5 protein-coding genes and 1 pseudogene are annotated in these 41,160 nt (G+C 73.1%); 5 read left to right on the top strand and 1 reads right to left on the bottom strand.

The window, feature by feature from the left end; all coding sequences use genetic code 11:
- The 3 genes and pseudogenes from ACTWQE_RS22115 to ACTWQE_RS22105 form a co-directional block, all read left to right on the top strand.
- A pseudogene (locus tag ACTWQE_RS22115) lies at positions 1-13,700 on the top strand (type I polyketide synthase); the annotation flags it as partial.
- Between the two features lie 11 nt (positions 13,701-13,711).
- Positions 13,712-19,132, top strand: coding sequence for a type I polyketide synthase (locus ACTWQE_RS22110; protein ID WP_443330754.1), 5,421 nt, complete (start codon positions 13,712-13,714; stop codon positions 19,130-19,132).
- Positions 19,133-19,168: 36 nt separating this feature from the next.
- On the top strand, positions 19,169-25,258 hold the full coding sequence (locus ACTWQE_RS22105) for a type I polyketide synthase (protein ID WP_443330753.1): 6,090 nt from the start codon (positions 19,169-19,171) through the stop codon (positions 25,256-25,258).
- Between the two features lie 127 nt (positions 25,259-25,385).
- Here the strand turns inward: ACTWQE_RS22105 and ACTWQE_RS22100 are convergent, their stop codons facing one another.
- Positions 25,386-26,579 (bottom strand): cytochrome P450, encoded by a 1,194-nt coding sequence (locus ACTWQE_RS22100; protein ID WP_443330752.1) that lies wholly within the window; start codon positions 26,577-26,579, stop codon positions 25,386-25,388.
- A gap of 265 nt (positions 26,580-26,844) precedes the next feature.
- Here ACTWQE_RS22100 and ACTWQE_RS22095 point away from each other — a divergent pair, with 265 nt between their 5' ends.
- Positions 26,845-28,254, top strand: a complete 1,410-nt coding sequence (locus ACTWQE_RS22095) for a type I polyketide synthase (protein WP_443330751.1) — start codon at positions 26,845-26,847, stop codon at positions 28,252-28,254.
- A gap of 33 nt (positions 28,255-28,287) precedes the next feature.
- On the top strand, positions 28,288-41,160 hold a 12,873-nt coding region (locus tag ACTWQE_RS22090), incomplete at its 3' end, for an SDR family NAD(P)-dependent oxidoreductase (RefSeq protein ID WP_443330755.1).

Here is a 41,160-nt window from a genome sequence, read left to right as displayed (position 1 = left end):
TCGACCCCGCCACCCTGCGCGGCAGCAGCACCGGCACCTTCATCGGCGCCAGCTACCAGGACTACGGCGCCTCCGGCGCGGGCCCGGAGGGCGCCGAGGGGCACCTGATCACCGGCACCATCTCCAGCGTCCTGTCCGGCCGCCTGTCCTACACCTACGGCCTCGAGGGCCCGGCCGTCTCCCTCGACACCGCCTGCTCCTCCTCCCTGGTCGCCCTGCACCTGGCCTGCCAGTCCCTGCGCAACGGTGAGAGCTCCCTCGCCCTCGCGGGCGGCGTCAGCATCATGTCCACGCCCGGCGCGTTCATCGGCTTCAGCCGGCAGCGCGCGATGGCCGCCGACGGCCGCTGCAAGGCCTACTCCGACCAGGCCGACGGCATGAGCCTGGCCGAGGGCGTCGGCCTCGTCCTCGTCGAGCGGCTCTCCGACGCCCGCCGCAACGGGCACCAGGTCCTGGCCGTCATCCGGGGCTCCGCCGTCAACCAGGACGGTGCCTCCAACGGCCTGACCGCCCCCAACGGCCCGTCCCAGCAGCGCGTCATCCGCCAGGCCCTGGCCAACGCCAACGTGGACCCCGCCGAGATCGACGTCATCGACGGCCACGGCACCGGCACCGCGCTCGGCGACCCCATCGAGGCCCAGGCCCTCCTCGCCACCTACGGCCGGGACCGCGACCCCGAGCACCCGCTGCTCCTGGGTTCCGTCAAGTCCAACATCGGCCACGCCCAGATGGCGTCCGGCGTCGCCAGCATCATCAAGATGGTCATGGCCATGCGTCACGCGAGCGCGCCGCAGAGCCTGCACATCGACCGGCCCTCCACACACGTCGACTGGAGCTCCGGCGCCATCCGGCTGCTCACCGAACCGCTGCCCTGGCCGAGCACCGGGCACCCGCGCCGCGCGGGCGTCTCCTCCTTCGGACTCAGCGGCACCAACGTCCACACCATCCTCGAACAGGCCCCCGAAGACCGGCCCGAGGGTGCCGAAGGGAACGACGACGGCACCGCCACCACACCGGCTCACCCGGCCGAACCCGCCCCCGTGCCCGTGACCCTGTCCGGACGCACCGAAGCGGGCCTGCGCGCCCAGGCCGGACGGCTCCTGACCCACCTCGCCGACCACCCCCGGCTCCCGCTCACCGACCTCGCCTTCTCCCTCGCCACTTCCCGCGCCGCCCTGGAACACCGCGCGGCCGTCGTCACCGACGACCCCGACGCCCTCACCCGCGCCCTGACCGCGCTGCGCGACGGCACCCCCGACGGCGCACTGCTCACCGGCCGCCCCGGCGGCGGCCGCCTGGCCTTCCTCTTTACCGGCCAGGGCAGCCAGCGCCCCGGGATGGGACGCGAGCTCTACGACCGCTACCCGGTCTACGCCGAGGCCCTGGACGCCGTACTGGCCCGCTTCGACCTCGAACTCGACCGCCCGCTACGGGAGATCCTCTTCGCCGGACCCGGCACCCCCGAGGCCGAACTACTCGATGACACCGGCTACACCCAGCCGGCCCTCTTCGCCCTCGAAGTGGCGCTGTTCCGCCTCGCCGAGTCCTGGGGCCTGCGCCCCGACTACGTCGCGGGCCACTCCATCGGCGAGTTCGCCGCCGCGCACGCGGCCGGAGTCCTCACCCTGGAGGACGCCTGCACCCTCGTCGCGGCCCGCGGCCGTCTGATGGCCGCCCTGCCCGCCGGAGGCGCCATGGCCTCCGTCGAGGCCACCGAGGACGAGGTGCTGCCCCTCCTCGACCAGTACGAGGGGCGGGCCACCGTCGCCGCCGTCAACACCCCGGCGTCCCTGGTCGTCGCGGGCGACGAGGACGCGGTACTCGCCCTGGCGGCCCACTTCCACGAGGCGGGCCGCCGCACCAAGCGACTGCGCGTCAGCCACGCCTTCCACTCGCCGCACATGGACCCGATGCTCGCGGACTTCGCCCGCGCCGTCGGCTCCGTCACCTGCCACGCCCCCACGCTGCCGCTGGTGTCCACCGTCACCGGCGCACTCCTCACCCATGAGGAGCTCGCCTCGCCGGAGTACTGGACCGGGCAGGTCCGCGGCACCGTCCGCTTCGCCGACGCCGTACGCCACCTCACCGAGCACGGCGTGACCACCTTCTTCGAGCTCGGCCCGGACGCGGTACTCAGCGGCGCCGTAGGCGAGACCGCCGACGAGGCGACCCCGGCCGCCGCTGTCCCGGCCCTGCGCCGCGACGGCGGCGAGGCCCCGGCACTGACCACGGCCCTGGCCCGGCTCCACCTCAACGGGGTGCGGATCGACTGGGACGCCGTGTTCGCCGGTACCGGCGCCCGCCGGACCGACCTGCCGACCTACCCCTTCCAGCGCGAGCGCTACTGGCCCGAGGCGGCCACGGGCACCGACGCGCCCGCGGGCCCCGCCGACGCGGCGGACGCGGAATTCTGGTCGGCGGTGGAGCGCGCGGACCTTGAGACGCTGGGCTCCTCGCTGGACCTGGACGACGACACCCTCACCGCCGTCCTGCCCGCCCTGTCCTCCTGGCGCCGCAAGAGCCGGGAGCGCTCCACCGTCGACAGCTGGCGCTACCGGACCACCTGGAAGCCCCTGACCGGCCCGGCCGCCTCCGGCCCCGCACACCCGACCGGGACCTGGCTGGTGCTCGCACCGGCGGGCGCCGACCGGGACCGGCTCGAAGCCGTCACCGGCGCCCTGGGCACCGACACCGTACGGGTCGAGGTCACCGCCCCCGAGCGCGCGGATCTGGCCGAGCGGCTGCGTGAACTGGCCGCCGAAAGCAGCGGGTTCACGGGCGTCCTGTCCCTGCTGGCGACAGCGGGCGAGGACACCGAGGACGCCGAGGCGACCGATGGGACCGGTCCGGCCGCGGGTCTGCTGCTGACGGCTACGGCCGTACAGGCACTGGGCGACGCCGGGATCGAGGCACCCCTGTGGTGCGTGACGCGCACCGCCGTGGCCATCGGCCGCTCCGAACACCCGGCCCGCCCGGCCCAGGCCGCCGTCTGGGGCCTGGGCAGGGTCGCCGCACTCGAGCACCCGCAGCGCTGGGGCGGCCTTGTCGACCTCCCCGACGAGCTCACCGACACCACCCTGCGCCGCCTGGCCGCCGCCCTCGCCGCGAGCGACGGCGAGGACCAGCTCGCCGTACGCGCCACCGCGACCTACGCCCGGCGGCTGGCCCACCACCCCCTCGGACAGGCCCCCGCACCGCGCGAGTTCCACCCCACCGGGACCGTGCTCGTCACCGGCGGCACCGGCGCCCTCGGCGGCCACCTCGCCCGATGGCTCGCCACCCACGGCGCCCGGCACCTGCTGCTGGTCAGCCGCCGCGGCGCCGACGCCCCCGGGGCCGCCGAACTGGCCGCCGACCTCGAGGCATGGGGCGCCGACGTCACCCTCGCGGCCTGTGACACCGCCGACCGCGCGGCCCTCACCGCCGTACTCGACGCGATCCCGCGGGAGCACCCGCTCACCGCGGTCTTCCACACCGCGGGCACCGTCGACGACGGCACCATCGACACCCTCACCCCCGAGAAGTTCGCCGCCGTCCTGCGCGCCAAGGTCACCGCCACCCTCAACCTGCACGAGGCGACCCGTGGCCACGACCTGACCGCGTTCGTGCTCTTCTCCTCCATCGCCGGCACCCTCGGCGCCCCCGGACAGGGCAACTACGCCGCCGCCAACGCGTTCCTCGACGCCTTCGCCGAACACCGCCGCGCCCACGGCCTGCCCGCGACCTCCCTCGCCTGGGGCCCCTGGGCCGGGACCGGCATGGCCGCCGACGGCACCGACATCGAAAGCCGGGTCCGGCGCGGTGGCTTCGCCCCCATGGCACCCGAACTCGCCCTCACCGCGCTGCGCCAGGCCATCGAGCACGACGCCACGGCCCTGACCCTCGAGGACATCGCCTGGTGGCGATATGTGGGAGTGTTCGCCGCGAAGCGCCCTTGTCCCCTCGTCAGAGATTTGCCCGAACTGCTCCGGGCCACGGCGCCCGCCGGGACACCGGAAGCCTCCCTGCAGGAACCGGCCCTGCGCCGGCGGCTCGCCGGACTCTCCACGGGCGCGCGCCCGCGCTTCGTCCTGGACCTGGTACGCACCCAGGTGGCCGCGGTCCTCGGACACACCGGCACCTCGGACATCGGCGGTGAACGCGCCTTCAGCGACCTCGGTTTCGACTCGCTGACCACCGTCGAACTGCGCAACACCCTGACGGCGATCACCGGCCTGAAACTGCCCGCGACCCTCGTATACGACTACCCGTCCCCCACCGCCCTCGCCGACTTCCTGCTCGCCGAACTCCTGGGCACCCTGCCCGACTCCACAACCGGCACCCCGGCCCTCGCCGGCCGCGCGGCGGACGACGACCCCATCGCCATCGTCGGCATGAACTGCCGCTTCCCCGGCGGCGTACGGTCCCCCGAGGACCTCTGGCAGCTGCTGAGCCGCGGTGAGGACGCGATCAGCGGATTCCCCGCGGACCGCGGCTGGGACCTGGACGCGCTCGCCCGGGGAGCTTCCGCGACCCTCGAAGGCGGATTCCTGGACGGCGTCGGCCTCTTCGACGCCTCCTTCTTCGGCATCGCGCCCCGCGAGGCCCTGGCCATGGACCCCCAGCAGCGGCTGCTCCTCGAGACGTCCTGGGAGGCGTTCGAGCGCGCCGGAATCGACGCGACCACCCTGCGCGGCAGCCGCACCGGCGTCTTCGTCGGCACCAACGGCCAGGACTACGCCACGCTCCTGCGCCAGGGCACCGGCACCGCCGACGTACGCGGTCACGTCGCCACCGGCAACACCGCCAGCGTCCTGTCCGGCCGCCTCTCCTACGCCTTCGGCCTGGAGGGCCCGGCCGTCACCGTCGACACCGCCTGCTCCTCCGCGCTGGTCGCCCTGCACATGGCCGCAGGCGCCCTGCGCAGCGGCGAGTGCAGCCTCGCCCTGGCCGGCGGCGTCTCGGTCATGTCCAGCCCCGACTCCTTCACCGAGTTCACGGTCCAGGGCGGGCTGGCCCCCGACGGGCGGTGCAAGCCGTTCGCCGACGCGGCCGACGGCACGAGCTGGTCCGAGGGTGTGGGCGTCCTCCTCCTGGAACGCCTCTCCGACGCGCGCCGCAACGGCCACGACGTATGGGGCATCGTGCGCGGCACCGCCGTCAACCAGGACGGCGCCTCCAACGGCCTGACCGCCCCCAACGGGCGGGCCAAGCAGCGCGTCATCCGCCAGGCCCTCGCCGACGCCGACCTCGCCCCCGCCGACGTGGATGTCGTCGAGGCCCACGGCACCGGCACCACCCTGGGCGACCCGATCGAGGCTCACGCCCTGATCGCCGCCTACGGGCAGGACAGGCAACGCTCGCTGCTGCTCGGCGCCGTCAAGTCGAACCTGGGCCACACCCAGGCCGCCGCCGGCGTCGCCGGCACCATCAAGGTGCTCCTGGCGATGCGCCACGGCGTCCTTCCCAAGAACCTGCACATCAACTCCCCGTCCGGGCACGTCGACTGGACGGACGGCACGGTCTCGCTCCTCACCGAGCAGCAGGAATGGCCCGAGACCGGGCACGCCCGGAGGGCCGGTGTCTCCGCCTTCGGCGTCAGCGGCACCAACGCGCACGTCATCATCGAGCAGGCGCCGGACGCCGAGGAGCCCGTGGCAGAGGAGCCCGCCACGGTGCCGGGCATCGTGCCCTGGCCGGTGTCGGGCAAGTCCGAGGCCGCGCTGGCGGCACAGATCGAGCGCGTCTCGGCGCTGACCGGCCCGTCACCGGTCGACGTGGGCCACTCCCTCGCGACCGGCAGGGCGGCGTTCGCCCACCGCGCGGTCCTCGCGGCCGACGGAGAGGGCGTACGGGAACTCGCACGCGGCGTCGCCCAGGAGGTCGACGGGAAGCTGGCGGTGCTGTTCTCGGGCCAGGGTGCTCAACGGGTGGGTATGGGACGGGAGCTGTACGGCCGGTTCCCGGTGTTCGCCGAGGCGTTGGACGAGGTGCTGGCGCACTTCGACGCCGGGCTGCGGGATGTGATCTTCGGCGATGCGGAGGGTCTGGACGAGACCGGGTTCACCCAGCCGGCGCTGTTCGCCATCGAGGTGGCGCTGTTCCGGTTGGCCGAATCCTTGGGTGTGCGGCCGGACTTCGTGGCCGGTCACTCGATCGGAGAGATCGCGGCGGCGCATGTGGCCGGGGTGTTCTCGCTGGCGGACGCGTGCGCGCTGGTGGAGGCGCGGGCCCGGCTGATGCAGGCTCTGCCGGCCGGTGGCGCGATGGTGGCCGTCCAGGCGACGGAGAGCGAAGCGGCGGCGCGACTGACGGATGGCGTGTCGCTCGCGGCGGTCAACGGTCCCGAGGCGGTCGTGATCGCCGGGGACGAGTCCGAAGTCCTGCGGGTGGCCGAGGAGTTGGCGGCCGATGGGCGCAAGATCCGCCGCCTGCCGGTGAGCCACGCTTTCCACTCGCCGTTGATGGAGCCGATGCTGGAGGACTTCCGGCGGGTGGCCGAGCGCCTGTCGTACGAGGCTCCGCGGATTGCGCTGGTGTCGAACCTCACCGGTGAACTCGTCACCGAGGACGTCGTCTGCTCGGCGGAGTACTGGGTGCGGCATGTGCGGGAGACCGTCCGGTTCGCCGACGGCGTGCGAGCCCTGGCCGCCGAAGGGGCCGCCGTATTCCTGGAGTTGGGCCCCGACGGTGTGCTGACCGCGATGGCCCAGCACACCCTGGACGGCACTGCGACCGCCGTTCCGGCCCTGCGCAAGGACCGGAACGAGGAGACCGCGCTGCTCACCGCTCTCGCGCACCTGCACGTCGCAGGCGTCGGGGTGGACTGGTCCGGGATCTTCACCGGCACCGGTGCCCGCCGCGTCGACCTGCCCACCTACCCCTTCCAGCACCAGTGGTACTGGCCGGACGGCGCGCCTGCGGCGCATGCGCGGACCGGTTCGCCGGACCCCGTGGACGCCGAGTTCTGGGACGCGGTGGAGCGCGAGGACCTCTCGTCGCTGTCGGCCGGCCTGGAGCTGGACGACGCCGCGCTGTCGGCGCTCGTACCCGCCCTGTCCGCCTGGCGCCGCAAGCGCGTCGAGCGCTCGACCGTGGACGGCTGGCGCTACCACGTGACCTTCAAGCCGCTGACCGGCACCGCGCCCGGCACCCTCTCCGGACGGTGGCTGGCGCTCGTTCCGGCGGGCGGCACCGATGACGAGTGGACCGCCGCCGTGCTCGCGGCCCTCGGTGAGTCGGCCGTCACCGTCGAAGCCGACGCGACCGACGGCGGCGCGCTCGCCGGACGGCTCACCGAACTCGCCGCACAGCGAGCCGAGTTCCGCGGAGTGGTCTCCCTTCTCGCGGCCTCGTACGCCGACGCTCTCCCCTCCGGACCGGCATGGCCCGACGGGGCGCTGCGGGCACTGGCGGACGCCGGAATCGACGCCCCGCTGTGGTGCGTCACCCGCGGCGCGGTGTCGGTGGGCCGCTCGGAGACCGAAGTCAGCGTCGCCCAGGCGGCGGTGTGGGGGCTCGGCAGGGTCGCGGCCCTGGACCACCCCGACCGCTGGGGCGGCCTGGTCGACGTACCGCAGGTGCTCGACCGGCGCTCGGCCGAACGGCTTCGCGCCGTCCTGTCCGGCACCGGCGACGAGGATCAGGTCGCGCTGCGGCCCTCCGGCGTCCTCGGGCGACGGCTGGTGCGCGCCACGGACGACGCCCCCGTGGCCCCGTGGCAGCCGGCCGGCACGGTCCTGGTCGTCGGCCCGGCGTCCGGAACCGGCGGACACTGCGTCCGCTGGCTCGCCGAACAGGGCGCCCGGCACCTGGTGCTGGCCGACCCCGCCGCACCGGACACGGCGCAGCTGCGTGCCGAACTCGACGTTCTGGGCGTGCCGTTGACGGTGCTCGACTGCGCGCCGACCGACGGCGAGGCGCTGCTGGCTGCGCTGGCAGAGCTGGCCGCGCTCCCGGCACAGGCGCCGCTGACCGCCGTGGTCCACACGGGCGGGCCGTCGGACGCCGACGCGTACGGACCCGACACCGCCGAGGACCCCGGCGCCGCCCTGGCCGCGCTGCACGCGGACGTGGAGAGCCTGGCGGCCGTGGCCGAGGCGGCGGCCGGCGTCCGCCCCCTGGACGCGTTCGTCCTCTTCTCCTCGATCGCCGGGACCTGGGGTGCCGGAGGCCGGGGCGTCGAGGCGGCAGCCGGAGCCCAACTCGATGCCCTGGCACGCACGTTGCGCGCACGCGGACTGCCTGCCACGACGGTCTCGTGGGGCGGCTGGGCCGACACCACCTCCGACAGCCTGGCCGCCCACCTGAGGGCCAACGGGCTGCCCGCGATGGACCCCGCGCGGGCCCTGACCGCGCTCGCCCGCACCCTCGGCACCGACACCCCCTCGGTGACGGTCGCCGACGTACGGTGGGACGCCTTCGCGCCCGCCTTCACCCGCAATCGGCGCAGCGCCCTCTTCGCGGAACTGCCCGAGGCCCGCGAGGCCGTGGCGGACTCCGGCGGTGCCGAGCGGACGCCGGGCACCGCCTCCGGACTCCGGGCCGAACTCGCGGCCCGCCCGGACGCGGAACGCACCGAGGTCCTGCTGGCCTTGGTCCGTGCCCAGGTGGCCGCGGTGCTCGGTTTCGCGGAGGCCGACGCCGTACCCTCCGGCCAGGCGTTCAAGGACCTGGGCTTCGACTCGCTGACCGCGGTCGACCTGCGCAACCAGCTCGCCACCGCGACGGGTCTGGCCCTGCCCGCCACCCTCGTCTTCGACTACCCCACGGCCGACGCGCTCGCCGATCACTTGCGGGCCGCACTCCTCGGCGAGTATGCCGAGGACGCGGCGGAACTCCCCGCGGCGGCACGGGCGAAGGACGCCGGCACCGCCGAGGACCCGATCGTCATCGTCGGCATGAGCTGCCGCTACCCGGGCGGGATCCGCTCGCCCGAGGACCTGTGGCAGCTGGTCATGGGCGAGACGGACGCCATCGGCGGCTTCCCCACGGACCGCGGCTGGGACCTGGACCGGCTGCTGCACGGCGACCGGGACGGCCACGGCCGGACCGTCACCGGCGAAGGCGGATTCCTCTACGACGTGGCCGACTTCGACCCCGGATTCTTCGGGATCTCACCGCGCGAGGCGATGGTGATGGACCCGCAGCAGCGCATCCTCCTGGAAGCCACCTGGGAGGCCCTGGAGCGCACCGGCATCGACCCCGCCCAGCTGCGCGGCGGCGACACCGGCGTGTTCATCGGCGGCGGATCGGGCGACTACCGGCCCGAAGCGGGCCAGCTGGGCCACGCGCAGACCGCGCAGTCGGCGAGCCTGCTCTAGGGCCGGGTGGCCTACCAATTCGGCCTGGCAGGCCCCTCCGTCAGCGTCGACACGGCATGCTCGTCGTCCATGGTGGCACTCCACCTGGCCGCCCAGGCCCTGCGGGGCGGCGAGTGCTCCCTCGCCCTGACCGGCGGTGTGACGGTGATGTCCAGCCCGGTGAACTTCGTCGAGTTCGGGGAGATGGGGGCCCTCGCGCCGGACGGCCGCTGCCGGCCCTTCGCGTCCGCCGCGAGCGGCACCGGCTGGTCCGAGGGCGTGGGAATCCTCGTCCTGGAACGGCTCTCGGACGCCCGCCGCAACGGGCACGAGGTCCTCGCGGTACTGCGCGGCTCGGCCATCAACCAGGACGGCGCCAGCAACGGCATCACCGCCCCCAACGGCCCCTCGCAGCGCCGCGTCATCCAGCGGGCGCTGGCCAACGCGGGGCTGACACCGGCCGACGTGGACGCCGTGGAGGCGCACGGCACCGGCACCACCTTGGGGGACCCCATCGAGGCGCAGGCGCTGCTGGCCACCTACGGACAGGACCGCGAACGGCCGTTGCTGCTGGGGTCGTTGAAGTCCAACATCGGCCACACCCAGGCGGCCGCCGGCGTCGCCGGTGTGATCAAGATGGTGCTGGCGATGCGCCACGGCGTGCTGCCCAGGAGCCTGCACATCGACGAGCCCTCGGCACACGTCGACTGGAGCGCCGGAGCCGTCGAACTGCTGGCGGACGCGGCCGACTGGCCACGTACCGGCCGCCCGCGCCGGGCCGGAATCTCGGCCTTCGGCGCCAGCGGCACCAACTCCCATGTGATCATCGAACAGCCCGCGCAAACCGTGGCGGACGAGCCCGAGCACCCCCAGGAGGCAGGCGGCCCGCTGCCGGTGCCCCTGTCCGGCGCCGTGCCGGAAGCGCTGCGGGCCCAGGCCCGGCAGCTGCACTCCTACGTGACCGCCCGGCCCGAACTCACCACCACCGGCCTCGCCCTGGCGCTGGCCACCACCCGCTCGGCCTTCGCACACCGGGCCACGGTCCTCGCCGAGAGCCGCGAGGACCTGCTCAACGGCCTGGCCGCGCTCGCCGACGGCACGACCTCGCCGCAGCTCGTACAGGGAGAGGTGGCGGCCCGCCGCGGCAAGCTCGCGGTGCTGTTCTCCGGCCAGGGCACACAGCGACTGGGCATGGGCCGGGAGCTGTACTCCCGCTTCCCGGCGTTCGCCGAGGCCTTCGACGCGGTGACCGCGCACCTGGACGCCGAGCTCGAACATCCCCTGCGGCACGTCGTGTTCGACGACGCGGAGCGGCTGAACGAGACCGGCTACACCCAGCCCGCGCTGTTCGCCATCGAGGTGGCACTGTTCCGGCTGGTCGAATCCTGGGGCATCCGCCCGGACTTCGCCGCCGGGCACTCCATCGGCGAGATCGCGGCAGCCCACGTGGCCGGGGTCTTCTCCCTCCCGGACGCGTGCAAGCTCGTGGCCGCACGGGCGCGGCTGATGAACGCCCTGCCCGCGGGCGGCGCCATGGTCGCCGTACAGGCCACCGAGGAAGAGGCGCGGGCGGTGCTGACCGACGGAGTGTCGGTCGCCGCGGTCAACGGACCCCGGTCCGTGATCCTCTCCGGCGACGAGGCCGCCGTCCTCGGCATCGCGGAGAAGTTCACCGCGGACGGGCGCAAGACTAGGCGTTTGCGGGTGAGCCATGCATTTCACTCACTGCACATGGACGCCATTCTCGAGGACTTCCGACGCGTCGCCCAAAGCGTGGGCTACGACGCCCCGGTGATCCCGCTCGTGTCCAACGTGACCGGCGAGGCGGCGACCGAGCAGCAGGTGTGCTCCCCGGACTACTGGGTGCGCCACGTCCGCGAGGCCGTCCGCTTCGGCGACGGCGTCCGCACCCTCGTCGAGCGCGGCGTGTCCGTCTTCCTGGAGCTCGGCCCCGACGGCGCGCTGTGCGCCATGGCCCAGGACACCCTGGACACCCTGCCCTCGCAGGCGGTCACCGTACCGGCGCTGCGGCGGGACCGCGGTGAGCAGGAGTGTGTGGTCACCGCGCTCGCCCGGCTGCACGCCGACGGACTGAGCCCGCACTGGCCCGCCGTACTCACCGGGGCCCAGGCCGCGCCCCGCCGCACCGACCTGCCCACCTACCCCTTCCAGCACCAGCGGTTCTGGCCGACTGCCCAGTCCGCCCAGCCCGCCACCGACCCCGCCCCGGCGACCGCCGCGGACGACGGCTTCTGGTCGGCGCTGCGGGAGGCGGACTTCGCCGAACTCGAAGCCACGCTCCACGTCGAGCGCGACGCGCTGTCCAAGGTGCTCCCCGCGCTCGCGGACTGGCGCCGCAGGCGCGAGGAGTCCGGCACGGTCGACGGCTGGCGGCAGCAGATCACCTTCGAGCCGCTGACCCGCACGCCCTCCCACACCCCGGCGGGCACCCATCTCGCCGTGATCCCGGCAGGGCACGAGCAGGATCCGTGGGTCGCCGACGTCGTCGCCGCCCTGGGCCCGGACACCGTGCGCCTCACGGCGCCCGGCACCGACCGCGCCGCCCTGGCCGGCCTGTTGCGCCGACAGGTCGCCGAAGGGCCCCAGTTCAGCGCCGTGGTCTCCCTGCTCGCCCTTGCCACGGAACCCGCCCACCCGGCGCACGCCCCCGAGGCGCTGGCACTCACCACCACCTTGATCCAGGCGCTCGGCGACGCGGACCTCGCCGCACCCCTGTGGTGCGTCACCCGCGGCGCGGTCGCCACCGCGCCCAGCGAGCCCGCGCCCGGACCCGACCAGGCCGCCGTGTGGGGACTGGGACGGGTGGCCGCCCTGGAGTACCCGCAGCGCTGGGGAGGTCTGATCGACCTGCCCGGCACCCTTGACGACCGGTCCGCGGCCCGCCTCGCCGACGTGCTCGCCGCCCCCGGCGGCGAGGACCAGATCGCGATCCGGCCCTCCGCCGTCCTTGGCCGCCGACTGGTACCCGTACCGGCCGGGCGGAGCACCCAGGAGTGGAACCCCACCGGAACCGTCCTGGTCACCGGCGGTACCGGAGCACTGGGCGCCCACGTGGCACGCGAACTGGCCCGGTCGGGCGCACGGCACCTGCTGCTCCTCAGCCGCCGGGGCCCGGACGCGCCCGGCGCGGACGAACTGCGGGCCGAACTCACCGTGCTCGGCGCGGACGTCACCCTCACCGCGTGCGACGCCGCCGACCGCGACGCGCTCGCGAAGGTGCTGACGGACCTCCCCGAGGAGGCGCCCCTGACCGGCGTCGTCCACACCGCGGGCGTTCTGGACGACGGTGTCCTGGACAGCCTCACTCCGGACCGCTTCGAGGCCGTCTTCCGCGCCAAGGCCGCCTCGGCCCTGGCCCTGCACGACCTCACCCGGGACCTGGACCTGGCCGTGTTCGCCCTGTTCTCCTCGTCGTCCGGCGCGGTCGGCAACCCCGGCCAGGCCAACTACGCCGCCGCCAACGCCTACCTGGACGCCCTCGCCGAACAGCGCCGGACCCAGGGCCTGGCCGCGACCTCCATCGCCTGGGGCGTATGGGGCGGCGGCGGAATGGCCGACGACAGCCGGGCGGCCGACGTGGCCCAGCGCACCGGGATCCGCCCGCTCGACCCGGACCTCGCCGTCACGGCGCTGCGCCGGGCCGTCATGGACGGCCGTCCCACCGAGGTCGTCGCCGACATCGAACGCGACCGATTCGTCCGCTCCTTCACCGCCGTACGGCCCAGCCCGCTCCTCGGCGAGCCGGCCGCCGCCGACGGGCACCACCCGGTGGGGGACACCGGCGAGGAGACCACCGGTGCCGCGCTGCGCGAGAAGCTGACGGGCCTGCCGCCCGCCAAGCGCTCCGCAGCCGTACTGGACCTGGTCCGCACCCGGGCCGCCGCCGTGCTGGGACACTTCACCGACGCCGTGGGCGCCGACCGGGCGTTCCGTGACCTCGGCTTCGACTCCCTCAGCGCCGTCGAGCTGCGCAACCAGCTCGGGGCCGCGACCGGACTGGGCCTCACCGCCACGCTGGTCTTCGACCACCCCAACCCCGCCGACCTGGCCTCGCACATCCTGAGCCTGCTCGTTCCCGACGAGGGGCCCGGGGAGAGGGCCGACGACGGCGATGTGGACTCCTCCGGCATCAGGGCCCTGCTCGCCTCCGTCTCCGTGGCCCAGCTGCGCGAGATCGGCGTACTCGAACCCCTGATGAAGCTCGCCGAGCGGACCGCAGGGGCGGGCGGCGAGACGGCGGCCACCGGGACGGCGACGGACGCCTACGAGGAGTCGATCGACACGATGGACGTCGACGACCTGGTGCGAGCGGCACTGGACGGCGATCCCCGACTCGACGGCGAATCCTCCCTCGATGGCGATCCCTCCTCCGACGGCCATTCCCACCACGAGCGCTGAAAGAACGGACCATGACCACACCCAGCGAAAAAGTCGTCGCAGCTCTTCGCGCCTCGATGAAGGAAACCGAGCACCTGCGCCGGCAGAACCGCAAGCTCGTGGCCGCGGCCACCGAACCGATCGCGATCGTGGCGATGGGCTGCCACTACCCCGGCGGCGTGAACTCGCCCGAGGACCTGTGGGAGCTCCTGGCCGCGGGCAAGGACGCGATCGGCGCGTTCCCCGCGGACCGCGGCTGGGACCTGGACGCCCTGCGGGACGCCGGGGTCGACCAGCGAGGCAACGCCGTCAGCCAGGAAGGAGGCTTCCTCGACGGCGTGGGGGACTTCGACGCGGGCTTCTTCGGGATCTCGCCGCGCGAGGCCGTCACCATGGACCCCCAGCAGCGCTTGCTGCTGGAAACCTCCTGGGAGGCCATCGAGCGCGCCGGAATCGACCCGACCACCCTGCGCTCCACCCGGACCGGCGTATTCATCGGCACCAACGGCCAGGACTACGCCTACCTCCTCGTACGTTCCCTGGCCGACGCCACCGGTGACATCGGCACCGGCATCGCCGCCAGCGCGACCTCCGGCCGGCTCTCCTACACCCTCGGCCTGGAGGGCCCGGCGGTGACTGTGGACACCGCCTGCTCCTCCTCGCTCGTGGCCCTGCACACGGCGGCCCACGCCCTGCGGGCCGGGGAATGCTCCCTGGCCCTGGTCGGGGGAGTGAACGTGATGTCCTCTCCCGGCTCCTTGATGGAGTTCAGCCGCCAGGGCGGGCTGGCGGCGGACGGCCGGTGCAAGGCGTTCGCCGACGCGGCCGACGGCACCGGCTGGTCCGAGGGCGTGGGCGTCCTCGTCGTCGAGCGGCTGTCCGACGCCCGCCGCAACGGCCGCCCCGTCCTCGCCGTCGTGCGCGGCTCGGCCGTCAACCAGGACGGCGCCTCCAACGGCTTCACCGCCCCCAGTGGCCCTTCCCAGCAGCGGGTGATCCGGCAGGCCCTGGCCAGTGCCGGACTGTCGGCGTCGGACGTGGACGCGGTGGAGGCCCATGGCACGGGCACGCCGCTCGGCGACCCGATCGAGGCCCAGGCGCTGCTGGCCACCTACGGCCAGGACCGCGACTCCGAACGCCCGCTGCTGCTGGGGTCGGTGAAGTCCAACCTCGGCCACACCCAGGCGGCGGCCGGGGTCGCGGGGCTCATCAAGATGGTCATGGCGATGCGGCACGGCGTCCTGCCGAAGACGCTGTACGCCGATGTGCCGTCGTCGCATGTGGACTGGTCGTCCGGTGCGGTGGAGCTGTTGGCGGAGTCCCAGGAGTGGCCCAAGGCGGACCGGCCGTGGCGGGCGGGTGTGTCGTCGTTCGGCATCAGCGGCACCAACGCGCACGTCATCATCGAGCAGGCGGAGCCGGCCGAGGAGAAGGGAAACCCCCCGGAGCCGCTGCCCGATGTCGTGCCGTGGCTGGTGTCGGCCAAGACCGAGGAAGCCCTGGCCGCGCAGATCGAGCGGATCTCGTCACTGGCCAACGCGTCGGCACCGGTGGACGTGGGCTTTTCGCTGGCCACGGGCCGTTCCGTGTTCGAGCACCGCGCCGTACTGCTGGCCCGGTGCCCCGACGGCGAACTGTCGGAGGCGGCCCGGGGACGCGCGGCCGCGGGCTCTCCGCTCGCGGTGCTGTTCTCGGGTCAGGGTGCGCAGCGGCTGGGGATGGGCCGGGAGTTGTACGGCCGGTTTCCGGTGTTCGCCGAGGCTTTGGATGCGGTGCTGAAGCACTTTGACGGTGAGTTGCGGGAGGTGATCTCCGGCGATGCGGAGGGTCTGGACGAGACCGGGTTCACCCAGCCGGCGCTGTTCGCCTTCGAGGTGGCGCTGTTCCGGCTGGTGGAGTCCTGGGGGATCCGTCCGGACTTCGTGGCCGGTCACTCGATCGGTGAGATCGCGGCGGCGCATGTGGCCGGGGTGTTCTCGCTGGAGGACGCGTGCGCGCTGGTGGCTGCGCGGGCTCGGTTGATGCAGGCGCTTCCGGCGGGTGGTGCGATGGTCGCCGTCCAGGCCACCGAGGAGGAGGTGGCCGCGCGGCTGACGGATGGCGTGTCGATCGCGGCGGTCAATGGCCCCGAGGCGGTCGTGATCGCCGGGGACGAAACCCACGTGCTCCGTATCGCCGAGGAGTTGGCGGCCGAGGGGCGGAAGACCCAGCGGCTGTCGGTGAGCCACGCCTTCCACTCGGCGTTGATGGAGCCGATGCTGGCGGACTTCCGGCGGGTGGCCGAGGGCCTGTCGTACGAGGCGCCGCAGATCCCGATCGTCTCGAACGTCACGGGCGGACTCGCCGCCGAGGACCTGGTGTGCTCGGCGGACTACTGGGTGCGGCACGTCCGGGAGACCGTACGTTTCGCCGACGGCGTGCGAGCTCTGGAGGCCGAAGGGGCGTCCGCCTTCCTGGAGTTGGGTCCGGACGGGGTGCTGACCGCGATGGCCCGGCATACCCTGGACGAGACGGTGGTGGCCGTCCCCGCCCTGCGCAAGGACCGGCCCGAAGAGACCGCCCTGCTCACCGCCCTCGCGCACATGCACGTCGCGGGCGTCGGGGTGGATTGGTCCGGCATCTTCGCCGGTACCGGTGCTCGCCGCGTCGACCTGCCCACCTATCCCTTCCAGCACCAGTGGTACTGGCCCCGGCCCGCCGCGCTGTCCGGGGATGTGACCGGCGCGGGCCTGCTGCCCGCGGAGCACCCCCTGCTGGGTGCGACGCTCACCCTCGCGGACGATGGCGAGGTGGTGTTGACGGGCAGGCTGTCGCTGCGGACGCATCCGTGGCTGACTGACCACGTCATGGGTGGCAGTGTCCTCTTCCCGGGAACCGGCTTTCTGGAGCTGGCGATGCGCGCTGCCGACCAGGCCGGCTGTGACCGCGTGCAGGACCTCGTCCTGATGACGCCGCTGGTGCTCCAGGAGGAGTGCGCCACGCAGGTCCAGGTGCTGGTCGGGGCCGCCGACGAGGCAGGCGCCCGCACGGTCTCCGTACATTCGCGCCCGGACGGTGACCCCGGCCGGCCGTGGACCCAGCACGCGGGCGGCACGCTGACCAGCGGAGAGCGGATCGCGGACTTCGGTTCCACGGCCTGGCCGCCGCGGGACGCGGTGGCCGTCGACCTGGAGGGCTTCTACGACGGGACCGGGTACGGCCCCGCCTTCCAGGGGCTGCGTTCGGTGTGGCAGTGCGAGGACGGGGCCTACGTGGAGGTGGCGCTGCCGGGTCAGGTCGCTGAGGAGGCCGGAGCCTTCGGGCTGCACCCGGCGCTGCTGGACGCGGTGCTGCAGTCGCACCGCATGGCCGGGGTGGGCGGCGAGGACGACCAGTTCCTGCCCTTCGCCTGGCGGGGCGTTTCGCTGCACGCGGGCGGCGCCTCGGTCCTGCGGGTCCGGGTCGTGAAGACCGGCGACGACTCGATGTCCATCGCGGCCGTCGACGTCGAAGGCGCGCCGGTACTGTCCGCCGAGGCGATGGTGATGCGGGCCTACCGCGACCCCGGCACCGGCCAGTCGGCGGTGCGGCGCGGCGCGGACCACGACGAGCTGCTGTCGTTGGAGTGGGTGGCGGGCCCCGAGGTGCAGCCTGCCGAGGTGCGGTCTGTATCCCTGGGCGCGGACGAGCTGGGTGTGGGTGCGTCGGTCGCTTCCCTGGCGGACCTGACCGGCGACGAGGACCTCGTGGTGGTCCCCGTGTCCGGTGTGGGCGGCGATGTGCCTGCCCGTACCCATGAGTTGACCGCCCGGGTTCTGGGTGTGCTTCAGGAGTGGGCCGACTGTTCCGGTGCCGCGCGCTTGGTGTTCGTCACCCGCGGCGCCGTCTCCGCCGACGAGGGCGAGTCCGTCAGGGACTTGGCCGCGGCCGCGGTGTGGGGTCTGGTCCGTTCGGCGCAGTCGGAGCACCCCGGGCGGATTGCGCTGGTGGACCTGGAGGACGGGGATCTCGCCGCGGCGCTCGCGGCGCTGCCTGGTCTGCTGGCCACCGGGGACGCCCAGTTCGTGGTGCGCGACGGCGCTCTGCGAGTGGGGCGGTTGACTGAGCTCGGTGGCGGTGCGGGGGTGGTGCCGCCGGAGTGGGCATCAGAGGGCACGGTGCTGATCACTGGTGGCACCGGGGGTCTGGGTCGTGAGCTGGCCCGGCATCTGGTGGCCGAGCGTGGTGTGCGGCATCTGCTGCTGGTCAGCCGGAGTGGGCCCAAGGCGCCTGGTGTGGGTGAGCTGCGAGAGGAACTGGCCGCCTACGGTGCCGAGGTGGCGGTCCGTGCGTGTGATGTGGCGGAACCGGAGGCGGTGAAGGCGCTCGTCGGCTCGGTGCCTGCCGCACATCCGCTGACCGCTGTGATCCACACGGCCGGTGTGCTCGATGACGGCGTGCTCACCTCGCTCACGCCCGGGCGGCTGTCGGCCGTACTGCGTCCGAAGGTGGATGCGGCCTGGAATCTGCACGAGGCGACCAAGGATCTCGACCTGGCCGCGTTCGTGCTGTACTCGTCCGTCTCAGGCGTGCTCGGTGCTCCGGGGCAGGCCAACTACGCCGCGGGGAACGTCTTTCTGGATGCGCTCGCCTGGCACCGGGCGGGGCAGGCGCTGCCCGCGCAGTCCCTGGCGTGGGGTGCCTGGGCCCAGGGTGACGGTATGACCGCCGCCCTCTCCGATACGGATATGCAGCGGATGGCTTCCTACGGGACCGTACCGCTGAGTCCCGAGCGGGGACTGGCGCTGTTCGATGCCGCTACCGCGACCGGCGGTGCCCACCTCGTCGCGGTCGGCCGGGCTTCCGGGCCGGTACGTGTCCAGGGCCCCGTACCGTCGGTGCTGCGGGGTCTGGTCAAGGGCGCCCGGCGTACGGCCGTGAGCTCCACGGCCGGCGCCCATGCAACCGTGACGCTCGTCGACCGGCTGCGGGCGGCGCGCCCGGAGGAGCGTACGCGCCTGATGACCGACGTCGTACGGACCGAGGCCGCCGCCGTGCTCGGACACGCGTCGGCCAAGAACGTCGACGCCCGGCGGGAGTTCAACGAGCTCGGCTTCGACTCGCTGACCTCCGTCGAACTGCGCAACCGGCTCTCCACGATCACCGGACTGCGGCTGAGCGCCACCCTAGTCTTCGACTACCCCAACCCCACCGCACTCGCCGACCACTTCGTCTCGGAACTCGTGGACGAGGCCGCCACGGGACCGTCCCTCCTGACGGAACTCGAACGACTCGACTCCGCACTCGCCACCAGCGAACCCGACGCCCGCACCAGGGCCGCCGTCGCCGGCCGACTGGCGCAGATCCTGGACAACTGGCGGGGCGCCCAAGCGGAGGAGGACGACGCAGGGGTCACCGAGCGGATCGAAGCCGCCAGCACCGATGAGATCTTCGCCTTCATCGACAACGAGCTCGGCCGTCACGGCGATCGCTGAGACCGGCCCCCCTCTTTACACGGAAGGTTCCACGGCATGCCGAACGACAACAAGCTCGTTGACTACCTGAAGTGGGTCACGAACGACTTGCACCAGACCCGCCAACGGCTTCGGGAGGTCGAGTCCGCCCAGCAGGAGCCCATAGCCATTGTCGGGATGGCCTGCCAGCTGCCGGGTGGCGTTCGATCGCCGGAAGAATACTGGCAGTTGTTGAAGGACGGCCGGGACGGCATCTCGGCGTTCCCCACGGATCGCGGCTGGAACCTCGACGTCCTGGCCGGCGACGGAAGCGGCAGCAGCGCGACTGCCGAGGGCGGCTTCATCGACGCCGCCTCGTTCGACGCTGACTTCTTCGGCATCTCGCCCCGCGAGGCTGTGACGATGGACCCCCAGCAGCGCATCCTGCTGGAGTCCTCCTGGGAAGCACTGGAGCGCGCCGGGATCGACCCCATGTCCCTGCGGGGCACCGACACCGGTGTCTTTGTGGGTACGAGCGGTATCGACTACACGAATACCGTGATGAACTCCCGTGAGGACATCGAGGGGCACGGCAGCACCGGTCTCATCGCCAGCATCCTGTCCGGCCGGGTCTCCTACAGCTTGGGCCTGGAGGGCCCGGCCGTCACCCTCGACACCGCATGCTCCTCCTCACTCGTCTCACTGCACCTGGCGTCCCACGCGCTGCGCTCCGGGGAGTGCTCGCTGGCGCTGGCCGGAGGGGTGACGGTGATATCGACGCCGATGAGCTTCGTCGGATTCACCAGGCAGGGCGGGCTGGCGGCGGACGGCCGGTGCAAGGCTTTTGCCGACGCGGCCGACGGCACCGGGTGGTCGGAAGGCGTGGGCGTCTTCGTCGTGGAGCGGCTGTCCGACGCCCGCCGCAACGGGCACCCCGTCCTCGCGGTCGTACGGGGCTCGGCCGTCAACCAGGACGGTGCCTCCAACGGCCTGACGGCCCCCAGCGGGCCGTCGCAGCAGCGGGTGATCCGGCAGGCGCTGGCGAGCGCCGGGCTGTCGGCGTCGGACGTGGATGTGGTCGAGGCACACGGCACGGGCACGCCGCTCGGCGACCCGATCGAGGCCCAGGCGCTGCTGGCCACCTACGGCCAGGACCGCGATCCCGAACGCCCGCTGCTGCTGGGGTCGGTGAAGTCCAACCTCGGCCACACCCAGGCGGCGGCCGGCGCAGCGGGGCTCATCAAGGTGATCCTGGCGATGCGGCACGGCGTCCTGCCGAAGACGCTGTACGCCGATGTGCCGTCGTCGCATGTGGACTGGTCGTCCGGTGCGGTGGAACTGCTGACGGAGTCCCAGGAGTGGCCCAAGGCCGACCGGCCGTGGCGGGCCGGCGTGTCGTCGTTCGCCATCAGCGGCACCAACGCCCACGTCATCATCGAGCAGGCACCGGCAGCAGAGGAGCCCGACGACGAGGCAGGGCCGCGGACCTCGCCGTCGGCCGTGCCATGGCTGGTCTCCGCGAGGTCCGAGGAGGCACTGGCCGCGCAGCTTGAGCGGATCTCCGCGCTGACCGACCAGTCGCCGCTCGACCTGGGCTTCTCGCTGGCGACCACCCGGGCTCACCTGGAGCACCGTGCGGTGCTGCTGTCCGAGGGCGACGAAACCGTCGAGGTGGCGCGCGGGTTCGCCGAGCACACGGCCGGGAAGCTCGCGGTGCTGTTCTCGGGGCAGGGCGCGCAGCGGGTCGGCATGGGCCGCGAGCTGTACGGCCGGTTCCCGGTGTTCGCCGAGGCACTGGATGAGGTGCTGGAGCAGTTCGACGGTGAGCTGTGGGATCTGCGTGCGGTGATGTTCGGCGACGAGGACGGCCTGGACGAGACCGGGTTCACGCAGCCCGCGCTGTTCGCCATCGAGGTGGCACTGTTCCGGCTGGTGGAGTCCTGGGGGATCCGTCCGGACTTCGTGGCCGGGCATTCGATCGGTGAGATCGTGGCGGCGCATGTGGCTGGTGTGCTGTCGCTGGCGGACGCGTGCACGTTGGTGGCTGCGCGGGCGCGGCTGATGCAGGCGCTGCCCGCGGGCGGTGCGATGGTGGCGGTCCAGGCGACGGAGCGTGAGATTGCGCCGCGGCTGACGGACGGGGTGTCGATCGCGGCGGTCAACAGTCCCGAGTCCGTGGTGATCGCCGGGGACGAGGCCCAGGTGCTCCGTATCGCCGAGGAGGTGGCGGCCGAGGGGCGGAAGACCCAGCGGCTGTCGGTCAGCCACGCCTTCCACTCGGCGTTGATGGAGCCGATGCTGGCGGACTTCCGACGGATCGCCGAGGGCCTGTCGTTCAAGGCGCCGCAGATCCCGGTCGTCTCGAACGTGACCGGCGAGCTGGCCACCGAGGAGCTGGTGTGCTCGGCGGACTACTGGGTCCGGCACGTCCGGGAGACGGTGCGCTTCGCCGACGGTGTAGGTGCCCTGGCGGCCGAAGACGTCGACCTCTTCCTGGAGTTGGGTCCGGACGGTGTGCTGACGGCGATGGCCCAGCACAGTCTTGACGGTGCGGACGCCCAGGTGGCCGTATCGGCCCTGCGCAAGGACCGTCCCGAGGAGACGGCCCTGCTCACGGCCCTGGCGCGGCTGCATGTTGCGGGTGTCGGGGTGGACTGGGCCGCCTGGTTCGCCGGCACGGGTGCCCGCCGCGTGGATCTGCCGACCTATCCCTTCCAGCACGAGCGGTACTGGCCCCGGCCTGCCGCGCTGTCGGGGGACGTGACCGGTGCGGGCCTCCTCCCGGCGGAGCACCCGCTGCTGGGTGTGACGCTCACCCTCGCCGATTCCGGCGAGGTGGTGTTGACGGGCAGGCTGTCGCTGCAGGCGCACCCGTGGCTGACCGACCACACCATGGGCGGCAGCGTACTCTTCCCGGCCACCGGCTTCCTGGAGTTGGCGATGCGCGCCGGTGACCAGGTCGGCTGCGACCGGGTCGAGGAGTTCGTCCTGCTGTCGCCGTTGGTGCTCACGGAGGAGAGCGCGGTGCAGGTCCAGGTACTGGTGGGGCCTGCTGATGATGCGGGTGCGCGGACGGTCTCGGTGCATTCGCGCCCTGACGGCGCTTCCGACGAGTCGTGGATGCAGCACGCGCACGGCACGCTGGCGAGCGGTGAGCGGATCGGGGACTTCGGTTCCACGGTCTGGCCCCCGCAGGACGCGGTGAGCGCGGATCTGGAGGGTTTCTACGACGGGACCGGGTACGGCCCCGCCTTCCAGGGGCTGCGTTCGGTGTGGCAGTGCGCGGACGGGGCCTACGTGGAGGTGGCGCTGCCGGGTCAGGTCGCCGAGGAGGCCGGGTCCTTCGGTCTGCATCCGGTACTGCTGGACGCGGTGTTGCAGTCGCGTCGGATGGCCGGAGTCGGCACTGCGGGGGACCAGTTCCTGCCGTTCGCGTGGCGGGGCGTGTCGCTGCATGCCGGGGGTGCGTCGGTGCTGCGGGCGCGGGTGGTGAAGACCGGTGAGGATTCGGTGTCCATCACGGCCGTCGATGTCGAGGGCGCGCCCGTCCTGTCCGTCGAGGAGCTCGTCCTGCGCGGCCAGCAGGCCGATGCGGACACCTCATTGCCGGCACGGCGCGGCGCTGAAGGAGACGCGCTGCTGTCGTTGGACTGGGTGGCGGGCCCCGAGGTGCAGCCCGCCGAGGTGCGGTGTGTGTCCCTGGGCGCGGACGAGCTGGGTGTGGGTGCGTCGGTCGCGTCCCTGTCGGAGCTCACCGGGGACGAGGACCTTGTGGTGGTTCCCGTGTCCGGTACGGGCGATGGCGTGCCTGCCCGTAGCCATGAGCTGACCGCCCGGGTCCTGGGTGTGCTTCAGGAGTGGCTGGGCCGGGCGGGGGCGGGTGCTTCGCGTCTGGTGTTCGTCACCCGTGGCGCCGTCTCCGCCTACGCTGGTGAGTCCGTGGCGGATCTGGCCGGTGCCGCGGTGTGGGGTCTGGTGCGTTCGGCGCAGTCGGAGAACCCGGGACGGATGGGACTCCTGGACTTGCAAGACCACGGTGGGGGAGAGGGCCTTGCCGGGGTGTTCGCGGATCTGCCGGGTCTACTGGCTGCCGGGGAGGGGCAGTTCGTGGTGCGCGATGGTGCGGTCCGCGTAGGGCGTTTGGCTGAGCTGGGTGGCAGCCCGGGGGTTGTACCGCGGGAGTGGGCACCAGAGGGCACGGTGCTGATCACGGGTGGCACCGGGGGTCTGGGCCGTGAGCTGGCCCGGCATCTGGTGGCCGAGCGTGGTGTGCGGCATCTGCTGCTGGTCAGCCGGAGTGGGCCCAAGGCGCCTGGTGTGGGTGAGCTGCGAGAGGAACTGGCCGCCTACGGTGCCGAGGTGGCGGTCCGTGCGTGTGATGTGGCGGACCGGGAGGCGGTGGAGTCGGTCGTCGGCTCGGTGTCGGCCGCACATCCGCTGACCGCTGTGATCCACACGGCCGGTGTGCTCGATGACGGTGTGGTCACTTCTCTGACGCCCGGGCGGCTGTCGGCCGTACTGCGTCCGAAGGTGGATGCGGCCTGGAATCTGCACGAGGCGACCAAGGATCTCGACCTGGCCGCGTTCGTGCTGTACTCGTCCATCTCGGGTGTGGTCGGTTCTCCGGGGCAGGGCAACTATGCGGCGGGCAACGTGTTCCTGGATGCGCTTGCCTCGCACCGGGCGGGGCAGGGGCTGCCCGCGCAGTCCCTGGCGTGGGGTGCCTGGGCCCAGGGCGGGGGGATGACCGCCGCGCTCTCGGACGCGGACATGCAGCGGATGGCCTCGTACGGGACCGTCCCGCTCAGCCCGGAGCGGGGACTGGCGCTGTTCGACGCGGCTGTCGCGACCGGCGCGGCGCATCTCGTCGCGGTCGGCCGGGCTTCCGGGCCGGTGCGTGCCCAGGGTCCGGTGCCGCCGGTGCTGCGGGGTCTGGTCAAGGGGGCCCGGCGGATGGCCGCGCGCGCCGCGGGCGGCACGGACACGGCGGTGTCGCTCGGTGACCGGCTGCGGGCTGTACGTCCGGAGGAGCATCTGCGTCTGATGACCGACCTCGTACGGACCGAGGCCGCCGCCGTGCTCGGACACGCCTCGGACAAGAACATCGACTCCCGGCGGGAGTTCTACGAGCTCGGCTTCGACTCGTTGACCTCCGTCGAACTGCGCAACCGACTCGCCGCCGCCACGGGCCTGCACCTGTCGGCAACCGTGGTCTTCGACTCCAAGACCCCCGCCGACCTCGCAGCCCGGCTCTACGGCGACCTGGCCGCACAGTCGTCCCTGGACGGCTCCGCTTCCCCTACGGGCCTCCTCCCGGCCGCCGCACCCGAGACCGACTCGCTGGAGCGGCTGTTCCTCGACGCTTTGGACAGCGGCAAGATCCCGGAGGCCCAGCGCATGCTGTCCGCCCTCAGCGCCCTTCGTCCGAGCTTCGAGAACACCGCCGAACTGGAGGATCTGCCACTGCCGGCCACCCTCGCCGAGGGCTCCGGCACGCCACGGCTGATCTGTGTCAGCACGCCCACCGCCAACGGCGGCGTACACGAATACGCCAGGCTCGCCGCACCCTTCCGGGGTGAGCGGCACGTCAGCGCGCTGCCGCTGGTCGGCTTCGCCACGGGGGAGCGTCTGCCGGCCACCCCCGAGACCGCGGTGCGGGTCATCGCGGAGAGCGCGCTGCGCGCGAGCGACGGTGAACCCTTCGTCCTGGTCGGGCACTCCTCTGCCGGAGCCTTCGCCTACCTGGCGGCGGCCCTGCTGGAGAACACCTGGGGCATCAGGCCCGATGCCGTGGTGCTGCTGGACACCATCAGCATCCGGCACGAGAACAGCGAGGCCATCGACTACAGGGGCCTGATGCGACGCCACTTCATGGTCGACGAGGTCTCGCCGGTACGGATGACGAACTCCAGGCTGTCCGCCATGGCGCGCTGGATGGGCATGCTGAACCAACTCCACGTGCGGCACACGACCGTTCCCGTACTGATCGTCCGTGCCACGAAGGAGACCTTCGGCCTCGAGACCGTCACCGGCCTCGACGACGAACAGCACGGCGGCCCGGTCCACGTCCGCAGCGTGGACGCGGACCACTTCTCCATGCTCCGCGACGACGCCCCGGACACCGCGCGGATCGTCAAGGAATGGCTCGACTCCCTCGGCAACGCGTAACCGCGTGATCGAGTAACAACGGCACGGAAGCAGAACGCCACGGCGGGCGGCCACCAGGCCGCCCGCCGTTCCCTCGCGGTTCCGTACGCCGTTGCCTACGTCGTGTCAGGCTCCGGAACTCCCGCCCCTACCAGGTGATCCGGAGCTCGGCGAAGCCGCCCGACAGCTGGCCCTCCTTCAGACGCAGCTGCTCCACCGGAAGCTCCAGGCGCAGCTCCGGCAGACGGGTGAACAGCTTGGTGAACATCGTCTTGAGCTCCAGGCGCGCGAGGGGGGCGCCGATGCAGTGCCAGATGCCGTGGCCGAAGGACAGGTGCGGATTGGGGGTCCTGGTGACATCGAACTGCCCCGGCCCGGTGAACGCCCGCTCGTCGAAGTTGGGCAGGCCGAGGTCGAACAGGACCAGTTCTCCGGTCCGTATCGTCACCCCGCCGAATTCCATGTCCTCGCTGGCGTAGCGCGGCGGCAGGACCGACCCGCCGGCCCGGGCGGTCCGCAGCACTTCCTCCACGGCGCGCGTCATCACGTCGGGGTCGGACAGCGCCGCTGCGCGCTGGTCGGGGTGGGTGGCCAGCAGCACCACACCGTTGTCCATGATGCTCGCGACGCTGTCCAGCCCGGCGAACAGCAGCCCCATGGCCAGGTGTGCCACACGCTCCTCGGGCAGCTCGCCGGCGGTCAGGCGGGAGATGATGTCGGGGCCGGGCTCGGCCCGCTTCTGCTGGACCAGCCCTTCCACGTACGTGAGCATGTCTCGCTGAGCCTGTGCGGCGCCCTCACGGTCGTCCAGCAGGGCGAGACCGGCCAGCAGCGAGGTCAGCTCCGCACGGCGTTGCGGCGGCACTCCGATGACATCGCAGAGCACCGTGAGGGCGAACGGCACGGAGAGCTTGCCGTGCATGTCACCGGGAGACCCCTGGGCGATGAACGCGTCCAGCAGGGTGTCCGCGGCCTCCTCCACCTTCGGCTGCATTTCCAGCACGCGCCGGGCCGAGAACATCGGTGTGAGCAGGCGGCGGGTCTCGGCGTGGTGCCGGCGTTCGGTCTCGGCGTCGTTGTCGCTGATCAGCAGCTCCAGGAACGGGCTGCGTACGTACTGCGCGGCGGAGGCCGGGTCGGGGTGCGTGTGGCCGAGGCGTTCGTCGTGCATCAGCTGCTTGAGCTCGGCGTGGCGGGTCACCAGCCATGCCTCGTCCCCGGCCGGTGTGCGTACCCGGTGGATCGGCCCCCGGTCCTGCAAGGCGCGCAGGAGCGGGCTCAGCTCCAGCATCTTGGGCGGTTCGAGGTCGAGGCAGGGCAGGTCTTGGAAGGCAGCGGTCATAGGGAGGCCCCTTACATGTGCTTCATGACGTGACACGTGAGGCGTGACGCTAGCGACCTCGGGACCGGGAAAACCCTATAAATGGGCCGGGTTCGGCCCTTCTGCAGGGAACGTGTGCCGGGTCGGCGCGAGGCCTTCGGGGACGGGAGCGTCTTCTAGGGAAACCCGCAGTCCGCCTTGTACAAGATGGCGGGGAAACGGTCGGACGTGCGTGTCGGCGCTCTGTGCCCCAGGTCCGGCATTCCACCGAGCGATTGGCGTCCTGATGTCGAACGAGGAGAAGCTGCGCGATTACCTCAAGCGCGCGATCGCGGACCTTCACGAGACTCGTCAGCAATTGGACGAGACGGAGGCGAAGCAGAGGGAGCCCATCGCGATCGTCTCGATGGCCTGCCGCTTCCCCGGCGGCGTCCGCTCGCCCGAGGAGCTGTGGGAGCTGCTGCGCGACGGCGTCGACGCGATCTCCTCCTTCCCCCGCAACCGCGGCTGGGACCTGGACGCGCTCTACGACCCCGACCCCGCCCACCAGGGCACCGCCTACGCCCGCGAGGGCGGATTCCTGCACGAAGCGGGCGAGTTCGACCCCGGCTTCTTCGGGATCTCGCCGCGCGAGGCGCTCGCCATGGACCCCCAGCAGCGGCTCCTCCTGGAGACCGCGTGGGAAGCCGTCGAGCGGGCGGGTATCGACCCCGAATCCCTCACGGGCAGCCGCACCGGCGTATTCGTCGGCACCGGCCACGGAGGGTACGACGCCGAGGGCGGCCGACGGACCGACGAGGTCGGCGGACACCTGCTGACCGGCAATCACATCAGCATCGCCTCCGGCCGCATCTCCTACGTCCTGGGCCTGGAAGGCCCCGCCCTGACCGTGGACACCGCCTGTTCCTCGTCGTTGGTCGCCCTGCATCTGGCGGCGCACGCGCTGCGGCGCGGCGAGTGCTCCATGGCGCTGGTGGGCGGCGCGACCGTGATGTCCACCCCGCAGATGTTCGTGGAGTTCTCCCGCCAGCGCGGGCTGGCCCCCGACGGCCGCTGCAAGCCGTTCGCGGCGGCCGCCGACGGCACCGGCTGGAGCGAGGGCGTCGGCCTGCTGCTGGTCGAGCGGCTCTCCGACGCCGTCCGCAACGGCCACCCCGTACTCGCCGTGGTGAAGGGCTCGGCCGTCAACCAGGACGGCGCGTCCAACGGTCTGACGGCCCCCAACGGCCCCTCGCAGCAACGCGTCATCCGCCAGGCCCTGACGGACGCCGGTCTGGCCGGCGGCGACGTGGACGCCGTCGAGGCCCACGGCACCGGCACCACGCTCGGCGACCCCATCGAGGCCCAGGCGCTGCTGGCCACCTACGGGCAGCAGCGCCCCGCGGACCGCCCCGTGCTGATCGGCTCCATGAAGTCCAACATCGGGCACACCCAGGCCGCCGCCGGTATCGCGGGCGTCATGAAGATGGTCCTGGCGATGCGGCACGGGTGGCTGCCCGAGAGCCTGCACCTGGACGAGCCCACCGGCCACGTCGACTGGAGCGAGGGCAACGCCAGACTCCTCGCCGGGCCCGAGCCCTGGCCGGGCGCCGACCGGCCCCGCCGCGCCGCCGTCTCCTCCTTCGGCATCAGCGGCACCAACGCCCACGTCATCCTGGAACAGGCCCCCGCCCCCGACCCCGAACAGGCCCCCTAGACGGCCCCCGAGCCGGCCGCCCGGCCCGACGCGCTGCCCTGGATCCTGTCCGCGCGCACCCCCGAGGCCCTGCGCGCCCAGGCCGAACGCCTCGGCCGCCACATACGGGACCGCGCCGACCTCGAACCGGCCGCCGTCGCCCACGCCCTCGCGGACACCCGGGCCCTGATGGAGCACCGCGCCGTCGTCGTCGCGGGCGACCGGGAGGCCTTCCTGCGCGGCCTGGACGCCCTCGCGGCGGACCGCACCGCCACCGGCCTGGTCAGCGGCGCCGCCGCCAAGGCCGCCACCGCGTTCCTCTTCACCGGGCAGGGCTCCCAGCGCCTTGGCATGGGACGCGAACTTCACGCCGCCCACCCCGAGTTCGCCAAGACCTTCGACGCGGTGTGCGCCGAGCTCGACCGGCACCTGGACCGGCCGCTGCGCGACATCGTCTTCGCGGGGGAAGGCACCGCGGAGGCCGCCCTGCTCGACCGGACCGCCTACACCCAGGCCGCGCTCTTCGCACTGGAGACCGCCCTGTTCCGGCTCGTCGAATCCTGGGGCGTGACACCGCAGTTCGTCGCGGGCCACTCCATCGGCGAGCTCACCGCGGCCCACGTCTCCGGCGTCCTGACCCTCGAGGACGCCGCACGCCTGGTCGCCGCGCGCGGCACCCTCATGCAGGCGCTCCCCGAAGGCGGCGCCATGGTCGCCATCCAGGCCACCGAGGAGGAGATCCGCGCCTCCCTCGCGGGCCACGAGGAGTACGCCGCCCTCGCCGCGGTCAACGGGCCCGACTCCACGGTCATTTCGGGTGACCGGGAGACCGTCACCGAGATCGCCGCCCACTGGGAGGCACAGGGACGCCGCACCAAGCGGCTGCGCGTCAGCCACGCCTTCCACTCCCCGCACATGGACGGCATGCTGGAGGACTTCCGGCGCGTCGCCCGCGACCTGGACTTCCACGCCCCCCGCATCCCCGTGGTCTCCACGGTCACCGGCGCCCTCGCCACCGAAGAGGAACTGCGCTCGCCCGACTACTGGGTCGGACAGGTCCGCGAAGCCGTCCGCTTCTGCGCCGCCGTGCGTACGCTCGAAGCCGAGGGCGTCACCACGTTCGTGGAGATCGGCCCCGGCGGCGTGCTCACGCCCATGGTCCAGGACTCCCTGACCACCCTCGAAGAGCCCGCCGCCTCTGTCCCCCTTGTCCCCGCTGTCCCCCCTGTTCTGGTATCTCTCCTGCGAACCGGCCGCCCCGAAGCACCCGCCCTCACCGAGGCCGTCGCCACCGCCTTCGCGCACGGCACCCGCGTCGACTGGTCCGCCTGCCTCGGCACGCCCGGCACCACCCGCGCCGACCTGCCCACCTACGCCTTCCAACGCCAGTGGTACTGGCTGGACCCGGCCGATACGGAGGGCCGGGAACCGGCCGCCGCCGAAGCGGGCGAGGCAGGATTCTGGGAAGCCGTCGAACGCGAGGACCTCGAAGAGCTGACGGCCGTCCTGGCCATCGACGGCAGCGAGGCCGACTCGCTTGGCAGCCTCCTGCCCACCCTCTCCTCCTGGCGCAAGCAGCGCAGAACCCAGGCCGCCGCCGACCGCTGGAGCTACCGCACCCACTGGACCCCCTGCACCACCCCCGGCGGTCCCGCCGCCACCGGCCACTGGCTCGTCGTACTGCCCGGCACCGCCACCGACGACCCCTGGACCATCCGCCTCCTGGACGCCCTGCGCGACCAGGGCCTGCACACCGACATCCACGTACTGCCGGACATCGACGAATCCGCCGAATCCGCCGAACCCCTCGCCCGCCCCGACACCCCCGTCGACGGCGTGCTCTGCCTCCTGGCCCTCGACGAGCGACCGCACCCGCACCTGCCCTCCGTACCGCGCGGCGTCGCCGCCACCACCGCGCTGCTGCACACCCTGGAGACCTCGGGCATCCGGGCACCCCTGTGGTGCGTGACCCGCGGCGCCGTCGCCGTCGACCGGCGCGACCCCCTCACCAACCCCGTACAGGCCCAGCTGTGGGGCCTTGGGCGCGTGATCGCCCTGGAGTCCCCGCAGAGCTGGGGCGGCCTCGTCGACCTCCCCGAGAACCTGGACGCACGGGCCGTACCCGCGCTGCTTCGCACCCTCGCCTCCGAGGAGGACCAGGTCGCGATCCGCCCGGCGGGAGTCTTCGCCCGCCGCCTGGAACGGATCACACCCGGCGGCGACACCGGCGCCCAGTGGCGGGCCCGCGGCACCGTCCTGGTCACCGGCGGCACCGGTGCCCTCGGCGCCCACGTCGCCCACTGGCTGGCCGACGCCGGAGCCGAGCACCTCGTACTCACCGGCCGCCGCGGCCTGGAGGCCCCCGGCGCACCGGAACTCGCGGCCGCGCTCACCGAGCGGGGCCTCGGCGTCACCGTCGCTGCCTGCGACGCCGCCGACCGCGACGCCCTGGCCGCCGTCCTCGCCGACATCCCCGCACACCTGCCCCTGACCGGCGTCGTCCACGCAGCAGGCGTGCTGGACGACGGCGTACTGGACGCACTCACCCCCGAGCGCTTCGAGACCGTACTGCGCCCCAAGGCCACCGCCGCACAGAACCTGCACGAACTCACCCGGGACCTGGACCTGGACCACTTCGTGCTGTTCTCCTCGATCGTCGGCGTCCTGGGCAACGCCGGACAGGCCAACTACGCCGCAGCGAACGCCTACCTCGACGCCCTCGCCGAACAGCGCCACCGGCAAGGGCTCCCGGCCACCTCGGTGGCCTGGGGCCCCTGGGCGGGCCACGGCATGGCCACCGACAGCGACGCCGCCGACCGGATGAGCCGCGACGGACTGCTGCCCCTGGCCGCGGCCCCCGCGCTCGCCGCCCTGCGCCAGGCCCTCGCCCAGGGCATGACGCACGTGACCGTGGCCGACATCGACTGGAGCGCCTACGCCCCCGCCCTGACCGCCGTCCGTCCCAGCCCCCTCATCGGCGACCTGCCCGAGGTCCGCCGCGCACTCGGCCCCGCCGACGGACCGCGCCGGGAACGCTCCCTCCTGCGCGACCGGATCGGCGCACTGCCGCCCGCCGAACAGGAACAGGCGTTCCTGACCATGGTCAGGGAAGAGGCCGCGAAGGTGCTCGGACACCCCTCACCGGATACCGTCGATGCCCAACGCGCCTTCCGTGAGCAGGGATTCGACTCGCTGATGGCCGTCGAGCTGCGCAACCGGCTCTCCGCCGCGGCGGGCCGGCGGCTGCCCGCCACCCTGCTGTTCGACCACCCCACCTCCGTCGCGGTCGCCGCGTACCTGCGCTCCGAAGTCCTGGGCGCCGCGGGGCCCGCCACGGTCGTGCGGGCGTCGGCCACCGCCCTCGACGAACCGGTGGCGATCGTCGGCATGGCCTGCCGCTTCCCCGGCGGCGTGAACTCACCTGACGCCCTGTGGCGGTTGCTGGCCGAGGGCGGTGACGCCATCACCCCCATGCCCGCCGACCGGGGCTGGGACCTGGACCGGCTCTACCACCCCGACCCCGACCACCAGGGCACCAGCTACGCCCGCGACGGCGGCTTCCTGGACGGCGCCGCCGACTTCGACGCGGACTTCTTCGGCATCTCGCCGCGCGAGGCCCTCGCCATGGACCCGCAGCAGCGGCTGCTCCTGGAAACCACCTTTGAAGTCCTCGAACAGGCGGGTATCGACCCCGAGTCCCTGCGGGGCAGCGCCACCGGCGTGTTCGCCGGCACCAACACCCAGGACTACAGCACGGTCCTGGACACGGCACAGGACGAGGTCGGCGGCCACCGGCTCACCGGCAACGCGATGAGCGTGGTCTCCGGCCGGGTCTCCTACACCTTCGGCTTCGAAGGACCGGCCGTCACGGTGGACACGGCGTGCTCCTCCTCGCTGGTGGCACTGCACATGGCGGCCCAGGCGCTGCGCCAGGGCGAGTGCTCCCTCGCGGTCGCGGGCGGTGTGACGGTGATGTCCACCCCATCCTTCTTCGTGGAGTTCGCCCGGCAGCGCGGGCTGGCCCCCGACGGCCGCTGCAAGCCGTTCGCGGCGGCCGCCGACGGCACCGGCTGGAGCGAGGGCGTCGGCCTGCTGCTGGTGGAACGGCTCTCCGACGCCGTCCGCAACGGCCACCCCGTACTCGCCGTGGTGAAGGGCTCGGCCGTCAACCAGGACGGCGCGTCCAACGGGCTGAGCGCACCCAGCGGCCCGTCCCAGCAGCGGGTGATCCGGCAGGCCCTGGCGAACGCCCAGGTGGCCGCCTCCGAGGTCGACGCCGTGGAGGCACACGGCACCGGCACCACGCTCGGCGACCCCATCGAGGCCCAGGCGCTGTTGGCCACCTACGGCCAGGAGCGCCCGCCGGAGAGGCCGTTGCTGCTGGGCGCGGTGAAGTCCAACCTCGGGCACACCCAGGCCGCCGCCGGTGTGGCGGGCGTGATGAAGATGGTGCTGGCGATGCGGCACGGCGTGCTGCCGCGCACCCTGCACGTCGACGAGCCCACCGCCCACGTCGACTGGACCGCGGGCGCGGTCGAACTGCTCACCGAGCGCACGGACTGGCCCGAGACCCGCCACCCGCGACGAGCCGCCGTCTCCGCGTTCGGCATCAGCGGCACCAACGCCCACGTGGTCCTGGAACTGCCCGCGACCGCGGAGAACGACGTGCCGGACACCGTCCCCCACGTGCCGGTCACCGCCTCCGACGTGCCGGTCACCGTCTCCGACGGCAAGCCCGCCGCCCCCGACGCGACCATGCCGCTGCTGCTGTCCGCCAAGAGCGAGAGCGCCCTGCGCGCCCAGGCGGCCCGGCTGCGCGACCACCTCGACCGCGAGCCGGCACCCCGCCTCAGGGATGCCGCGTACACCCTGGCGACCCGCCGCACGGCCTTCGCGCACCGAGCGGCCGTCCGCGCCGACGACCACGACGCCGCGCTGCGCACCCTGACCGCCCTGGCCGCGGGCGAGGCCGACCCCGCCGTGGACACCGGCACGGCCCACACCGGCCGGGACGCCGTCCTCTTCTCCGGCCAGGGATCGCAACGCATCGGCATGGGCCGGGAGTTGTACGCCCGCCACCCGGTCTTCGCGGAGGCGTTCGACGCGGTCTGCGCCGCCCTGGACGAGCGCCTGGACCGCGCCCTGCGGGACGTCCTCTGGGGCGAGGACGCGGAACTGCTGAACGAGACGGCCTACGCCCAGGCCGGGCTGTTCGCCATCGAGGTGGCCCTGTTCCGGCTCGTGGAGTCCTGGGGCGTACGGCCGCAGTACGTGGCCGGACACTCCGTCGGCGAGATCGCCGCCGCGCATGTCGCCGGGGTGTTCTCGCTGGCCGACGCCTGCGCGCTGGTGGCGGCACGCGGACGGCTGATGCAGGCCCTGCCCGCCGGCGGCGCGATGGCGGCGATCCAGGCCACCGAGGAGGAGGTGCTTGCGCACCTGACCGAGGACATCGCGATCGCCGCCGTCAACGGCCCCGAGGCCACGGTGGTTTCCGGCGCCGAGGCCACCGTCCTCGCGCTCGCCGCACGCTTCGCAGCCGAGGGCCGCAAGACCACCCGGCTGCGGGTCTCGCACGCCTTCCACTCGCCCCTGATGGACCCGATGCTGGCCGACTTCCGCGCCGTCGCCGAGGGCCTGTCCTACGGCGAACCGGAGCTGGCCGTCGTATCGAACGTCACCGGCGAACTCGCCCCCCGGGACCAGCTGCGCACCCCCGAGTACTGGGTGACCCACGTCCGCACCGCGGTCCGGTTCGCCGACGGGATCCGCGCCCTGCGCGCGCAGGGCGTGACGCGCTTCCTGGAGCTGGGGCCCGACGGCACGCTCTCGGCCATGGCGCGCGAGTCGCTGCCGGACGGGGACTCCGCCGACCGGAGCGCTCCCGAGGAGACCGTTCTCGTCCCCGCCCTGCGCAAGGACCGCCCGGAGCAGGCGACCCTCCTCGCGGCCCTGACACAACTGCACGTGTGCGGCGCCGAGATCGACTGGACCGCGTACCTCGCCCGTACGGACGCACGCGCCATCGAGCTGCCGACGTACGCCTTCCAGCACCAGCGGTTCTGGCCGACCCCCGACCACACCCGCACCGGCGACATCGGGGCCGTCGGCCTCGAAGCGGCCGGGCACCCGCTGCTGAGTACCGCCGTGGAACTGCCCGACGGCGACGGCGTGCTGTTCACCACGCGCCTGTCGCTCGCCTCCCACCCCTGGCTGGCCGGGCACGTCGTCATGGGCTCGGTCCTGCTGCCGGGCACGGCATTCGTCGAACTCGCGATCCGCGCCGCCGACGAGGTGGGCTGCGACCGCGTCGACGAACTGACCCTGGCCGCCCCGCTCGTCCTGCCCGAGCACGGCGGCGTGCACCTCCAGCTACGCGTGGGCCCCGCCGACGAGTCGGGCCGCCGCACCCTGAGCGCACGCTCCCGGCCGGAGGGCGACGGCGACCGCCTGTGGACGCAGCACGCCACCGGCGTCCTGGCCACCGGGCAGCAGACGGCCGGAACCGACCACGACGTCTCCGCCGGATCCTGGCCGCCCGCCGACGCCGAACCCGTCGACCTGACCGACCTCTACCCGCGCCTGGCCGACCGCGGCTTCGACTACGGCCCGCACTTCCAGGGCCTGCGCGCCGCATGGCGCCGGGGCGATGAGGTGTTCGCCGAGGTCGCCCTATCCGCCGAGGCCGAAGCCGACGCGCCCGCCTACGGACTGCACCCGGCGCTGCTCGACGCGGCCCTGCACGTCGTCACCTTCAACGGAATCGACCAGGGAGTCGTGCCCTTCTCCTGGGAAGGCGTCTCGCTGCACGCCTCCGGCGCCTCGGCGATACGGGTCAAGGTCACCCGGCACAGCGGCGACACGGTGTCCGTGGACGTCGCCGACACCGCGGGCGAACCCGTCGCCTCCATCGGCACCCTCGTCCTGCGGGGGGTCTCTGCCGACCGGCTGGAAGGCGGCGCGAGCCCGGTCGGCAGAGACGCGCTGTTCCGCCTGCAATGGAATCCCGTACGCCTGCCTCCGGCCGGGTCCGCCCCGTCCGTGGCCGCGATCGGCTCCCTCGACCCCGCTTTCTCCATCCGCCTTACGGACCCCGCCGACCGCTTCACGGATCTGGCGGCCCTGGCCGGGGCGGGCCGGGTGCCGGACGCGGTGCTGGTGCCCGTGACGCCCGGCTCCGGTGACGTCGTGGAGTCGGCGCACACCACGGCGGCCCGGGCGCTGGAACTGGCTCAGGCGTGGCTGGCCGACGACCGGTTCGCCGCCTCGCGCCTGGTGTTCGTCACGCGCGGCGCGGTCTCGGGCGCGAATCTCGCGGGCGCCGCCATCTGGGGCCTGGTCCGGTCCGCCCAGTCGGAGAACCCGGACCGCTTCGGCCTGATGGAACTCGACCCCGAGGCCCCTGAAACCGAAACCGCCGAAATCACTGAAACTGCTGAAATCCCCGGAACCACCGGAACCACCGGAACTACCGGAATCACCGACGCCGAAGCGGCGATCCTGCCCCGGGCCTTGGCCTCGGACGAGCCCCAACTGCTGGTGCGCGGCAGCGAGGTGCTGGCGGCGCGGCTGGCCCGGGCGCAAGCACAGCGCGCCATCGCCTGGGACACCGAAGGAACGGTCCTGATCACCGGTGGCACCGGCGGCCTCGGGCGCGTGCTGGCACGCCACCTGGCGGCCGAACACGGCGTGCGGAACCTGCTCCTGGTCAGCCGCCGCGGCCCGGCGGCCGAGGGCGTCGAAGAGCTGGTCGCGGAGCTCCGCGGGAGCGGCGCCGAGGCCGCCGTAGAGGCATGCGACGTGACCGACCGCGCCGCCGTGGACGATCTGATCTCCCGGCACCGGATCGGCGCCGTCGTGCATACGGCCGGTGTCCTGGACGACGGAGTGATCGGATCGCTGACTCCGGAGCGGCTCGCGGCCGTACTGCGTCCGAAGGTGGACGCGGCCTGGAACCTCCATGAGGCGACGAAGGGTCTCGATCTGGACGCTTTCGTGGTCTTCTCGTCCGTGGCGGGCACCCTCGGCAGTCCCGGCCAGGCCAACTACGCGGCGGGCAACACCTTCCTGGACGCCCTGGCGCACCACCGCCATGCGGCGGGCCTGCCTGCGACGTCGCTGGCGTGGGGCCCCTGGTCCCAGGACGGCGGCATGACCGGCACCCTGTCGGACGCCGACCTCCAGCGCATCGCCCGCCAGGGCATGCCCGAACTCACCCCCGCACAGGGCATGGCCCTCTTCGACGCCGCGCTGGCCGCCGACGACGCCCACCTGCTCCCCGTCCGCTTCGACCTGGCGGCACTGCGGGAGCAGGGAGAGGTGCCCCCGCTGCTGCGCGGGCTGATCCGGACCCGCGCCCGGCGCTCGGCGGTCGGCGGCTCGGCCGCGGTAGCCGGTCTGGTGGGACGCCTGAGCGGACTGGGCACGGTTGAGCGGCGCGAGGTGCTCCTGGACCTGGTACGCGCCCAGATCGCGGTGGTCCTGGGCCACGCGAGCCCGGAGACGATCAACCCGACCCGCGTCTTCCAGGACCTCGGCTTCGACTCCCTGACGGCCGTCGAACTCCGCAACCGCCTCAACAGCGCGACCGGCCTGCGCCTTTCGGCCACGGCCGTCTTCGATTACCCCACGGCCGACGCGCTCGTCGGCTTCCTGCTGGACGAGCTGTTCGGCGCCGAGGCCGAGGCCGCGCTGCCGGCCCGGGCGCCGGTGCCGACGGGGGCGGGGGCAGCCGAGGACCCGGTGGTGATCGTCGGGATGAGCTGCCGCTACCCGGGCGGTGTCGCCTCTCCCGAGGACCTGTGGCGGCTGGTGTCGGACGGCGTGGACGCGGTGTCCGACTTCCCCGCCGACCGCGGCTGGGACGTGGAGACCCTCTACAACCCCGACCCCGAGGTGCTCGGCACCTCCTACACCCGCACCGGCGGATTCCTCCACGAGGCGGCGGACTTCGACCCGGAGTTCTTCGGCATGAGCCCGCGCGAGGCGCTGTCGACGGACGCCCAGCAGCGGCTCCTGCTGGAGACGACCTGGGAGGCGATCGAGCGGGCGGGGATCGACCCGGTGTCGCTGCGCGGCAGCCGGACGGGCGTCTTCGCGGGCGTGATGTACACCGACTACGGCGACATCCTCGTCGGCGACCAGTACGAGGGCTACCGCAGCAACGGCAGCGCGGCCAGCATCGCCTCCGGCCGGGTCTCCTACACCTTCGGCTTCGAAGGCCCCGCCGTGACCGTGGACACGGCGTGCTCGTCGTCGCTGGTCGCCCTGCACTGGGCGGCGCAGGCGCTGCGCTCCGGCGAATGCTCCCTTGCGGTCGCCGGCGGTGTGACCGTGATGTCGACCCCGACGACGTTCGTGGAGTTCTCGCGGCAGCGGGGGCTGTCGGCTGACGGCCGGTGCAAGGCGTTCGCCGACGCGGCCGACGGCGTCGGCTGGGGCGAGGGCGTGGGCATGCTCGTGCTGGAGCGCCTGTCGGATGCGCGCCGCAACGGCCACCAGGTGCTCGCTGTCGTACGCGGCTCGGCCGTGAACCAGGACGGCGCGTCCAACGGCCTGACGGCGCCGAACGGCCCGTCGCAGCAGCGGGTGATCCGTCAGGCACTGGCGAGCGCCGGTCTGTCCACCGCTGAGGTGGACGCGGTGGAGGCGCACGGTACGGGTACGACGCTGGGCGATCCGATCGAGGCCCAGGCGTTGCTGGCCACGTACGGTCAGGACCGGCCGGAGGACCGGCCGTTGCTGCTGGGTTCGGTGAAGTCCAACATCGGTCATGCGCAGGCGGCTTCGGGCGTCGCGGGTGTGATCAAGATGGTGCTGGCGATGCGCCACGGCGTCCTTCCGCGGACGCTGCACGTCGATGCTCCGTCGTCGCATGTGGACTGGAGTGCCGGTGCCGTCGAGCTGCTGACGTCCCCGGCCCGGTGGCCGGAGGGTGACGGGCCGCGCCGCGCGGGTGTCTCCTCCTTCGGCGTCAGTGGTACGAACGCGCATGTGATCCTGGAACAGCCCGAGCCGCTCGCGGCCGAGGCCGGGGCGGACGCCCCGGCGACCGGGCCCGGCTCGCTGCCGTGGGTGCTCTCCGGCAGGAACGAGGCCGCGCTGCGCGGCCAGGCGGCGCGCCTGCTGCCCCTGGTGGTGGGCCGGGAGGACCTGCCGGCGCGGGACATCGGCTACTCACTGGCGACGGGCCGGTCGAGCTTCGCCCACCGCGCGGTGGTCTGGGGCGAGGACCGGGAGGACCTGGTACGTGCCCTGTCGGCCCTGGCGGTCGGCGAGGCCGACGCGGGCGTGGCCGAGGGCCCGGTCACCGCGGGGAGGTCGGCGTTCCTGTTCTCGGGCCAGGGCGCGCAGCGGCTCGGCATGGGGCGGGAGTTGTACGGCCGCCACCCGGTTTTCGCGGAGGCGTTCGACGCGGTGTGCGCCGGGCTCGACGAGCACCTGGACCGCCCGCTGCGGGACGTCGTCTGGGGTGAGGACGCGGAGCTGCTGAATCAGACCGCGTACGCCCAGGCCGGGCTGTTCGCCATCGAGGTGGCCCTGTTCCGCCTGCTGGAATCGTGGGGCGTGCGCGCGGACTTCGTGGCGGGGCACTCGATCGGCGAGGTGGCCGCGGCCCATGTGGCGGGTGTGCTGTCGCTGGCGGACGGGTGCGCGCTGGTGGCGGCCCGTGGCCGCCTGATGCAGCAACTCCCCGCCGGTGGGGCGATGATGGCGATCCAAGCCGCCGAGGAGGAGGTGCTGCCGCTCTTGGGGCAGGGGGTGTCGGTCGCGGCGGTCAACGGTCCGTCGTCGGTCGTGGTCTCCGGCGCCGAGGACGCGGTGCTCGCCGTCGCGGCGCACTTCGAGGGGGAGGGGCGCAAGACCAGCAGGCTGCGGGTCTCACACGCCTTCCACTCGCCCCTGATGGAACCGATGCTGGAGGAATTCCGCGCGGTGGTGGCGCGGCTGTCCTTCGGCCCGCCGACGACCCCGGTGGTGTCGAACCTGACGGGCCGGATCGCCGAGCCCGGACAGCTCGCCTCCGCCGACTACTGGGTCCGCCACGTCCGCGAGGCGGTGCGTTTCGCGGACGGGGTGCGGGCTTTGCAGGCGGAGGGGGTGACGCGGTTCCTGGAGCTCGGGCCGGATGGTGTGCTGTCGGCGATGGCCCGGGAGTCGGCACCGGAGGAGGCCGTGCTCGCTCCCGTACTGCGCAAGGACCGGCCCGAGGAGACGGCGCTGCTGGGTGCCCTGGCGCAGCTGTACGTCCGGGGCACGAGCGTGGATTGGGCGGCGCTGTTCGCCGGTACGGGTGCGCGGTGGGTGGACCTGCCGACGTACGCGTTCCAGCACGAGCGGTACTGGCCGTCGGGCGGTGTGGCGCGGTCCGGTGATGTGCGGTTCGCGGGCCTGGGTTCTCCGGGGCATCCCTTGCTGGGCGCGGCGGTGGAACTGGCGGGTTCGGGTGGGCTGTTGTTCACCGGGCGGCTGTCGGTGTCCTCGCATCCGTGGCTGGCGGACCATGTGGTGCTGGGGTCCGTGCTGGTGCCGGGGACGGCGCTGGTGGAGCTGGTGCTGCGGGCGGCCGACGAGGTCGGCTGCGATCGGTTGGAGGAGCTGACGATCGTCGCGCCGCTGGTGCTGCCCGCGTCGGGTGGTGGCGTACAGGTGCAGGTGTGGCTGGGGGAGGCGGACGGTTCGGGTCGCCGCTCGGCGTCGGTGCATGCGCGCGAGGGCGAGGGCCCGTGGACGCTGCACGCCGGCGGCGCGGTGACCACGGGGGCCGAGGTGGCCTCCTTCGATGCCGCCGTATGGCCTCCGAAGGGCGCCGAACCCCTCGACGCGGCAGGCTGCTACGACACACTCGCGGATGCCGGGCTCACGTACGGCCCGGCGTTCCAGGGCCTGCGGGCGGCCTGGAAGCTCGGCGAGGACATCTACGCCGAGGTCGGGCTCACCGAGGGCACCGACGGCGACGCCTACGGTCTGCACCCCGCGCTCTTCGACGCCGCACTGCACGCGGCGGCATTGGGTGGCGGGGGAGCGGGCGGAATCCCGTTCTCGTGGACCGGAGTGTCCCTGCACGCCTCCGGCGCCTCGCACCTCCGCGTCCGTATCCGCGACGCGGGCAGCGGAATGTCGGTCGCGATCGCGGACTCGTCCGGTGCGCCGGTCGCCTCGGTGGAGTCGCTGGTGGTACGTCCGCTCTCGGCCGGGGAGTTGCAGACCGCCCACCGTGACGCCCTCTTCAAGGTCGACTTGGCCCCCGTCCCGCTCACGGACGAGCGCGTCGCACTCGGCACCGGTCCGGATGGCGAGCCGTTGCGGACGTACGCGGATCTGGAGCCCCTGAAGCAGGAAGCCGCCCCCGGTGCCGTCCTGGTCGCGCCGCCCGTCGGCACCGCCGGAACGGTGGAGTCCGTACACGCCGCGGCCGCCTGGGCGTTGGAGATGGTGCAGTCGTGGCTGGCCGACGACCGGTTCGCTGCCACGCGTCTGGTGTTCGTGACGCGTGGTGCGAGCGCGGGCGGGGATCTCGCGGGCGCCGCTGTCCGGGGTCTGGTGCGGTCGGCGCAGTCGGAGAACCCGGGCCGCTTCGGCCTGGTGGATCTGGAGGGTGACGCCGATGTGACGGTGCTGCCGCAGGGGCTCGCGGCCGATGAGCCTGAACTGTTGGTACGCGGGAACGAGGTGCTGGCGGTCCGGCTGGCCCGGGCGCAGTCACAGCGGGGGACGGCCTGGGACACCTCCGGCACGGTCTTGATCACGGGTGGTACCGGTGGCTTGGGGCGCACGGTGGCACGCCACTTGGCGGCCCGGCACGGGGTGCGGAGTCTGTTGCTGGTCAGCCGCCGTGGTCCGGCTGCCGAGGGTGTTGAGGAACTGGTGGTCGAGCTTGCGGAGTACGGCGCGGAGGTCGTCGTCGAGGCGTGCGATGTGAGCGAT

The organism is Streptomyces sp. 8N706 (assembly GCF_052245415.1).
In the GTDB taxonomy this organism is placed as follows: Bacteria; Actinomycetota; Actinomycetes; order Streptomycetales; family Streptomycetaceae; genus Streptomyces.
Note: the sequence above shows the minus strand (reverse complement) of the source record. Positions and strands in the feature narration are given on the sequence as shown.

Excerpts from the sequence above, each read along its gene's own strand:
- ACTWQE_RS22110 (WP_443330754.1), top strand. The coding sequence starts at position 13,712 with ATGACCACACCCAGCGAAAAAGTCGTCGCAGCTCTTCGCGCCTCGATG.
- ACTWQE_RS22105 (WP_443330753.1), top strand. The coding sequence starts at position 19,169 with ATGCCGAACGACAACAAGCTCGTTGACTACCTGAAGTGGGTCACGAAC.
- ACTWQE_RS22100 (WP_443330752.1), bottom strand. The coding sequence starts at position 26,579 with ATGACCGCTGCCTTCCAAGACCTGCCCTGCCTCGACCTCGAACCGCCC.
- ACTWQE_RS22095 (WP_443330751.1), top strand. The coding sequence starts at position 26,845 with ATGTCGAACGAGGAGAAGCTGCGCGATTACCTCAAGCGCGCGATCGCG.